Origin of the sequence: Caenispirillum bisanense (assembly GCF_039523075.1) — a bacterium.
Taxonomy (GTDB): domain Bacteria; phylum Pseudomonadota; class Alphaproteobacteria; order Rhodospirillales; family Rhodospirillaceae; genus Caenispirillum; species Caenispirillum bisanense.
The window spans coordinates 1-56,954 of the sequence record NZ_BAAAEP010000013.1; the positions used below are offsets into that span (position 1 = coordinate 1).

Consider the following 56,954-nt stretch of genomic DNA (forward strand, 5'->3'; position numbering starts at 1 on the left):
CAACGGCAACCGCCTGCCGGTGCGCACCGGCGAGCATCCCGGCTTCTTCCGCGTGGTGTTCGACTGGAACCGCCCCGTCGGCTACCGCGTGCTGAGCAACGGCGACAAGGCGGTGGTGGAATTCGACCGCGCCGCCACCATCGACCTGCCGGCCTTCCGCGCCGCCATGCCGCAGGCCCTGCGCGACGTCGGCACCGAAACGCGCAAGAAGGGCATGGCGGTGTCCGTGCCGGTGCCGCCGGGCGGCCGCGTCCGCCATTTCACCAGCGGCTCCAAGGTGGTGCTCGACCTGCTGCCGGCCGCCGGCCAGCAGCCGCCGGCCCGCACGCCGGAAGAGCAGCAGCAGGCGCCCGCCGATGCCGTGGCCGCCGCCGGCGTGCCGACGCCGCCCCCGACCAAGCCCGACCAGGGCGCGCCGGCGGTGACGCCGCCGGTCGCCGGCACCTCGCCCGGCACCTCGCTGGCGCAGGCGTTGCAGCAGGCCCAGGGCGCTGCCGACCAGAAGGCGGCGGAGGCGGCCGATCTCGCCCCCGCCGCCGCCGAACTGCGCGATCCCGCCGACGGCGAGGCGGTGGAGCCGCTGCCGCCGGGCCAGAAGGCGCGCGTCGCCAGCCTCAGCTTCTCGTGGAACGAGCCGACGGCGGCGGCGGTGTTCCGTCGCGGCGGCTATCTGTGGGTGGTGTTCGACCGCCACCAGCAGGTGGACATCAACCTGCTGCGCCGCCTGGGCGCCGGCATCGTCAGCCACATCGACCAGCTGCCCAGCCGCGCCTCCACCATCGTCCGCATGGTGGTGGAGCCGGGGTATAACCCGAGCGTCCGCCGCGAGGGCCTGCTGTGGATCGTCGACCTGATGCGCCAGCCGCTGAAGCCGGCGACCGCCATCGAGGTCCAGCCGCAGCTGCAGAGCCCGGTCGGACCGCGCCTCTATCTGCCGGTGACCGAAGGCGGCCGCAGCATCACCGTGCTCGACCCCGAAATCGGCGACCAGTTCTTCGTGGTGCCGGTGATCCCGCTCGGCCACGGCGTGTTCCCGTCGCGCAGCTATCCCGATGTCGAGCTGCCGGCCACCGCCCAGGGCGTGGTGGCGATACCGAAGACCGAGAAGGTGTCCGCCACCTCCACCCGCAACGGCGTCGACATCGTGGCGCTGGGCGGCGGCCTGCGCCTGTCGGGCGACACGGCGCGGCTGGAGGCGATGAACCGGGTAGGCGACGAATCGGTGCTCAGCCAGGTCTATGACATCCGCGGCTGGATGCGCGGCCCGCCCGAGGACTACATCAAGAACCGCCAGGACCTGCAACTGGCCGTCGCCGATTCCAACGGCGAGCGCAAGCAGCGCGCCCGGCTGGAACTGGCCCGCTTCTACTTTGCCCACGGGTTCGCGGCGGAAGCCATCGGCGTGCTGCGCACGCTGGAGGACGAGGCGCCGGAGATGGTCAACACCGCCCCCTTCCGCGCCCTGCGCGGCGGCGCCAACTACCTCATGGGCCGCTATGGCGAGGCGGTGGAAGACCTAAGCCACCCGAGCCTCGCCGGCGTCGACGAGGCCGACTTCTGGCGGGCCGCCTCGCAGGCGGCGCTGGGCGACCCGGCGCTGCAGTCGAGCACCCTGCGCCAGACCGGGCGCGTCATCGGCAGCTACCCCGACCGGGTGAAGATCCCGCTCGCCCTGCAGGCGGGCGAAGCGGCGGTGGATGCGGCCGACGACCTGGCCGCCCACAACTTCCTGGAAGCGGCCCGCAGCGACTACAACACGCCCGGCGAACAGGCCGCCATCCGCTACCTGGAAGGCCGCCTGGACGAAGCCACCGGCGCCTATGAAGCCGCCATCGAGAAGTGGGAAGAGGTGGAAGCCGGCCAGAGCCGCCTCTACCGCGCCAAGGCGGCCCGCGACCGCCTGGAACTGCTCGCCAAGATGGAGCGCCTGGAGCGGCCGGAACTCATCAAGGGCCTGGAAGACCTGCGCTTTGCCTGGCGCGGCGGCCCGTTCGAGTTCACCCTGCTGATGCGCCTCGGCGGTCTCTACGTCGAGGAACAGAAGTGGCCGGAGGCGCTGCGCACCTACAAGATCGCCGCCAGCTACTTCCCGCAGCTGCCGACGTCCGACCGGGCGGCGGAAGCCATGCGCAAGATCTTCGACCACCTCTACCTGGAGGGGGCGGCCGATACCATGTCGCCGATCACCGCCATCGCGCTGTTCGACGACTTCCGCGAACTGACCCCGACCGGCGCCAAGGGCGACGAGATGATCCGCCGGCTGGCCGACCGGCTGGTGAGCATGGACCTGCTCGACCAGGCGGCGCTGCTGCTCGACCGGCAGGTGAAGTTCCGCCTGCAGGGGGTGGAGCGGGCCCGCATCGGCGGCCGCCTCGGCCTCGTGCACCTGCTCAACCACGACCCGGAATCGGCCCTGAAGGCGCTGCTGATGACCCGCGCGCCCGACATGCCGGAAGCCCTCGACCGCCAGCGCAACCAGCTGATGGCCCGCGCCCTGGCGGAACTGGACCGCACCGACGAAGCCATCGAACTGCTCACCGGCGACGAGAGCGAGAACGCCAAGCTGCTGCGGGCGGAAATCTACTGGCGCAAGCAGGACTGGAAGGGGGCCGCCAAGGCCCTGTCGGAACTGGTGCCGGCGCCGGCCCGCAACGCCAGCCTCGACACCACCCAGGCCCGCCGCGTGCTTGACTGGGCGACGGCGCTGACCCTGGCCAATGACGATGCGGCGGTGGCCACCCTGCGGTCGCGCTATCTCGGCGCCATGCAGAACACCACCTATCGCGATGCCTTCGACCTCATCACCGCCTCGCCGGCGGAAGGGGTGATCGACTATCGCACCGTGTCGGACCGCATCAAGCAGGCGGAGAACTTCCAGAGCTTCCTGTCGGCCTATCGCGACCGTCTGCGCCAGGGCGGCGCCCTGTCGGCCATCAACTGAAGCCGGGCGGCGGCCGGGGGCGACAGGCTCGCCGGCCGCCGGCGGCGGCGGAGGAGGAAAACAGCGGCGGGCGGGAAAAAGCCGGGCGATCGGCGGCCGCCTCCGCTATGATCCGCCGCAGGTGCGGACGCACCGGCATCGCCATCACCGCCACAGAGCCATGACCGCCTCAACGCCGCTACGCCTCCTCGTCCTCGACGTGGACGGCACCCTTGTCGACAGCATCCACAACATCGTCGCCGCCATGGAAATGGCCGCCGGCGCCCACGGCATCCCCTGTCCGCCGCCGGCCCGCTGCCGCCGGGTGGTGGGGCTGGAACTGGTGGAGGCCGTCGCCACCCTGTTCCCGGAGCACGAGCCGGACCTGCACCGGGCGGTGGCGGAAAGCTACAAGCGCGCCTTCCAGGCGCTGCGGGCGGCGCCCGACCATGTGGAGAACCTTTATCCCGGCGCCCTGGAGGCGCTGCGGGCCTTCGACGAGGCCGGCGTCCTCCTCGGCATCGCCACCGGCAAGAGCCGCCGCGGCGTCGCCAGCATGCTCGCCCGCCACGGGCTGGAGGGGCGGTTCCTGACCATCCAGACGGCCGACGACAACCCCGGCAAGCCGCACCCCGGCATGCTGCTGCGGGCCATGGCCGAGGTGGGCGCGGCGCCGTCCGATACGGTGATGGTCGGCGACACCAGCTACGACATGGCCATGGCGCGCGCCGCCGGCTGCCACGCGGTGGGCGTCAGCTGGGGCTATCACCCGGTGGCGGAGCTGCACCAGGCCGGCGCTCACACGGTCATCGACGGCTACGACCTGCTGCTGCAGGCGGCCCATGGGCTGTGGCAGCCGACGGCGGAGTGACGGTCATGCGGGTGCGGAGCATCCTCAAGGGGCTGATGGTGACCACGGTGGCGCTGGGCGTCGCCGCCGTCGCCATGGTGATGACGGTGGACGTGGCGCAGTACCGCGGCCTTATCGCCGATCAGGTCAAGGCCGCCACCGGGCGCGAGCTGCGCATCGCCGGCACCGTCGACCTCAGCCTGTCGATGACGCCGGCGGTGGTGCTGGAGGACATCAGCCTCGCCAATGCCGACTGGGGCACCCGGCCGGAGATGCTCACCGCCCGCCGGCTGGAGGCGCAGGTGGACCTGCTGCCGCTGCTGCGGGGCGAGATCCGGGTGCAGCGGCTGGTCATCGTCGGCGCCGACCTGCTGCTGGAGCGCGACGACGCGCACGGCGGCAACTGGCGCCTGCAGCCGCCCGCCGCCGAGGGGCCGGCCCTGGCGGGGGCGGAGCAGGCGGCGCAGCACGGCCGCAGCGCCCTGCCGGACCTGCGGCAGGTGCGGCTGGAAGACGCCCGCATCGTGCTCGCCGACCACGCCACCAGCCGCGGCCACGAGGTGACGGTGGCCGCCCTGGAAGCCACGGCGGCGGGCTGGGGGGCGCCGCTGGCGGTGGCCGGCTCCGGCACCCTGGACAAGGCCGCCTTCCGCGTCGAGGGGACGGTGGGGCCGCTGGCGGCGCTGCTCAATCCCGGCGGCGCGCCCTACGCCATTGATCTGTCGGCAGTGGTGGCGGAGGCGTCGCTGGCGGTCAGCGGCAGCATCGCGCGGCCACTGGAGGCGGAAGGCTTTGATCTGGCGGTGCGCCTCAACGCCCGCGACCCCGAGAAACTGGCCGCCCTGGTGCTGCCGCTGCCGCCCGACGATCTGCCGCCGCTGCGCTTCGACGGGCAGGTGAGCGAACTGCCCGGCGGCTGGCGGGTGGACAACCTGGCCGCCAGCATCGGCGACACCGCCGTCGCCGGCTCGCTGACCGTGCTGCTGGACCGGCCGCAGCCGGCCGTCACCGGCCGCCTGTCGTCGCCGCGCCTGGACCTGGCGGCGCTGCTGCCGAAGCCGCCGCAGCCGACGCCCTCGGCCGCCGTGCGCGGCCGCCGTCTGGTCTCCGACGCGCCGCTGCCGCTGCTGCTGCTGGGCCTTGCCGATGCCGACCTGGAACTGGCGGTGCAGGCGCTGCGCCTGCCCGAGGGGCCGGAACTGACCGGCGTCACCGCCGCCGTGACCCTGGCCGGCGGCCGCCTGAGCCTCAAGCCGCTCACCGTCGGCATCGGCCGCGGCACCCTGACCGTCACCGCCACCGTCGATGCCGCCCGCGGCGACGCGGCGGTGGTGGAGGTGGAGGCGGAGGCGCGCGCCATGCAGCTCGGCCGCCTGCTGGCGCAGCTGGGGCATCCCGGCGTGGTCGAGGACGGGCCGCTGGAGGGCTCGCTGCGCATCGCCGGTGGCGGCGGCAGCCTGCGCAGCATCCTGGCCGGCGCCGACGGCCGCCTGCAACTGCGCATCGGCGGCGGCCGCATCGACAATCAGGCCCTGCGCAGCGGATCGCGCGACGTGGTGCTGCGGCTGGGGGACGGCCTCAACCCGCTGGCGGCGCGGGAGCCGCTGACGACGCTTCACTGCGGCGTCGTCGCCGTCACCATCCGCGACGGCATCGCCGCCGCCGACCATGGGCTGGCGCTGGAAACGGCGCAGATGCTGGTCAGCGGCTCCGGCACCCTGGACCTGGGGGCGGAGGTGGTGGACGTCGGCTTCCGCACCACCGTGCGCGACGGCCTCGGCCTCGCTCCCGCCAGCCTGTCGAACCTGCTGCGGCTGCGCGGGCCGCTGCTCGACCCGGCGCTGGCGGTCGATCCGGCCGGGGCGGCGCGCACCGCCGCTTCGGTGGGCGGCGCCGTCGCCACCGGCGGCCTGTCGCTGATGGCGGAGCGGCTGCTCGATCAGGCGGCGGGGGCGGAGGCTCGCCCCTGCGCCCGCGCCCTGGCGCCGCCGGCCGCCGCCGCGCCGCTCTCCGCCGGTCCCACCGGCAACCCGGTTGAAGACCTGGGCAGCGCCCTGCGCGGCCTGTTCGGCCAGTAGCGGCACGCCGCCCGCCCGTTGTTGTTGTCATTGTTGGTGCCGTGGCCGCCCCGCCTGAGCGGCGGCCCTGCCTGAGGCGAAGGAACCCGAGTCGATGAGTTCGTTCGAAACCCGTCCCATGAAGCGCTTCTACAAGACCGCGACGGTGGCGCCCGCCGCCGCCGGCCCCGGCGCCGGCCATGCCGTGCGGCTGGACGGCCGGCCGGTGCGCACGCCGTCCAAGGCCGAGCTGGCGGTGCCGACCGAGGCCCTGGCCGCCGCCATCGCCGCCGAGTGGAACAGCCAGGGCGAGACCCTGCGGCTGGCCGACATGCCGCTCACCCAGCTGGCCAATACCGCCATCGACCGCGTCGGCGCCCTGCGGCCGCAGATGATCGACGAGCTGCTGCGCTTCGCCGAGACGGAACTGCTGTGCTACCGCGCCGGCGACGACCAGCCGGCCCTGCGCGACCGCCAGCTGTCCGCCTGGCAGCCGCTGCTGGACTGGGCCCGCACCCGCTACGACGCCGACCTGTGCATCACCGCCGGCCTGATGCCGGTGACGCAGTCGGCGGCGGCGCTGAAGGCCCTGCGGCTGGCGGTGGAGCAGCTGGACGACTGGCGCCTGACCGCCCTGCAGGCGGCGGCGGCGGCGCTCGGCTCGCTGGTGCTGGCGCTGGCGCTGCTGGAGGGGCGGCTGGATGCCGAGGGTGCCTTCGCCGCCGCCTATCTGGACGAAGCGTTCCAGATCGAACAGTGGGGCGAGGATGCCGAGGCGGCGGCCCGTCTGGCCCGCCTGCGAAAGGATGTTGCCGATGCCGCCGAGTTTCTGTCTCTGGTCGGTTCGTAAGTCCGACAAACGAGCAAACATCTTGCGAAAATCGTAGGCAAACTGCGGCTTTGAGGCGCCTTTTCTATGGCGCGGAACGCATGAAGGTGCTATCCCGTTTTCCCGCCAAATCGGGTGGGACCTCCGCCAAGTTGAGGGAGCCAATGCAAGAGATCATTCGTCTGCTCGAGGAAAAACGCGCGCAGGCCCGCCTGGGAGGCGGCCAGAAGCGCATTGACGCCCAGCACGGGAAGGGCAAGCTGACCGCGCGCGAACGTCTCGAGCTGCTGCTCGACGAGGGGTCCTTCGAAGAGTGGGACATGTTCGTCGAACACCGCTGCGCCGACTTCGGCATGCAGGACAACAAGACCCCCGGCGACGGCGTGGTGACCGGCTACGGCACCATCAACGGCCGGCTGGTGTTCGTGTTCAGCCAGGACTTCACGGTGTTCGGCGGCTCGCTGTCGGAAGCCCACGCCGAGAAGATCTGCAAGATCATGGACCAGGCCATGAAGGTCGGGGCGCCGGTGATCGGCCTGAACGATTCGGGCGGCGCCCGCATCCAGGAAGGCGTCGCCTCCCTCGGCGGCTATGCCGAGGTGTTCCAGCGCAACGTCATGGCCTCGGGCGTGGTGCCGCAGATCTCCATGATCATGGGCCCCTGCGCCGGCGGCGCCGTGTACTCCCCGGCGATGACGGACTTCATCTTCATGGTGAAGGACAGCTCCTACATGTTCGTCACCGGCCCCGACGTGGTGAAGACGGTGACCCACGAAGTGGTGACCGCCGAGGAACTGGGCGGTGCCGTCACCCACACCAGCAAGTCCGGCGTCGCCGACCTGGCGTTCGAGGATGACGTGCAGGCGCTGCTGCAGCTGCGCCGGTTCATGGACTTCGTGCCGTCGTCCAACCGCGAAGACCCGCCGGTCCGCCCGACCAGCGACCCGTCGGACCGCCCGGACTATTCGCTCGACACGCTGATCCCGGACAACCCGAACAAGCCCTACGACATGAAGGAGCTGATCACGAAGGTCGTCGACGAAGGCGACTTCTTCGAGATCCAGCCCGACTTCGCCAAGAACATCCTCACCGGCTTCGGCCGCTTCGAAGGCCGCACGGTCGGCATCGTGGCGAACCAGCCGATGGTGCTGGCCGGCTGCCTGGACATCGACAGCTCGCGCAAGGCGGCCCGTTTCGTGCGCTTCTGCGATGCCTTCAACATCCCGCTGGTGACCTTCGTCGACGTGCCGGGCTTCATGCCGGGCACCATCCAGGAATACGGCGGCATCATCAAGCACGGCGCCAAGCTGCTCTATGCCTATGCCGAGGCGACCGTGCCGAAGGTGACCGTCATCACCCGCAAGGCCTATGGCGGCGCCTATGACGTCATGAGCTCCAAGCACCTGCGCGGCGACGTGAACTATGCCTGGCCGACGGCGGAAATCGCCGTCATGGGTCCGAAGGGCGCGGTGGAGATCATCTTCCGCGGCGACATCGGCGACGAGAAGAAGATCGCCGAGCGGACGGAAGAATACCGCCAGAAGTTCGCCAACCCGTTCGTCGCGGGCTCGCGCGGCTACATCGACGACGTCATCATGCCGCACAACACCCGCAAGCGCATCTGCCGCTCGCTCGCCATGCTGCGCGACAAGCAGCTGGAAAACCCGTGGCGCAAGCACGGCAACATTCCGCTGTAATCGCGAGCGTCTGACGGACTGGCGGGTGGGTGAGAACCACCAAGACACCAAGACACCAAGAGGGCGTCGCCTGGCGCTCCTAGAGAACCAGGCGACGGATGCCTTGCTTGATTTGAGGCACGTTGAAGTTGATCAGGAGGCCGAGGCGGCAGCCGGTCAGCTTGAGGTAGGTGAGAAGTTGGGCATCGAAAACTGGATTGTGCCGCTCCGCGGTCTTCAGTTCGACGATGAGACGGTCATCGACCAGCAGGTCGAGCCGCATCCCGCCTTCGATCCTGATGCCGTCGTAGAGCACCGGGTAGGCCACCTGCCGCGCAAACGGGATGCGGCGTTTGGTCAACTCGTGGCACAGGCAGGCTTCGTAGACCGATTCGAGAAGCCCGGGACCAAGCGTGGAATGCACCCGATAGGCCGCATCCACCACCGCCCGGGCAAGGCGATCCAGGTCGGGATGCAACGGGTTCCTTGGTGTCTTGGTGTCTTGGTGGTTCAAAACAGCACGACCTCCCGCCGCGAGCTGATGAGGGGATAGGCATTATCATGTTCAAGAAGATCCTGATCGCCAACCGCGGCGAGATCGCCTGCCGCGTCATGAAGACGGCCCGCAAGATGGGCATCAAGACGGTCGCCGTGTACTCCGATGCCGACCGTGACGCCCTGCATGTGCAGATGGCCGACGAGGCCGTTCACATCGGGCCGCCGCCGTCCGCCCAGTCGTACCTGCTGATCGACAAGATCGTGCAGGCCTGCGTCGATACCGGCGCCGAGGCGGTCCATCCGGGCTACGGCTTCCTGTCGGAGAACCAGGCCTTCCAGAAGGCGCTGGCGGAGAAGGGCATCACCTTCATCGGCCCCGACGCCCACGCCATCTACGCCATGGGCGACAAGATCGAGTCCAAGAAGCTCGCCAAGGAAGCCGGTGTGTCCACCGTTCCCGGCTACATGGGCGTCATCAAGGACTCGGCGGAAGCCGTGAAGATCGCCGAGGAAATCGGCTTCCCGGTCATGATCAAGGCGTCGGCCGGCGGCGGCGGCAAGGGCATGCGCCTTGCCCGCAACTCCGCCGAGGCCAAGGAAGGCTTCGAGTCCGCCACCAACGAGGCGCGCTCCTCCTTCGGTGACGACCGCGTCTTCATCGAGAAGTTCATCGAACAGCCGCGCCATATCGAGATCCAGGTGCTGTCCGACGGCGAGAACTGCCTCTATGTCGGCGAGCGCGAGTGCTCCATCCAGCGCCGCCACCAGAAGGTGATCGAAGAGGCGCCGTCGCCCTTCCTCGACGAAGCCACCCGCAAGGCCATGGGCGAGCAGGCGGTGGCGCTGTCCAAGGCGGTGAACTACCGCTCCGCCGGCACCGTCGAGTTCATCGTCGACGCCAACCGCAACTTCTACTTCCTTGAGATGAACACCCGCCTGCAGGTGGAGCATCCGGTGACCGAACTGGTGACCGGCCTCGACCTGGTGGAATGGATGATCCGCATCGCCTATGGCGAGAAGCTGACCGTCCAGCAGTCGGACATCAAGCTCACCGGCTGGGCGCTGGAAAGCCGCATCTACGCCGAAGACCCGTACCGCAACTTCCTGCCGTCGACCGGTCGCCTCGTGCGCTACCTGCCGCCGGCCGAGAGCGATACCGTGCGCGTCGACACCGGCGTCTATGACGGCGGCGAGATCAGCATGTTCTACGACCCGATGATCGCCAAGCTGTGCACCTATGGTGCCACGCGCGACGAAGCCATCGGCCACATGCGCCGGGCGCTGGACGAGTTCTACATCCGCGGCGTCAGCCACAACATTCCCTTCCTCGCCTCGCTGATGAGCAAGCAGCGCTTCGTGGACGGGCGGCTGACCACCAACTTCATCGCCGAGGAATACCCGAACGGCTTCTCCGCCGCCGACCTGCCGGCCGACGATCCCACCGTGCTGGTGGCGGTGGCGGCGGTCATCAACCGTCTGCAGGCGGACCGGTCCGCCATGGTCACCGGCCAGCTGCCGGGCCATGAAATGCAGATCCGCGCCGACTGGGTGGTGCGCCTGAACGACGACTTCCACCCGGTGCAGGTGAAGCCGGCCGCCGACGGCGAACATTACGACGTCCACATCGACGGCGCCGCCTGCCCGGTGGTCACCACCTGGACCTTCGGCGACCCGCTGTTCCAGGGCACCGTCAAGGGCCGCGCCGTGACCGTGCAGGTGGACGCGCTCGGCACCGGTCTGCGCCTGTTCCACAACGGCGCCCAGGCCATCGCCGTGGTCTACACGCCGAAGGGCGCCGAGCTGGCCAAGCTGATGCCGAAGAAGGAGCCGCCGGACCTGTCGCGCTTCCTGCTGTCGCCGATGCCGGGCCTGCTGGTCTCGGTGGCGGTGTCCGAGGGCCAGGAAGTGAAGTCGGGCGAGACCCTGGCGGTGGTCGAAGCCATGAAGATGGAAAACGTGCTGAAGGCCGAACAGGACGGCACGGTCAAGAAGATCCACGCCCAGCCGGGCGCCTCGCTGGCGGTCGACCAGATCATCATCGAGTTCGAGTAAGACCGGCCCGCGGCGGCTTGACCTTTTCGCCCCGTCGCCGTAAGGGAAGGTTCAGCAGTTGCGAGAAAGCCCTGTCGGGGGTGCCTGACAGGGCTTTCCACTTTATATGACGGCCTGCACACCGACATGACAGGCCGACCGTGGAGGAGGCACCGATGACCAAGACCGAAATCGCCCGCGTGCAGGAATATCTGCGCCGCACCTTCGGCAACACCGCCATCACCGTCGCCGCGCCGAAGAAGGCCGGCCAGCCGGTGGAAGTGTTCTGCGGCGAGGAGTTCATCGGCGTGCTGCACCGCGACGAGGAAGACGGCGAGGTCTCCTTCGACCTGCACATGACCATCCTCGACATGGACCTGCCGCCGGCCCCGCGCGGCTGACGGCGGCGGAGCACCGGCCATGGCGTCGGGCTACGAGTTCTATATCCGCCACCTCCGCTTCATGGCCCGCACCACCGCCCACGGCGATCCGGCCGTGGCGGTGATGATGGACCAGCTGCGGCTGGCGGCGGACGGGCTGGCGGTGAACGGCGACCGCTATGTGGTGGAGGCCTCGCGCCTGCGCCTTGCCGCCCGCGCCCTGGCGGGCCTCGCCGGCTTCCTGCAGCAGCAGATCCTGCCCGAGGTGGTGTCCGCCGGCAACGCGGTGGGCGAACGGCAGGTGCGCTGGGTGATCGACACCTCCATGGAAACCATGGCGGCGCTGATGATCCACGCCGAAACCACCGCCGACCGCGAGGACTATACCGTGGTGCTGCCGCCGCCGCCGGCCTGAGGCTCGCGGCCGGACGGCTCCAGGCGCTCGAACAGGTGCTGGTAGCGGACCACCAGGCCGCGGTCGTCCACCTCCAGCTCCGCCTCGAACCCGGCCGACAGCCCCAGATCGACATAGCGCACCCGGCCGCCGGCGAGGCGGATGTAGCGCTGGCGTGACCGCGCCACCGTCATGGTCGCCGCATCCACATAACAGGTATCGAGCGTCAGGTCGGCGCCGGGGTCGACCGGCAGGCGGCGGATCGGCAGGGTGTTGCAGAAGGGCGTGACCGACAGGTCGGGCTCGTCGCAGCCGTCGAGGTCGGGACGACGCACGCCGTCGACGCTCCAGCCCTCCGGGCCCCGGTGCAGGGAAAGGCGGCAGGTGCCCGACGGTCCGTGCCGCTCCACCTCCAGGGCGGTCGCCCGCCAGTCCGGCGTCAGCCGCCAGCGGTGGGTGAGGCGAAAGCCGCCGTCGTCAAGCCCGATGACCGTCCCCGCCGCCGTCACGCCGTCGTCGCCCACCGAGAGGGCGAGGCGCTCCAGGCCGGGGCAGTCGGTGCGGCGCCAGAACAGGATGCTGTCGCCCACCGCTGCCTCGCCGGGTGTCAGGCGCCCGCCGCCAGGGCGGGGTCGCGCAGGGGCTTGGGGGCGCTGGTGCGCAGCAGGCCGACGATGCCATCCACCGCATCGGCGACCGAGGCGGCGGCGGTGCCGTCGTCGGCTTCGGCGGCGCGGTCGGCCAGCGGCACCAGACCGTTGGACCCCACCCGCATCACCACCGGCCAGACCTTGCCGTCGCCGGTGAAGAATTCGATCTGACCGTCCTCGCGGTCGGGGCCGATGACGAACACGGGCTTGGCATCAATTCCCTGTTCGCTGAAGCGCAGGCGCAGATGGGCGATGATCTCCTGCGGAACGACGTGCTGGCTGGTCATCGTGCATCTCCTGAGATGTTTGCTTGCGGCAGTCTCTCCACTTACGCCGTCAGAGGAAAGCGAAGGTTTTCCTACTCTCCTTCAGCTCGGCGCCTGCACCCAAAGTTCAACCATCCCGATCAGCCGCCGCCCAGCCGCTGCCGCACCCGCGCCACCAGCCCCTGGGCATCCACCGGCGCCCGCACCTTGCGGTCGTTGTCGAAGAACACGAAGACGTCGCGGCGGGCGGCCTTGGGCGGCGGCCGGTCGCTCGCCCGCACCGCGTCGGCCGGCTCGCCGCCGCCGGCCCAGGCCACCACCCGGTCGGCCCAGCGGTCCAGGGCGTCGTCGTCGTAACCGCTGGCATAGAGTTCCTCCGACCCGTGCAGGCGCAGGTAGACCACGTCGGCGGTGACGTCCATCATGCATGGCCAGTCCACCGAATCCGACACCACCACGCCGACGCCGTGGCGGCGCAGCTGGTCGATGAAGCCGGGGTCGCGGAAGCTGTCGTGCCGCACTTCCATCACGTGATGCAGCGGCCGGCGGGTGTCGGTGGTGGTCCAGGCGCGGCCGTCCAGGCGGTGGTCGTGGCGGGCGGCGAGGGCGGCGGCCTCTTCGGTGTCGCGCGGCAGGCTGGCGAGGAAGGGCTCCAGGCGCTCCGGCCGCCAGGGGAAGCTGGGCGGGAACTGCCACAGCACCGGCCCCAGCTTGGGCCCGAGGCGCAGCACGCCCTGGGCCCAGAAGTTGGCGGCGGCGTCCTCCACCCCCTTCAGGCGCAGCATGTGGGTGAGGTAGCGCGAGGCCTTGACGGTGAAGACGAAGTCATCGGGCACCGTTTCCGCCCAGGCGGCGAAATACTCCGGCCGCTGCAGGCTGTAGTGGGTGCCGTTGATCTCCAGGGTGCGGAAGGCGCGCGAGGCGAATTCCAGCTCCTGCCGCTGGGGCAGGCCCTTGGGGTAGAACACGCCGCGCCAACCGGCATAGCGCCAGCCGGACACGCCGATGCGGATGTCGCCGACGCCGTGCTTCATGCAGCGTCAATGCGGCAGCCGCCGCCGGTGTTCCGCCGTCGCGGTCAGAAACAGCCGAGGCCGCCGCCGTTGAGGAACACCAGCAGGCCCCAGTCGCTCCACAGGGCGAGGCCGCCGGCCAGCGCCACCGCCAGTACGGCGGCGCCGATCCAGGGCGCAGCGCGGGAGGAGAGGGAGGCGGTCATGGCGCCGCCGTCTCCGCCCGGTCGAGGGTCTCAACCGCCCGCACCGCCGCTTCGTGCAGGTCGTGCTGGCCGGCGCGGCGGAACAGTTCAGCCGCGTGCTGGAACGACTTGCGGGCGTGCTTCGGGTTGCGGCCGGCTTCGATCTCGCCCACCTCCATCAGCATCTCCGCCTCGCCCTCCAGGTGGCCGGCGCCGGCGTAGAGCTTGCAGGCGCGGCGGAAGGCATCGTAGGCGGCATCCTCGTCGCCCAGCGACCGCAGCAGCAGGCCGAGGCCGCCGGTGGCTTCCGCCTCGTCCAGCGGGTCGCCGTTCTCGGCGAAGCGTTCGATGGCGCCGTCGAGCATCTCATGCGCCCGGTCGGGCTTGCCGAGCAGCTGGTAGAGGTTGCCCAGCGCCTTCATGGCATGGGCCTCGCCCAGGGTGTCGCCGGCCTGGCCGTAGAGGGCGCGGGCGTGGGTGTAGTGCATGACGGCATCGTCGTCGCGCTTTTCCAGGCCGCGGGCGACGTGGCCGATCTGCATGTTGGCGAGGGCCTGCCCCGACAGGTCGCCGGCGGCGCTGTACAGCTCGATGGCGGCCTGGAAGCATTCCACCGCCTCGCGCGGGGTTTCCTCCATGCGGTAGAGCAGGCCGAGGCGCATGAGCACCGCCGCCTGATGGCCCTGTTCGCCCGATGGCGCCAGCAACTTGCGGGCCTCCACATAGGCGTCGCGGGCGGCGGCCATGTGGTCGGCGTCCAGTTCCATGTCGCCGAGCAGGATCAGCGCCGAGGCCTCGCCGTCGGCATCGCCGGCGTCGTGGTAGTGCAGGCGGGCCCGGCGGGCGGCTTCGGCGGCGCGCTGGCGGTCGCCATCAACCCAGTGCCGCTCGGCCTCTTCCAGGGCGAGATCGCCTTTGTCCTGGGGCATGACATCCTCCCGCGCGGTGGCGCCGTTTTCGTGTACCGTCAGGACAGTATAACCGATGCGGCGGCTTTCCGCTGCCCTTGGCCGCACAAAATGACAGCGAGGTGACGCCCATGCCCCCCGTGCCGCCCCATCACGAGACCGTGCCCGCCGCCTGGACCGACTACAACGGCCACATGAACGTCGCCTACTACGTGCTGGCCTTCGACCACGCCACCGATGCCTTCCTGGATGCCGCCGGGCTGGATGCGGCGTGGCGGGCGCGGGAAGGGCGCAGCGTGTTCGTGGTGGAGGCCCACGTCACCTATGACCAGGAGGTGCTGGAAGGGGCGCCGCTGCGCATCCAGCCGCGGGCGCTGGCGGTGGGCAACAAGTCGCTGCGGCTGTTCCACACCATGCACCACGCCGGCGAAGGTTACCTGGCCGCCACCAACGAGGTGATGCTGCTGCAGGTGGACATGGCCAGCCGCCGCACCATCCCGTGGGATGAGGCCACCCGCGCCCGCCTGCAGGCGCTGGTGGAGGCCGACGGCAGCCCATGGCCGGAGCAGGTCGGGCGGGCCATCGGGCGGCGCTAGGGTTTTCCGGCGGCGGCGAAAATTCCCTGCGTGACGCCGACCGAAAAGGGCGTAATACTTCCGCCATAGCAATTGCGGGACGTGGGGTTCATGCAGTTCGCACATTCCAAGGAGCGGGCCGCCGACGTGGCCGCCGCCGCGCTGTCGCGCATGGCGGCGCTGGGCGTGGCGCCGACGCCCAACAACTACCTGCTGTGGTACGCCTACGAGGCGGACGGCCTGCCCGACCTGCGGCGCGAGGTCGACCGCCTGCTGGTGGACCACACGGTGTTTTCCGCCGACATCTGCGAATCGCTCTACCAGCGCCACTTCACCGCCGCCGGCCGCCGCGACGGCCTGGACGATGCCTCCCGCCGGCTGGAGGAAACCATCGCCAGCGTGTCCTATGCCGTCGGCACTGCCGAGCAGGGCGCCGCCGACTACGGCCGCACCCTGGCCGGCTTCGCGGAAGAGGTGCGCAGCCCGGAACGGGTGGGCCACGCGCTTGCCTCGGTGCTGGCCGAAACCCGCCGCATGGCGGAGCTGAATCGCGCCCTGGAACAGCAGCTGAGCGAAAGCCGCAACGAGGTGTCGGAACTCCGCCGCACCATGACGGCGCTGGAGGAAGAAGCCAGCGTCGACGGCCTGACCGGCATCGCCAACCGCCGGGTGTTCGAGCGCATCCTGACCGAATCGGCCGCCAAGGCGCAGGGCGGCGGCGGCTTCCTCAGCCTGATGATGGTGGACATCGACCACTTCAAGGCCTTCAACGACACCCATGGCCACCTGCTGGGCGACCAGGTGCTGAAGCTGGTTGCGCGGTCGCTGGTGGACACGGCGGGCAAGGACGACACCGCCGCCCGCTACGGCGGCGAGGAATTCGCCGTCATCCTGCCCGGCTCGTCGCTGGCCGCCGCCAAGGTGGTGGCCGAGCGCATCCGCGAGACGGTGGCCGCCCGCCGCATCGTCAACCGGCGCACCAACCAGGATCTCGGCCGCGTCACCCTGTCGGTCGGGGTGGCGGAACTGTCCCTGGGCGAACCGCTGACCGCCTTCGTCCAGCGCGCCGACGAGGCGCTTTACGCCGCCAAGCACGCCGGCCGCAACCGCGTCGTCACCCAGACCGAACTGGAACGCCAGGGCGCCTGACGGCGCCGCGGCTACACCCCCGTCGCCGCCAGCTGGGCCAGGATGGCGGCGATCCAGGCGTCCTTGCCGGCCTGCATCATGGGGCTCGGGTGGGCGTAGGCGAGCGGCCCTTCCGGCGCCTGCACCCCGACCAGCGGCCGCCCTGCCAGCGCCGCCCGGCAATGCTCCGCCAGCGGGAACAGCGCCTTGTGCCGCCCCCAGCCGAGGATCACCGGCGGCGACCCGGCCGCCGGGCCGATGTGGCGCAGCAGTTCGTCGCGGCGGGCGGGGCTCCACAGGGAATGGCCGTCGCCACCGGGCAGCCCGGTCAGCGCCTGGACGTGGCGGAACAGCGCCGGGCTCTTGGTTTCCCGCAGGTCGGACAGGTTGAGCACGCGGGCATGGCGCCAGCCGCGCGCCGCCATCACCTTCATGATCTGGTACTGGGTGGTGTCGGGGATGGTCGGCACCAGCCGCCGCACGCCGGCGATGGCCGCCACGTCGGCCACCTGCGGCGGCACGAAGCCACCGTCGATGCTGCGCGACGAGCCGGGGTTCATCATCACCACCAGCAGATCGGGGCGGCGGTCGAGCACCGGCGACGGATCGCCGGCCGGCACCAGCTCGTGGGCGATCAGCTCCAGTACCGAGCGGCAGGACCACACCGCGCCGCCCAGCGGCAGGTCGTAGAACAGCCCGTGGACGGCGAAGCGGGCCTTGCAGTCGGCGGCCCGCAGGGCCTGGGTGGCGGCAACGTCGAGCATGGCGGCAGCGGCCTCGCCTCAGCCCATCAGCGCCAGCGGCCGGCAGGCTTCCGCCAGCCAGTGCAGGGTATCGGGCTCGCCGGCCAACAGCGGCGCCAGGGTGTGGTGGACGCGGCGGTGATAGGCGTCGATCCAGGCCACCTCTTCCGACGTCAGCAGCGCCGGCTCGATCAGCAGGCGGTCGATGGGCACCAGGGTCAGGGTCTCGAAGCCGAGCATGGGCCGTTCCGCCCCCTCGATCTCGCGCCGCTCCACCGCCACCAGGGCCTCGATGCGGATGCCGTAGGCGCCGGTCTTGTAGTAGCCCGGTTCGTTGGAGAGGATCATGCCCGGCTTCAGGGCGATGGTGTTGGGCAGCTTGCTGATGCGCTGCGGCCCTTCGTGGACCGACAGATAGCTGCCGACGCCGTGGCCGGTGCCGTGGTCGTAGTCGAGCCCGTCCTGCCACAGCGGCAGGCGGGCCAGGGCGTCCAGCTGGCTGCCGGTGGTGCCCTCGGGGAAGACGGCGGTGGCGAGGGCGATGTGGCCCTTCAGCACCAGGGTGAAGCGGCGGCGTTCCTCCGGCGCGGCGGCACCGACGGAGAGGGTGCGGGTGACGTCGGTGGTGCCGTCCAGGTACTGCGCCCCGGAATCGAGCAGGAACAGCTGCCCCGGCTCCACCCGCCGGCTGGTGGCGGGGGAGACGCGGTAGTGGACGATGGCGCCGTTGGGGCCGGCCCCGGCGATGGTCGGGAAGCTGAGGCCGCGGTAGAGGTCGCCGGTGGCGCGATAGGTCTCCAGGGTGTCGGAGACGGCGAGTTCGTCCAGATGCCCCTTCGGCGCCTCCTGCGCGAACCACGCCAGGAAGCGGACCATGGCGGCGCCGTCGCGGCGATGGGCGGCGCGGGTGCCGTCCAGTTCCACCGCGTTCTTGCACGCCTTGGGCAGGGCGCAGGGGTCGACGGCGCGTTGCAGGCCGGCGCCGGCCGCCTCCAGCCGCGCCCGCACCGCATCGGGGGCGACGCCGGCATCCAGCCGCACGGTGGCTCCGGCGGCGCCCAGGCGGTCGAGGGCGGCGGGCAGGTCGGCGGGCTCGCGCAAAGTGACGGCGGCACCCAGGTGGGCGCGGGTTTCGGCCGCCACCTTGCGCCCGTCCATGAACAGCTCCACCCGCGGCGGCTCGCCGCAGTGGACGATGGCATAGCCGAGCGGGAAGGGGGCGCAGGGCACGTCGCCGCCGCGGATGTTGAGCAGCCAGGCGAGGCTGTCCGGCGTCGTCAGCACCACCGCGTCGGCCTTGTCGCGGCGCACGGCGGCGGCGATTTCGGCCAGCTTGTCGGCGGCGTCGCGGCCCGCGAACTCGGCCGGGTGGGGCACCACCGGCGCCAGCGGCGGCTCCGGCCGGTCGGTCCAGGCGGCGTCGAGCGGGTTGTCGGCCAGCGCCACCACTTCCGCCCCCGCCTTCTCCGCCGCCCGGCGCAGGCGGGCGACGCCGTCCGGGGTGTGCAGCCACGGATCGTAGCCGAGCCGCGTGCCCGCCGGCAGGCTGCCGGCCAGCCACTGCTCCACCGACGTCTCGGTGGTGTGGACGATGGTGTAGAGGGTGGTGTCCACCTCCGCCGCCGCCTGCAGGGTGTAGCGGCCGTCGACGAACACCGCTGCCCCCTGCGGCAGCACCACCGCCGCCCCGGCGCTGCCGGTGAAGCCGGTGAGCCAGGCCAGCCGCTCCGCGTTGGGGGGCACGTATTCGCCCTGGTGCTCGTCGGCGCGCGGCACCACGAAGCCATCCACCCCGCGCGCGGCAAGGGCATCGCGCAGGGCGCGCAGGCGGGCGGCGGGGGCAGGGGCGGCAGCGGCGGCGGACGCGGCGGTCATGCGGGCTCCTTCAGCGGACGGCAGGGGCGGGAGGGGAATACCTGAGTGGCAGGCTAAGGGCCGGCGGGCGCGGCGGCAAGGGCCAGTCTGAGGCCCGCGTCATCGACGCCTTGCAGGAAGATGCCATCGACGTTTTGCATCAGGATGATGATCCATGCGCGGCCGGCAATGCTGCGATGCAACAGATACGCTGGTGCGCCGGCAGGCCATCACCCACATTGCCGCCACCACGCCGTCGACCAAGTCCGGCGCTGGCAAATCAACTGTAAAACGAGATAGTCCCATGTGGCCCTATGACGACAGCGAAGCCGACTGGCTGGGCGCGACTGCCCCCGCCGTGAAGGCCCCGGCTGCCGCGACGGTTGTTTCCCTCCAGTCCGCCCGCAGCGAGGCCGGCCGCAGTGCCGTTGCCGCCGCCGGGCCGGTGACCGGGGGCTCGGAAGACGAAGGCGGCCTGGTCGGCCGCATCATCGGCCGGATCCGTTCCTGGCGCGAACGCCAGGATGCGCGCTCCCGCCTCTATGCCATGAGCGAGCGTGAACTGGCCGACATCGGCCTCACCCGCGATGCCATCGACATGGCCGTCGGCAGCGCCGACAGCCTGCAGAAGCCGACCTTCGACGGCGTGCTGGGCGGGGCCGTTCACGGCCTGACCCGCGGCGCCACCACTTGGTGGAAGGCGGCGTAACCTGCGCTGCAGGTTCGTGCACAAGGCGCACTTCCCCTCTCTCGCGCCTTGAAAGGCCCGTCCGGCGAGCCCAGCCGGACGGGCCTTTCCGCATCCAGCGACCGGCATCTCCGGCGGTCCGGCGGGGCCTGGGCAGGGCGGCGACATGACGATCGTCACGGCGACCAATGCAGCGCCCGCAGACCTGACCGGCGGTTGAGCGGGGTGGTCGAAAACTGCCGCAAGCGTATCTTTCCCTACGAATGATGCGGCCATGCAAAACGCCGCACGCCCCGTTCAGGAAAGCCTAGGAGAGTCCCCATGAAACCGCTGCATCTGCTCGACCGTCTTGCCGACAGTCTGCATGCCTGGCACGAGCGTCATCTGGTGCGCGACTCGCTGGCCGGCATGAGCGACCGCGAGCTGGCCGACATCGGCCTCACCCGCGACGACATCGACGCCGTCGCCACCGGCACCTTCGAGAAGGACAGCGAGCGCCTGCACTGAGGCGCCCGTCCGCTCCCGCTTCCCGTTTCCCGCACCCCGTTTCCCGGCCGCAGCCGCACGCCCTCAGCCGCGCGACAGCACCAGCGTCGCCCACGGGTCGAGGGCGTAGCGCCGTTCCAGCACCAGCCCCTGCAGGCGGTAGGCGTTGAGCACCATCGGTTCCTGCCGGCGCAGCAGGCCGGCCAGGATCACCTTGCCGCCGCGGTCCAGGGTCGCGGCCACGTCCTTGGCCATGCGCACCAGCGGGCGGGCGAGGATGTTGGCGAAGATCAGGTCATAGGGGCCGCGCCGCGGCACCTCCGCCAGGGCGAAGCCGTTGCCGGCGAAGGCGGTCAGCTGCTGGTCCACGCGGTTGCGGCGGGCGTTGAGGTCGGTCACCCGCACCGCCTCGGCGTCGATGTCCACTGCCGTCACCGGGCAGGCGAAGGCGCGCGCCGCGGCGATGCCGAGGATGCCGGTGCCGCAGCCCATGTCCAGCACGTTGCGGAAGCGGCGGCGCTTGCCCAGGTCGTGCAGCGCCATCAGGCAGCCGTAGGTGCTCTGGTGTTCGCCCGATCCGAAGGCGGTGGCGGCGTCCACCAGCAGCGGCACGCTGCCCGGCGGCAGGGCCTCGTCATAGTGACTGCCGTGGATGAAGAAGCGGCCGGCGCGGATGGGCGGGAAGGCCTGCAGGTTCTCCTGCAGCCAGTTGCGCTGTTCCTCGCGCTCGATCAGTACCTCGGGCTCCGGCACCCCGGCGACGGCGGCCGCCAGCGCGATGGAGGCGGCGACGGCGGCCCGGTCAGGCTCGCCCTCGCCATAGCCGTCCAGGCGCCACAGGGCGTCGTCGCGGTCGTCGTCCTCCACCTCGAACTCCAGCACCGCCGCCATGTGCTCCTGCAGCGCCGCCTCGAAGGCGGGGATGGCGAAGCGCGGGACGATGGTCTGGATGTGCCAGATGTCGGCGGAGTCCTTGCCGGTCATTGCGGGTCTTCCGGTGATCGTGGGGTTGCCGTCCGTCTAGCACAGCGAACGCCGGAAGTCATGCGAAGGGCGCATTGCTGCGGCGCAAAATAGGTCAGAACCGGATAACCGCATCCTGGCCTATGGTCGGTTCAGCACCCCTTGTCACACAGGCCTTCCCGGGGCCGAGAGAGAGCACCATGAGCCAGATGTCCCCCGACTTCCGCCTGCCGTCCTTCGAAGAGCGGCAGCGTCACCTGCAGCAGGCCCGCGCCCTGCGCTCCGCCGAGCTGTCGCGGCTGATGCGCGCCGCCTTCGCGTGGCTGCGCGCCGCCCTGCACCTCGGCCAGCACCACCACGGATCGCCGGTGGCGCGCTGACCGGACGGAGCGCGGCGGCGGCGGTACCTGCCGCCGCCGCCGCTACCGCGTCCCTTACTCCGCCGCGGCGGCCGGCAGCCGTTCCAGCTTGCGGTCGTCGATGGGCCAGTGCAGCAGCGCCGCGGTGATGCCGAGGGCGACGCCGGCCCACCACACGATGTCGTAGGAGCCGGTGCTGTCGTACAGCACGCCGCCCATCCACACCCCCATGAAGGCGCCGATCTGGTGCCCGAAGAAGACGATGCCGAACAGCGTCGCCATGTAGCGCGGGCCGAAGATCTGCGCCACCAGGCCGGAGGTCGGCGGCACCGTCGACAGCCACAGCAGGCCCATGGCGGCGGAGAACACCAGCACGCTGGCGGTGCTGACCGGCGTCAGGATGAACACCAGGATCACCACCGCCCGCAGGCCGTAGATGATCGACAGCAGGTACTTCTTGCTGTAACGCCCGGCGATGAGGCCGGCGGAATAGGCGCCGATCACGTTGAACAGCCCGACCAGCCCCAGCGCCCAGGCACCGAGCGCCGGGCTCAGCCCCTTGTCGACGATGTAGGCCGGAAGGTGGGTCTGGATGAAGGCGACGTGGAAGCCGCAGACGAAGAACCCCATGAACAGCAGCACATAGCCGCGGTGGCGGAAGGCCTCGCGCACCGCCTCGCCGATGCTCTGGTCGAAGCCGCCGGCGGCGGGCTTAGCCGGCTTGCCCTTCAGCAGCGGCGCCAGCAGGGCGATCAGCAGCGCCATGGAGCCCATCAGCACCAGCGCCGTCTGCCAGCCGTAGGCGGAGATGAAGCCCTGGCCCAGCGGCACCAGCAGGAACTGGCCGAGCGACCCGGCGGCGGTGCCGAGGCCGAGCGCCCACGACCGCTTTTCCTCCGGCACCACCCGCGCCATGGCCGCCAGGGCGATGGCGAAGGACGAGCCCGACAGGCCCATGCCGACGATCAGGCCGCCGCTCAGGGTGATGGCGGTGGGGGTGGTGGACACCGCCATCAGCATGGTGCCGATGGCGTAAAGGATGCCACCGCCCACCAGCACGCGGGCGGTGCCGTAACGGTCGGCGAGCGCCCCGGCGAAGGGCTGGCCGGCGCCCCACAGCAGGTTCTGCACGGCGATGGCGGTGGCGAAGACCTCGCGCCCCCAGCCGTTGGCGGCGCTCATGGGTTCCAGGAACAGGCCGAAGCCGGCGCGGACGCCGAAGTTCAGCAGCCCCACCAGACAGGCGGCGACGATCACCACCAGGACGACGCCGCGCAGGGCGCTGCGGTCAGGGGCGGGCGGAGAGGCGGTGGTCATGGGTCTGCATCCGTCTGAGGCTGCGGAAGGGGCGGCGCCGGAAGCCGGCACGCGCCTGAACGGTCGTTCATCAGAGTGTGGCGGAAACGCGCCCTGGCAGGAATGACAATGATCCCATGGAAACTGCCACGGCATCCTGCCACACTGCCGGGATCAGACGTCTCAGCCTCAGCCAGGACAGTGCGCCATGACTCCACCGCCGCCGGAAGCTCCGTTTACCGCCCCTGAGGCAGGGCCGCAGCCGGCCACCACCGTCGCCGGGCCGCGCCGGCGGGTGGCGGTGCTGGTGCCGCCGCGGTTCCAGAGCCTGGACCTGACCGGCCCGCTGGAGGTGTTCAACTATGCCTGCGCCCTGGCGCCCGGCGCCTACGACTGGCCGGTGCGGGTGCTGTCGGAGCGGGGCGGGGAGGTGACATCCTCCAGCGGCCTGCGCATCGCCACCGAGCCGCTGTCCGATGCGGCGGCGGAGGGCCTGGATACGCTGATGATCGCCGGCGGCCCCGGCGCGCATGATCCCGACCCGGCGGTCAATGCTGGCGCGGTGGCGTGGCTGGCGGCCCGGTCGCCGCACATCCGGCGGGTGGCCAGCACCTGCACCGGCGCCTTCCTGCTGGCCGCTGCCGGGCTGCTCGACGGCCGTCCCGCCACCACCCACTGGCTGTTCCGCGACAAGCTGCGCCGCCGCTTCCCGCGCCTGAAGGTGGAGGACGACGCCCTGTTCCTCGGCGACGGGCACATCTACACCGCCGCCGGCGTCACCGCCGGCATCGACCTCGCCCTGGCGCTGGTGGAGGAGGACGCCGGCAACGCCGTGGCGCTCGACATTGCCCGCCGGCTGGTGGTCTACCTGCGACGGCCGGGCAGCCAGGCCCAGTTCAGCGCCCCGCTGCGGGCCCAGACCCGCACCGCCTCCGACCGCCTGGATGCGGTCATCGCCTGGATCGCCGACAACCTGGACCGGCCGCTGACGGTGGAAGCGCTGGCCGAGCGCGCCGGCATGACGCCGCGCACCTTCGCCCGCCGCTTCACCGATGCCACCGGCGCCTCGCCGGGTCGCTTCGTCACCCAGTCGCGGGTGGACGAGGCCCGCCGCCTGCTGCTCGACGCCCCCGACCTGCCGTTGGCGGCGGTGGCGGCGCGGGTGGGGCTGGAGACGGCGGAAGGCCTGCGGCAGCTGTTCCAGCGGGCGCTCGGCATCGCGCCGGAGGCCTACCGGCGCCAATTCGGCGTGACGCGGGAGGGCCAATGCCCCATAGCGCGCCTGCGATAAACCCTCTTCCGGCTACTGATATACCTTTGAAGTAATTTTCTATACCTCGTTACGCCTCCTGGCCGGGGTGCTGCGATTACCATGCCGTGCATAGCAGCGGCCGCCGACCCCGGCGGTCCGTTCCCGGTGATCTGCAGGGGGTGACTGCCTTGAAACGTCCCGTCGTTGCCGTCTTCCGCGCCCTGGGCCGTGTCCGCGTGCTCGACCGCTTCCGGGTGTCGACCCGCATCATTGCCGGCTTCGCCTTCTGCCTGGCGGTCACCGCCGCCGTCGCCGGCGCCGGCTTCTACGGCTTCCAGAGCGCGTCGGAGGGGGTGGAAGACCTCGGCACCGGCATGACGCGGGCGCTCGCCGCCAGCGACATGGAGCGGGAGCTGACGGCCCTGCGCTTCTACGCCAACCGCACCCTGGTATCGGGCGATGCGCGTTCCCGCATGGGCTACGACGACACCCACGGCAGCCTGTCCGGGCAGCTGGCGCGGGCGGCGGCGACGGCGCCGCTGGACCAGCGCGAGCGCTTTGCCGAACTGGCACGGCTGGAAAACGACTACGACGCCGCCTTCCAGCGCGCCGACGCCCTGACCAAGGAGCGCGAGACGCTGGACCTGACGGTGATCACGCCGCTGGGCGCCGACATCCAGCAGAAGCTGTCCAAGCTCGCCTCCTTCGCCAGCGAGCGGGGCGATTACCGGCTGGCGGCGGTGTCCGGCAAGGCCATGGAAGCCTTCATGGACGGCCGCAACTACACCCGCGCCTTCATCGAGAACCCGTCGCCGGAACTGCTCGACCTCGCCAAGGCGTCGTTCCGCGAGTTCCATCGCCAGGCCGGGCTGATGGGCCGTTTCGGCCTGGATGCCGCCGAGCGCGAACTGCTGGACGGCGCCCGCTCCGGCCTGCGCGCCTATGCCGAGCGGCTGGACGAGGTCTATCGGGTGAGCGAGGAGCTGAACAAGGCCATCGAGACCGACATGCCTGCCATCGCCAGCCAGGCCAGCGCCGTCGCCGTCAGCATCAAGAATGCCGAGGTGCAGATCGCCGAAGACCTGCGCTATTCCCTCTCCGCCCTCATGCGCCAGCTGATGTCGCTGGTGCCGGCGGTGGCGGGCGGCGCCGTGGTGCTGGGGCTGGTGATGGCGGTGGTGACCGTGCGCGGGCTGGTCGGGCCGCTGAAGGCCATGACCCGCACCATGACCCGGCTGGCCGGCGGCGACCTGACCACCGACGTGCCGGCCCGCGACCGCCGCGACGAAATGGGCGAGATGGCCCGCGCCGTCCAGGTGTTCAAGGAGAACGCCCTGGAGGTGGAGCGCCTGAACGCCGCCGCCGAGGAACACCGCCGTGCCGCCGAGGCCGAGCGCAAGGCCATGCTGGCCGACATCGCCGAACGCCTGCACGAGACCGTCGGCACCATGGTCGGCCGCACCCGCGTGTCGGTGGAGGGCATGCAGGCGTCGTCGCTGACCATGGCCGAGACCGCCGAACGCACCAGCGCCCGCGCCACCGATATCGCCGCCGCCGCCGGTCAGGCCGCCAGCAACGTGCAGACGGTGGCCGCGGCGGCCGAGGAACTGGCCGCCTCCATCGACGAAATCTCGCGCCAGGTCGGCCTGTCGAGCGAGGCCGCCCGCGATGCCTCCGCCAGCGCCAGCGAAACCGCCGCCATCGTCCAGCGGCTGGCGACGGCGACGGCGGAAATCGGCGAGGTGGTGGCGCTCATCACCGACATCGCCGACCAGACCAACCTGCTGGCCCTCAATGCCACCATCGAGGCCGCCCGCGCCGGCGACGCCGGCAAGGGCTTCGCCGTGGTGGCGAGCGAGGTGAAGCAGCTGGCAGGGCAGGTGACCCGCGCCACCGACCAGATCGCCGGCCGCATCGGCAACGTGCAGGCGGAAACCGACAAGGCGGTCAACGCCATCGCCGACATCGGCCACCGCATCGGCCACATGGACGAGATCGCCGCCGCCATCGCCGCCGCCATGGAGGAACAGGCCGCCGCCACCCGCGAGATCGTGCGCAACGTGCAGCAGGCCGCCGACGGCACCGAGGGCGTCACCCGCTCCATCGACGATGTCGCCCGCGACAGCAGCGAAACCCACGATCTGGCCGGCACCCTGCGCACCACCGCCGCCGAACTGGCCGACCAGGGCGAAACCCTCGGCCGCGAGGTGGAAGCCTTCGTGGAGCGGCTGCGCACCGCCTGAGGAGACCCCATCCGCCGTCGCCGCTGCGGCCCTTGACGTCCCCGCCCGCGGCGGCCGAGCATGACGCTCCTCCGCCCGCGGGCGGGGCAACCGGCACACAGGGAAAGGGCTCAGCATGAAGCACCAGGGGACCACGGCGGCGCCGGCCGATGCGGCGGAACGTCGCGCGGCGCGGCCCGTCGTCTGCTATACCGTCGACCGCCTGCCGCCCGTCGACACCGCCTTCTACGCCGCCGTGCGCGAGGGTACGACGGTGGTGGACGAGGTGATCGTGCCGCCGCGCGACGCCCGCCCGTTCCGGGTGCCGGCCGGCCACCTGTTCCGCATTGTCAGCGTCGACGGGCCGCAGGTCGGCGACCTCAACCTGTGGAACGCCGACGACCCGACGGAACGCTTCTTCAGCGGCAAGACCCGCCAGCTGCACGCCACCCACGTGTCCACCGGCGACCGGCTGTGGAGCACCATGCCGTTCCTGCGCCCCATGGCGACCATCACCCACGACACCCTGGACTGGTACGGCTGGGACGAGGACGGCGGCGGCGTCCACGACGTCATCGGCACCCGCTGCGACCCTTACACCAACCGCCTGCTGAGCGGCGACGACTACCACCACTGCTGCCACTCCAACCTCACCCGCGCCTTCGCCGCCGCCAGCGGCCTGCCGGTGGGGCAGGCGGAGATGCATGTGCACGACGTGCTGAACGTGTTCATGTGCACCGGCTTCACCCGCGACACCCACCAGTACTTCATGAAGGCGAGCCCGGTGCGGCCCGGCGACTTCATCGAGTTCTTCGCCGAGATCGACCTGCTCGGCGCCCTGTCCACCTGTCCGGGCGGCGACTGCAGCGCCAGCCATTCCAGCGATGACGCCGCCTGCTACCCGCTGAAGGTGGAAATCCACCGCCCGCGGGCCGAGGCCCTGGCCGGCTGGCAGCCCATGGCGGCCAGCGCCTATCCGCGCACCCACGGCACCTGACCCGCCCCGCGCCCCCGCCGGCCTCCTCCCCTGATCGGGGGATACCGGCGGGGGGACCGACTCGGTAGCCTGCCGCCTCCTGTTCAAGCGAGGGGGTTTCCATGACTACCTTTCCGGTCGATCTCAGTTCCTATGGCGTCAACCTGTCCGGCGGCGGCGTCATCCAGGGGGAGCGCGTGCTGGTCGGCACCGCCGGGCCCGACACCCTACGCGCCACCAGCGATGCCGGCTGGCTGCTCAACGGCCTGCAGGGCAATGACCTGATCGTCGGCGGCGGCGGGTCCGACACCCTGATGGGCAGCGCCGGCGACGACACCCTGGACGGCGGCGCCGGCGACGATTACGCCGCCTTCGCCTTCCTGCCGGAGCAGTACACCTTCACCCAGCGGCCCGACGGCATCCTGGTGACCGCCAAGGCGCCGCTCGACCTGCTGGACGGCTCCGCCCTGCTGACCAACATCGAGTTCGCCCTGTTCGGCGGCCAGGCCTACCGCCTGGCCGACGTGCTGGCCGGCAACTTCACGCCGGTGCTCGGCGGCAGCCCGACCCCGACGGCGCCGACGCCCACCGGCTCCACCGGCACGGCGGCGGCCGACGTGCTGGCCGGCGGCGATGCCGCCGACGTCATCAGCGGCGGCGCCGGCAACGACACCATCAGCGGCGGCGGCGGCAACGACATCCTCTACGGCAACGCCGACAACGACGTGCTCTACGGCAACCTGGGCGACGACACGCTCTATGGCGGCCAGGGCGACGACAGCCTGTTCGGCGGCCAGGGGGCGGACGTGCTCTACGGCAACCTGGGCGCCGACGTGCTCTACGGCAACCTCGGCAACGACACCCTCTACGGCGGTCAGGATAACGACACGCTCTACGGCGGCCAGGGCAACGACGTGCTGCACGGCAACGCCGGCAACGACGTGCTGTTCGGCAATGCCGGCGACGACACCCTGGTCGGCGGCGGCGGGGCCGACGTGTTCATGGCCGCCGGCGGCGGCAACGACACGGTGCTCGACTTCAGCGCCGCCGAAGGCGACCGCCTGAGCTTCGCCGGCCTGTCCGGGGTCAGCTACAGCGTCGCCGCCGGCAGCGCCGCCGCCACCACCGTCGTCACCTGGCAGGCGGCCGGCGGCGCCGGCGGCACGGTGACGCTGCAGGGCGTGGCCGCCGGCAGCTTCTCTGACGCTCTGGTGGTGTTCTGAGGCGGCCGCATCGGCGCTGACCGCAGCCTCTGCAAGACAAAACGCCCGGCGGTTTCCCGCCGGGCGTTCTGCTTACTGCGACCACACAGGTCGATGCACGCCGTGCCTTAGCACGAGTAGTACATCTTGTATTCGACCGGGTGCGGGGTGTGTTCGTAGTTGTAGACTTCTTCCCACTTCAGGGCGATGTAGCCGTCGATCATGTCCTGGGTGAACACGTCGCCCTTCTTCAGGAAGTCGTTGTCGGCGGCCAGCGCCTGCAGGGCTTCGCGCAGCGAGCCGCAGACGGTCGGGACGCCGGCCAGCTCTTCCGGCGGCAGGTCGTAGAGGTTCTTGTCCATCGGGTCGCCCGGATGGATCTTGTTCTCGATGCCGTCGAGGCCGGCCATCATCATGGCGGCGAAGGCCAGGTACGGGTTGCCAGTCGGGTCCGGGAAGCGCACCTCGACGCGCTTGCCCTTCGGGCTGGCGACGTAGGGGATGCGGCAGGAGGCCGAACGGTTACGCGCCGAGTAGGCCAGCAGCACCGGAGCCTCGAAGCCCGGGATCAGGCGCTTGTAGCTGTTGGTCGACGGGTTGGTGAAGGCGTTCAGCGCCTTGGCGTGCTTGATGATGCCGCCGATGTAGTACAGGCAGGTCTCCGACAGGTCGGCGTAGCCCGAACCGGCGAACAGCGGCTTGCCTTCCTTGAAGATCGACTGGTGGACGTGCATGCCCGAGCCGTTGTCGCCCTGGATCGGCTTCGGCATGAAGGTCGCGGTCTTGCCGTAGGCATGGGCGACCATGTGGACCACGTACTTGTAGATCTGCATGTGGTCGGCAGCGGTGATCAGGTCCTGGAACCGGGTGCCCAGTTCGTGCTGCGAGGGCGCCACTTCGTGGTGGTGCTTCTCGATGGCGAGGCCCATCTCACCCATGACGGTCAGCATCTCGGCGCGCAGGTCGTTGCCCGAGTCCACCGGCGGAACCGGGAAGTAGCCGCCCTTCACCGACGGACGGTGGGCCCAGTTGCCTTCCTCGAACAGCTTGCCCGAGACGTAGGGGCCTTCGTCGCTGTCGATTTCATAGAAGCAGCGGTTCATGGAGACGTCGAAGCGGACGTCGTCGAACACGAAGAACTCGGCTTCCGGGCCGAAGTAGGCCATGTCGCCGATGCCGGTCGAGTTCAGGTAGGCCATCGCCTTCTTGGCGATGCCGCGCGGGTCGCGCTCGTACAGCTGGCCGGTGGCCGGGTCGATGACGTCGCAGAAGATGATCAGGTGCGGCTGGGCGGCGAACGGATCCATCACGGCCGTCGACAGGTCCGGCTTCAGGATCATGTCGGACTCGTTGATCTCCTTCCAGCCGGCGATGGAGGAGCCGTCGAACATGATGCCTTCGGTCAGCAGGTCTTCGTCGACCGTGCAGACGTGCTGCGCGGTGTGCTGCCACTTGCCCTTGAAGTCGGTAAAGCGGAAATCGACGTACTTGACGTCGTGTTCCTTGATCAGCTCCATAACCTTGTTGACGTCGGACATGATCCTATTCCCATAAGTGTGGCCGGTTGAAACTTGTCCCCCAGGGCCGCCAACCGTCAGCCCTGGTCCGGAGCGGGTGCGCGGCGTGCTCGCGTGTCCCGGCCCGGCCCCGTGTCCGCGGCGCGCCTCAGATGGCGTCGCTGCCGCGTTCGCCGGTGCGGATGCGGATGGCCTCCTCCACGGAGGAGACGAAAATCTTGCCGTCGCCGATGCGGCCGGTGTGGGCCGCCTGCTGGATGGCCTCGATGGCGCGTTCGGCGAGCGCGTCGTCCACCACCAGCTCGATCTTCACCTTCGGCAGGAAGTCGACGACGTATTCGGCGCCGCGATAAAGTTCCGTATGACCCTTCTGGCGGCCGAAGCCCTTGGCCTCGGTCACGGTGATGCCCTGCAAGCCGATTTCGTGAAGGGCTTCCTTCACTTCGTCCAGCTTGAACGGCTTGATGATCGCCTCGATCTTCTTCATGGAACCCCGTCGCTCTCGCTCGCTCGATCCTGGTGCGTCGCCCGTGCCCCGGCGGCCGGCCCCTTGCGACCGACCCCCGTACCACCCTGCGCGGTGCGAGTGTGGCCGGTTGAGCCGACCTTCCGCAACACCCTTTATCATGCCGCGTGCCAACCGGAGAAAATGGCGGAAAGCCGCGCCCCTCTTCGCCATTAGTAGCAGACGGCACGGCATCCGGTCACGGACTGGTGCCCATGCTTTGGGCAGGTTGACCGTCTTTCGGGCAGGGTTTTGCCCCGCCCGTTGGTGCAGGGCCGCCACGGCGCCCCGGCGGCCCGCGAGTCGGCCGGTGCGGCGGCAGCGGCGGGCGTGCTATAACGCCGCGCCCACCCCCTGACCGCAGCATCGAGAGGCCGCCCGTGAAGCCCGCCAATTCGCTGTTCTCCGCCCTCGGCACCACCATCTTCGAGACCATGTCGCGGCTGGCCCAGCAGCACGGCGCCATCAACCTGGGCCAGGGCTTCCCGGAAGACCTGGAGCCGCCGGCGGTGATCGCGGCGGCGGCGCGGGCGGTGCAGGCGGGGCCGCACCAGTACCCCAGCATGATGGGCACGCCGGCCCTGCGGCAGGCGGTGGCGGCGGCCAATGCCCGCTTCTACGGCCTCGACGTCGACTGGCAGACCGAGGTCATGGTCACCTCCGGCGCCACCGAGGCGCTGGCCGACTGCCTGTTCGGCCTGATCGAGCCGGGCGACGAGGTGGTGCTGATCGAACCGCTCTATGACAGCTACCTGCCCATCGTGAAGCGAGCCGGCGGCATCCCGAAGCTGGTGCGCCTCACCCCGCCGCATTGGGATCTGCCGCGCGAGGCGCTGGCCGCCGCCTTCTCCGACCGCACCAAGCTGATCCTGCTCAACAGCCCCATGAACCCCTGCGCCAAGGTGTTCGACGAGGACGAGCTGGCCTTCATCGCCGGCCTGCTGGAGCGGCACGATGCCTACGCCGTGTGCGACGAGGTCTATGAGCACCTGACCTTCGACGGCCGCCGCCACATCCCGTTGATGACCCTGCCGGGCATGCGGCGGCGCTGCGTGCGCATCGGCTCGGCCGGCAAGACCTTCTCGGTCACCAGCTGGAAGGTGGGCTACATCACCGCCCCGCCGCATCTGATGCAGGCCATCGCCAAGACCCACCAGTTCATCACCTTCACCACCCCGACCGCCCTGCAGACGGCGGTGGCGGAGGGGCTGGGGTTCGGCGACGACTATTTCACCGGCCTCGCCGCCGACATGCAGGGCCGCCGCGACCGCCTGGCCGCCGGCTTGCGCGACATCGGCTTCGAGGTGCTGGCGGCGCCCGGCACCTACTTCATCACCACCGACGTCCGCCCGCTCGGCTGGACCGGCAGCGACGCCGACTTCTGCCTGCGCCTGACCGCCGAGGCCGGGGTGGCGGCGGTGCCCGTCTCCGCCTTCTACGCCGGCGATGCGCCCGGCCATTACGTCCGCTTCTGCTTCGCCAAGAACGACACTGCCCTCGACGAGGCCATCACCCGCATGCGCCGGTTCTTCAGGGGGTGACGGGGCGGCGGCGGCACGCCATATTCACCCTCTGGCTGGAGGAGAAGGTCATGGCCGAACACGCTCTGATCGTTCACGCCGAATGGGACGAGGAGGCGCGGGTCTGGGTCGCCAGCAGCGACGACGTTCCCGGCCTCATCACCGAGGCCGAAACGGTGGAGGCGCTGGAGACCAAGCTGCGGGTGATGATCCCCGAACTGCTGGACCTCAACGCCCATGAATTGCTGGACCGGACCGACGTGCCGGTGAACCTGATCGCCCGCAAGCGCGGCCGGCTGGCGCTGCACGCCTGATGGGGGACTTCGCGCCGGAGGTCAAGGAGATCCTCGCCCGCCACGGTTGCGCGTTCGTCCGGCACGGCAAGGGGGACCACGACATCTGGCGCAGCCCGATCACCGGCCGCACCTTTCCCGTCGATGCCTGCATCAAGTCCCGTCACACCGCCAATGGCATCCTGAAGCAGGCTGGGATCCCGAAGCAGTTCTGATCGGCCCCCACCCGCTGCAAATCCGCTTGACGTGCCGGTGCGGATGGCCTACAAAGCGGCCCTCCCGCGATGGCGGCTATAGCTCAGTTGGTTAGAGCGCCTGGTTGTGGTCCAGGAGGCCGTGGGTTCGAATCCCACTAGTCGCCCCAGATTGAAAAGCCCCGCACGCCCCACGGCTGCGGGGCTTTTTGCTGCCTGCCGCCTGGGCATGGAAAAGCCCGGCGACAAGGCTGCCGCCGGGCTTTTCTGCACGCCGTCCTGAGACGAACCGGGTGCGCCTCAGGCGGCGCGGCCGGCCTTCAGGGCATAGGTCTTCTCGCCGAGCTGGGCCAGGATGGTTTCCAGGCTGTCGGTCAGCGCCTGGCGGCGTTCGGCCGGCAGGTCGGCGATGGCCTGTTCCAGGGCGTGGATGGGGTCGCGGGCGATGAGGGTGCGGCCCGAATCCGTCAGGTCGATGCGGCGGCTGCGGCGGTCGCGCGGGTCCACCACCGCTTCCAGGAAGCCCTTCTTCACCAGCGCGGCGACGGTGCGCGACGCCGGCGGCAGGGTGGTGCCCTGGTAGTTGGCGAGGCCGCTAACGGTGCGCGCATTGGCGCCGGCCTTGCTGAAGTAACGCAGGGCCGACCACTGAACCGGATGCATGCCGTCGGCAAAGCACATGGCCTGGACGATGCGGCTCACCTGTTCAAGCAGGGCGGCGATGCCTGCGGTTTCGGTGGGGCGGATCTGGTCCTCGGTATTCGGCATAGAACTCTCTCTCCATTCCGGCCGCCGGCGCGGCCTTTTCGCATGTCCCAGGGTCACGCGCGGGGTCCGGCTGTCTCGATTGCGCCTGCACGTGATTGCCAACCCTACCTTAGCCAGTTTCCTGCGCCCGGTACATAGAAAACTTCCGCCCCCGCCTCGCTTTCGGCACCGGAATACCGCCGCGGTACCGGAATATGAACTAAACCCGGAAGGCTGCCGCCCCTCACCGTTTCGTCAAAGCCAAAACAGTGCGGTCAGGCGTTATAGTTGACGTGCTGCCGGCCTGTGCGCCGCCGTCGGCACCAGCAAAAAACGCAAGGCGGGGAGGGGCATGAGGGACCACACGGGCAGGGGAGCACGGCCGCGGCGGCTGACCGCCGTGGCGCTGGTGGTGGTGGCGGTGTTCGGGCTGACCGGCTGCGGCTCGCTTGCCTTTTGGGACAGTCCGCCGCCGCCGGGCGAAGGGTTCGAGCAGGCCGACGGCGGCCTTCCCGGCCCCGACAGCACCCGGCCGATGATCCCCTACGAGGTCGACCTGCGCGGTGTCGCCGACATCGACGAGGTGGAGGACCGCATGCTGGAGAACGGCCGCCTGTTCCGCCTGCAGGAAGACCCGCCGGCCTCCATCCTGGCCCTGCAGCGGCGCATCGACGCCGACCTGGAGAACTTCGACGACATCCTGCGCTCGCGCGGCTACTACGCCGCCACCATGGACGCCCGCATCGACCGCGAGGCGACGCCGGTGCGGGTGGTGATCGACATCACGCCCGGCCCGCGCTACCGCGTCGGCAGCTTCGACATCACCTATGCCGGCGGCTTCATCCCGCCCGGAGCACCGGTGTCCATCGCCGACCTGGAGCTGGAGGAAGGCACCCCCGCCATCGCCGACGACGTGCTCGATCAGGTGGCGGCGCTGCCGGGGGAGCTGCAGCGGCGCGGCTTCCCCTTCGCCCGCGTCGCCGACAGCCGCCACGTGGTCAACCACGACGACCGCCAGCTGCGCACCGAGGTCACCCTGGACACCGGCCCGCTCGCCAGCTTCGGCCCGCTGTCGGTCAGCGGCCTGACGCGGGTGGAGGAGGAATACCTCCACCGCCTGGCGCCGTGGGTGGAGGGCGAGCAGTGGGACGAGGAGAAGGTGGAGGCCTACCGCACCGCCTTGCTCGGCACCGGGCTGTTCCGCTCCCTGCAGGTGGGGCACCCGGACGACCTCGGTCCCGACGGCCGCCTGCCGGTGGAGGTGGAGGCGCTGGAAGCCCGCCATCGCACCGTCGGCGCCGGCGTGCGGTTCTCGTCGGACATCGGCTTCGGCGCCAAGGCGTACTGGGAACACCGCAACCTGTTCGGCCAGGACGAAGACCTGCGCCTGTCGCTCACCCTGTCGCAGCTGCAGCAGGAGGTGGCGGCCAACTTCCAGAAGCCGGCCTGGCTGCGCCCCGACCAGACCCTGGTCGCCTCGGTGATCGGCAACATCGAGGATACGGATGCCTATGAACGCACCGGCGCCACCGCCTCGGTCGGCATCCAGCGCCAGTTCAACGAGCTGTGGCGCGGCGGCGCGCGGGTGTCGCTCGAATTCGCCAAGCTGAAGGAGCGCGAGCAGGAGGAAACCACCGTCGGCCTGATCGGCTTCCCGGTCAACGTCATCCGCGACAGCACCGACGACCGCCTGAACCCGACCGAGGGGTCGGTGTTCGCCGCCACCCTCACGCCCTTCGCCGGCGCCAGTGACACCCAGGCGCTGCTGTTCGCCCGGGCGGAGGCGAGCGCCAGCGCCTATTGGGCGCCGTTCGACAGCGACCGGCTGGTGCTGGCCGCCCGCGGCGCCACCGGCACCATCGTCGGCGAAGACCTGTTCGACGTGCCGGCCGACAAGCGGTTCTATGCCGGCGGCGGCGGCTCGGTGCGCGGCTACCAGTACCAGCTGCTCGGCCCGCTCGACCGTTTCGGCGACCCGACCGGCGGCCTGTCGGTGATCGAGGCCAACTTCGAGGCGCGCATCAAGGTCACCGACAGCATCGGCATCGTCCCCTTCATCGACGGCGGCCAGGTGTTCGAGGCGCGCTATCCCGATTTCTCGGAGGACATCCTGTGGGCCGCCGGTCTCGGCTTCCGCTACTACACCGGCATCGGGCCGCTGCGACTGGATGTGGCGGTGCCGCTCAATGCCCGCGACGACGTGGACGACGCCTATCAGTTCTACCTCAGCATCGGGCAGGCGTTCTGATGGCGGCGGCGCGGCGATCCCTGGCGGCGGCGCTGCTCGGCGGTGCCCTGGCGGCGGCGACGGTTGCGGCGCCCGCCCCGGCGGCGGCCGGGCCGCTGGAGAACATGGTGCGCGGCCAGCTGGAGGGGCTTCTGTCCACCAACGGCATCGAGGCCCGCATCGGCAACCTCGACGGCCTGTTCGGCACCGTGGTGATCGAGGACGTGGTGCTGACCGACGAGCAGGGGGAGTTCCTGCGCATCCCCCGCGGCGTGCTCGACTGGCGCCCCGGCGCCCTGGTGCGTGGCCGCCTGCGGGTGGAGGGGCTGCGGCTGGAAAACCCCGAACTGCTGCGCCTGCCGATCACCCAGCCGACGCCGGAGGAGGACCCGCCGCAGGAGGGCGGCGGGCTCGACCTCGGCATGCTGTCGCGGCTGTCGGTCGAACAGATGACGGTGGAGAACCTGCAATTGGGCGAGGCGGTGCTGGGCGAGGCCATGCGCCTGACCCTCACCGGCCTGCTGCTGCCCACCGACGGCGGCGGCATCCGCACCGACCTGACCCTCGACCGCCTGGACGGCGCCGGCGGCAAGGCCCAGCTGGCCGCCGCCCTGTCGCCGGGGCAGGAGCTGGAACTTGACCTTCAGGCCGCCGAGCCGGCCGGCGGCATCCTCGCCCGGCTGCTCGACCTGCCGGGGCAGCCGCCGGTGCAGGTGGCGCTGGAAGGCGCCGGGCCGGCGTCGTCGTGGCAGGGCGAGCTGTCGGCGGTGGCCGAGGGGCTGGCGGAGGTGGCGGGCGACGTCACCCTGGCCTACCCGGAGGACGGCCGCTGGAGCGTCGCCACCGACCTGCTGGCCACCACCGGCGCGGCGGCGCCGGACACTTGGCGCGAACTCACCCGCGACGGCCTCACCCTGCAGGTGGCGGCGGCGTCCCGCGATGACGGCGTGGTGGTCGACAGCCTGACCGCCGCCACCGACGCCTATGTGGTCACCGCCAGCGGCCTCGCCATGGCGCCCGACGGGGCCCTGGCCGGCGAGGCGACCCTGCGCACCGACGACGCCCGCGCCCTGGATGCCCTGGTGGCGCTGCCCTTCGCCGCCGGTTCCGCCACCGTGCGGCTGGACGGCACCCTGTCGCAGCCGCAGGCGCTGGTGGAAGCGACGCTCACCGGGGTCGACACCGGCCAGGGCCTCGTTGACCGCCTGACCACGCGCCTCGATCTGGCGGCCGGCGGGCCGCTGACCGATCCGGCGTCGCCGCTGACGGCGCGCGGCGCCGCCACCCTGACCGGCCTGCCGGTGGTGGTGCCGGGCGACAGCGCCGAGGTGGCGCTGGACGCCACCCTGGTGCGCGAGACCGGCGCCCTCGACATCCGCCTGTTGCAGATCGAAACACCGCTGCTGACCGCCGAGGCGGAGCTGGCGGCCAACATCACCGACCTCACCGCCGCCGGCACCATCACCGCCCGCGCCGCCGAGGTGGCACCGCTGGCGGAACTGGCCGGTCTGCCCCTGGCGGCCGGCGAAGGGAGGCTCGACGTCCGCCTCGACAGTGCCGGCGCCGGCGGGGCGGTGGCCGGGCGGGTGGACCTGACGTTGACCGGCCTTGCCTGGACCGACCCGCTCTACGCCGAGGCCCTGGGCGAGCGGCTGGCCGTCGCCGCCGACCTCCGCCGTGACGACGCGGGCGCGATCCGCGTCAGCGATCTGTCGGTGCAGAGCGCCGGCGTCAGCGGTACCGGCGAGGCGGTGGTGGCGGCGGAGCTGGACCGGCTGACCGCCGACGTCACCCTCGACATCCCCGACCTTGCCATTGCCGCCCCGACGGTGCGCGGCCCGGCCCGGGTGCGGCTGCAGGCGGAGGGGGCACCGGCGGCGCCGGACCTGACCGTCACCGCCACCAGCCCGGCCCTGGATGCCGCCGGCACGCCCCTGCGCGACGTCCGCCTCGACCTCACCGCCCGCGGCCTGAGCGGCGACGGCACCGCCGGCACCGTCAGCTTCGCCGCCATCGGTCCCCGCGGCGCCCCGTTGCGGCTGCGCACCCCCTACGAGGCGCCGGGCTTCACCCGCCTGCGCCTGCCGCAGGTGGCGTTGCAGGCGGCGGGGCTCGACCTCGGCGGGGCGCTCGACATCGGCCTTGATCCGCTGGCGGTGGACGGGCGGCTGCGCGGCTCCGTCACCGACTGGGGTGCCCTGTCGGCCGTGGCCGGCACGGCGCTGGCGGGGGAGGGCGGTGCCGTCGACCTGCGGCTGACCCCGGCCGGCGGCGGCCAGCGCGCCGTTGCCGTCATCACCGCCGAGGCCCTGCGCCTGCCCGACAGCGGCGCCGCCGCCCAGGCGGTGCGGCTGGAGGCGACGCTCGGCGCGCTGTTCACCGCCCCCACCGTCACCGCCGCCCTGCGCACCGGCCCCGGCGAGGCCGGCGGCATGGCCTGGACCAGCGCCGCCGCCGACCTGTCCGGCACCGCCGAGCGCGGCGACGTCACCCTGGAGATGGCCGGCGCCACCGGCATGACCGCCGCCGCCCGCTACGACCTGCCGGCCCAGCGTCTGGTGCTGACCGACTTCGCCGCCGTCAACGAGGCGCAGGATCTCCGCCTCGATCTGGTGCAGCCGGCCACCCTGTCCTACGGCCGCGGCCTCGGCATCGCCGACCTGCGGCTGACGGTCAACCGCCAGGGCCGCATCGACCTGGATGCCGACCTCGGCCCGCAGCGGGTGGCGATCGAGCTGACGGTGGCCGACCTGCCGCTGCAACTGGCCCAGGACGTCACCGCCGGGCCGCCGGTCACCGGGCTGCTGGAGGCCCGCGTCAGCATCGCCGGGCCGCCGTCCAACCCGCGCGGTACCGTCTATGCCGCCGTGCCCGACCTCGACATCCCCGATGCCGCCGTCGACGATCTCGCCCTGCGGCTGACCGGCGACCTTGCCGGCGGCCGGCTGGAGATGCAGATGGGGTTGGAGGGCGTGCAGGCGGACGAGTTGACCGGCACCGCCTCCATCCCCGTCGCCTTCAGCGCCCAGGGCATCCCCTCCATCCCCGAGACGCAGCCGTTGCAGGCGCTGGTGCGCTGGCGCGGGCAGGTGGAAACCCTGTGGCAGCTGGTGCCGCTGGTCGGCCACCGGCTCTATGGCACCGGCGCCGGCGTGGTCGGCGTCGAGGGCACGCTGGCCGATCCGCAGCTGACCGCCGACGTGCGCATCTCCAACGGCCGGTACGAGAACCTGGAATACGGCACCGTCCTCACCGACCTGACGGTGGAGGCCAGCCGTCAGCCGGACGGCGCCGTCGGCGTCGTGCTCACCGCCCGCGACGGCGGCGACGGCACCCTGCGGCTGGACGCCCGCACCCGCCTGGACGAAGGCGGCACGCTGGTCATCGCCGCCAACGGCGACCTGCGCTCGGCGACGGTGGTGCGGCGCGATGATCTGGTGGTGGCGCTGTCGGGGCCGCTCGGCTTCGACGGGCCGCTGGACGGCGGCGGCCTGACCGCCGACCTGACGGTGGAATACGCCCTGCTGCGGCTGGTCAACTCCCTCGGCGGTGGCGTCCGCACCCTGCCGGTGGTGGAGGTGGGCGGCGACCCGGCGCTGCTCGCCCGGCGGCAGGCGGAGGAGGCGGCGCCGCCGGTGTTCAACGTCGGCCTCGACATCCGCGTCTCGGCGCCCAACCGCCTGTACGTGCGCGGCCGCGGCCTCGACTCGGAATGGGCCGGCACCGTGCGCGTCAGCGGCACCTCGCAGCGGCCCAACGTGGTCGGCCAGATCCAGGTGGTGCGGGGGCGCTTCGATCTGGTCGGCAATACCTTCGTGTTCACCGAAGGGCTGGTGGAACTGACCGGCGGCGGCGCCGTCGACCCGTCCTTCGACATCACCGCCGAGAACGAGACCCGCGACGGCATGACGGCGGTGATCCATGTGTCCGGCACCGCCTCCCGCCCCGAACTGGAGCTGACCAGCCGGCCGCCGCTGCCGGAGGACGAGGTGATGGCCCGCGTGCTGTTCGGCCGCTCGCTGTCCGACCTCGGCCCGGTGGAGGCGTTGCAGGCGGCCAACGCGGTGCGGGTGCTGACCGGCCTGGGCGGCGAAGGGCCGGGGATCATGGACGTCATGCGCGACACGCTGGGCGTCGATACCATCCGCCTCGGCGGCGGTGCCGACGGGCCGGCGGTGGAGATCGGCAAGTACATCACCGAAGACGTCTACGTCGGCGTCGAGCAGGGCGCCGGCATCGACAGCGGCGGCGTCAACGTGGAGGTCAAGCTCACCCCGTCGATCAAGCTGGAAGGCCGCACCACCGGCCGCGGCAGCGACGTCGGCGTGAACTGGGAGCGCGATTACTGACCGGCGGTTGCTGCCCGCTTGCGCTCCGTTCACATTTCCGCCGACCGGCCGCGAGCGAGGTTCCGGTTGTGGACGTTTCTCCCCTGCCTTACGGTGCGGCCGTGACCGCAGCAGAAGGGGGAAGACCGGTGAGCGAGACGTGGATGGACGAGCCCCTGCTCGACGCGACCTTCGAGGATGCCCTGATGCTGCTGGAGCGCGCCCGCGCCTACGTCGGCAGCGGCACGGCTGCCACCCTGCCGCCGGAGGCCCAGCCGCTGGACCGCATCCGCATGGCGCGGGACATGTCGCGGGTGACCAGCGCGCTCACCTGCTGCATGAGCCTGCTGCTGCTCTACCGCGCCGTCGGGGAGGGCCAGATGAACCGCGTCGAGATGCAGGTGGAAGGCCGCAACCTGTTCGCCGAGGTCAGCGCCCAGCTGCCCGACCCGGCCTCGGAGCATCCTTACGCGCCGGAACTGACCGCCATCATCGGCAGCGCCCACGACCTGTTCCACCGCGTCAGCCGCCTGCAGGCCATGTTCGACATGGGCGACGGCGGCGGCGGACGCTACGTATCGTGTTCCCGGCGCCGCCCCGCCGCCCGCCGCCCTGACCGGCGAACGGCGGCGGACGGCGGGCTCGCTCGCCCCGGCTACACCGCCCGCACCAGCGCGTGGCGCTTGCGACCGGCGGAGAGGCGGAGGGTGGTGGTGGTGCTGACAAGGGCCGCCGCATCCTCGGCCGCCGCGCCGTCGACGCGGGCGCCGCCGCCGCTCACCAGCCGCCGCGCCTCTCCCTTCGATGCCGCCAGACCGGCCAGCACCAGCAGGTCGGCCAGCGGCACCCCGGCCGCCAGGGTGGCCGCCGGCAGGTCGACGGTCGGCAGCCCCTCCGCCGCCAGGGCGCCGGCCTCGAAGGCCTGACGGGCGGTTTCCGCCGCTTCGGCGGCTGCGGCGGGGCCGTGGACCAGGGTGGTCACCGCCGTCGCCAGAGTCTTTTTCGCCTCGTTGATCTCCGCCCCCTCCAGGGCCTCCAGGCGGGTGATCTCGTCCAGCGGCAGTTCGGTGAACAGGCGCAGGAAGCGGCCGACGTCGGCGTCCTCGGTGTTGCGCCAGAACTGCCAGAACTCGTAGGGCGAACGGCGCTCGGCATTGAGCCACACGGCGCCGCCGGCGGTCTTGCCCATCTTGGTGCCCGAGGCGGTGGTGAGCAGCGGCGTGGTCAGGCCGAACAGGGCGGCATCGTCCACCCGCCGGCCCAGCTCCACCCCGTTGACGATGTTGCCCCACTGGTCTGAGCCGCCCATCTGCAGCCGGCAGCCGAAGCGGCGCGACAGTTCCACGAAGTCGAAGGCCTGCAGCAGCATGTAGTTGAACTCAAGGAAGGTCAGCGGCTGTTCGCGGTCCAGGCGCTGGCGCACGGAGTCGAAGGTCAGCATGCGGTTGACCGAGAAGTGGCGGCCGAAATCGCGCAGGAAGGCGATGTAGCCGAGCCCGTCCAGCCAGTCGGCATTGTTCACCATCACCGCGTCGCCGGGGCCGCTGCCGAAGGTCAGGAAGCGGTCGAACACCCGGCGGATGCCGGCGATGTTGGCGGCGATCTGCGCGTCATCCAGCAGCGGCCGGGTGGTGTCGCGGAAGCTGGGATCGCCGATGCGGGTGGTGCCGCCGCCCATGAGCACCAGCGGCCGGTGGCCGGTCTTCTGCAGCCAGCGCAGGGTCATGATCGACAGCAGGTGGCCGACGTGCAGGCTGTCGGCGGTGGCGTCGAAGCCGATGTAGGCAGTCACCGGGGCGCCGGCAGCAAAGGCATCGTCCAGCCCCTGCCAGTCGGTACACTGGTGCAGGAAGCCGCGCGCCGCCAGCACGCGCAGGGTCTCGGAACGGGGGCAAAAGCCGTCGGGGAAGGTCATCGCGGGGTCTCCGGGATAGGCCCGCAGGCCGGAGACCCGTCCTCATCCTGACACCGCCGCCGACCTGCGGCGGGGGGAAGGATCAGACAAGAACCATCGACGCCGCCGTTATGTGGGCAGCGGGTAATAGCTGTGCCGGGCGAGGATGCGCGTCGTGGTCATGGCGCGGACTATAGGCTGCGCCGGCGGCCGGGGCAAGCCCGGCCGCCCGGTGGTGGTGGCAGGGTCAGGCCTTGCCTTCGCCCAGCTTGCGCAGCAGGAAGTCGCGGAACACCGCCACGCGCTTGGAATGGCGCAGTTCTTCCGGGTAGACGAAGAAGCAGTCGAAGCCGGGGCCGCGCAGTTCCGGCAGCACCTGGACCAGGTTGGTCGCCTCGGTCGAGAAGTACTCCGGCAGGGCGGCGATGCCGAGCCCGGACTGCACGGCGCGGAAGATGCCGTAGATGTTGTTGACCCGCAGCACCGCCTGCCGCCGCTTCTTGGGCACGCCGCCGGCGGTCAGCAGCCAGTTCATGTTGTCCACCGGCGCCTTGGCGTCCTCGCCGTAGACGATGAGGCGGTGGTTGTCGAGGTCGTCCGGCGTCTTGGGGATGCCGAACTTCTTCAGGTACTCGGGCGAGGCATAGATCTTGTAGTGCAGGCCGAGCAGGTGGCGCTGCACCAGATCGGGCTGACGCGGCGGATGGAAGCGGATGGCGACATCGGCCTCGCGCATGGCCAGGTCCACCTCGCCGTCATCGAGCAGCAGGCTCATCTCGATGTGCGGGTAGGTGTCCATGAACTCCTTGATGCGCGGGGTCAGCCAGACCGAGCCGAAGGCGACCGTGGTGGTCACCTTCAGCGGGCCTTCCGGGCGCTCGCGGCTCTCGGTCAGGCGGGCTTCGGCCATGGACAGCTTGGCGAAGACCTCGTGTACCGTGTTGTAGAGCAGCTCGCCCTGCTCGGTGAGGATCAGGCCGCGGGCATGGCGGTGGAACAGCGAGACGTTGAGGCTTTCCTCCAGCGCCGAGATCTGCCGGCTGACGGCCGACTGGCTGAGGTTCAGCGACTCGCCGGCATGGGTGAACGACCCAGCCTCCGCCACCGCGTGGAAGATGCGCAGCTTGTCCCAATCCATCATCGAGTTCGTGCGGGCCGGCATGATCCCCCCAGCGTTAGGTTCCAGCCTTCTGTTCTAGCGGACGGCCGGGCGGATGTCAGCCATGCCGTGCCCGCATACCTGTGGCATCGGCGGGCGCGTCAGGCCTGACCGTTCAGGGCGAGGAAGCGGTCGGCCTCGATGGCGGCCATGCAGCCGGTGCCGGCCGCCGTCACCGCCTGGCGGTAGACGTGGTCCTGCACGTCGCCGGCGGCGAAGACGCCGGGGATGTTGGTGGCGGTCGAGTCCGGCGCGGTGATCAGGTACTTGTTCTCGTCCATGTCGAGCTGTCCCTCGAACAGCGCCGTGTTGGGCGAATGGCCGATGGCGACGAACACGCCGTCGAGCGGCAGCTCGCGCTTGTCGCCGGTCTTGACGTTCTCCAGGCACAGGCCGGTGACGCCCAGCGGCTCGCCGCCGCCCAGCACATCGGCCACCACCGTGTCCCACACCATTTCGACCTTCGGGTTGGCGAACAGGCGGTCCTGCATGATCTTTTCCGCCCGCAGCGAGTCGCGGCGGTGGATCAGGTAGACCTTGCTGGCGTGGTTGGTGAGGTAGATGGCTTCCTCCACCGCCGTGTTGCCGCCGCCGATGACGGCAACCACCTTGTTGCGGAAGAAGAACCCGTCGCAGGTGGCGCAGGCCGAGACGCCGAAGCCCTGGAAGCGGGCCTCGCTCTCAAGGCCGAGCCAGCGGGCCGAGGCGCCGGTCGAGATGATCAGCGTCTCCCCCAGGTAGACGTCGCCCGAATCGCCGACGGCGCGGAAGGGGCGTTGCGACAGGTCCACCGACACGATGGTGTCGTGCATCCAGCGGGTGCCGACGTTCTGCGCCTGGGCCTGCATCTGCTCCATCAGCCACGGCCCCTGGATGGGGTCGGCGAAGCCCGGATAGTTCTCCACGTCGGTGGTGATGGTCAGCTGGCCGCCGGGCTGGATGCCGGACACCAGAATCGGCGCCAGGTTGGAGCGGGCGGCGTAGATGGCGGCGGTGCAGCCGGCCGGGCCGGAGCCGAGGATGAGGACTTTGGTGTGATGCTCGACCATGACAGGAGGGCCTTTCCCATGCGGATGCGGACGCCTGCGACGGGTCCGGGTCATACGGTGGAGGGGAGGATAGTGAGGCCGTCCCGCCCGCGCAACAAATGGTCGCCGCCGCCCCAAAAGCGACAGGGCGCCCGCCGAAGCGGACGCCCTGCCAGCGGTCAGCGGCCGGATGGCGGAAGCCTTACAGCTCCTTGGCGCTTTCCTTCAGGAAGGCGGCGACGCCATCGGGGGTCGCTTTCATGCCCTTCTTGCCCTTGGTCCAGCCGGCGGGGCAGACCTCGCCGTGCTCTTCGTGGAACTGGAGGGCGTCCAGCAGGCGCAGGCCTTCATCGACGTTACGGCCGAGCGGCAGGTCGTTGATGGTGGCGTGGCGGACGTTGAAGTTCTTGTCGATCAGGAACGAGCCGCGCAGGGCGACGCCGGCCGGCAGCAGGACGCCGAAGTTGCGGGCGATGTCCTTGGTCACGTCGGCGACCATGGGGAACTGCACGTTGCCGAGGCCGCCTTCATCCTGCGGCGTCTTCTTCCAGGCCAGGTGGCTGAACTGGCTGTCGATGGACACCGACACGACCTTGCAGTTGCGCTCCTGGAACTGGGCCAGGCGGTGGTCGTGGGCGATGATCTCCGACGGGCAGACGAAGGTGAAGTCGAGCGGGTAGAAGAACACCCAGCCGTAGGAACCGGCGAGGTATTCCTTCAGGTTGAAGGCCGGGTTGATGCTGTTGTCGGGCATCACGGCCTGGGCGGTGAAATCCGGGGCCTGCTTGGCGACCAGAGAGGTAATGCTGACGGTCTCGGTCATATGCTCGCTCCCATGAAGAAAGAGTATTGGCCTGACGGCCAAACGCGGCCCTATCTAGCCGCCGCACCGGCCGGTTTGCAAGCCGGAATAATTAAAGGAATAAGGGGCCCCATGGCATCCGTTCAGACGGTGCAGCAACTGTTCCTTCGTTCCGCCGATGTCCACCCGTGGGGGCCGGTGCGGCCTTGACAGCCGGGTGACGGAGGTCTGCGTCGGATGCGCAGGAGCCATGCAGGGTTGTGCGTTGTCCGATGCCGACGATGCCACGACGTTACCGGACTTTCAGCGCGTGAGCCTAGTGAAATTGTTGTCTTTTTGCGGAAAGGCTTATTGTCATTACCGCCAAGCCCCATTACCTTGAAACATCATTGCGTCGGTGCGATACAAGATTCCGACGCCTTACCGGGAGGACGAACACCATATGCAGCGGGTGAAGCTTGATCGCATCGATCGGCGCATCCTGAGCGACCTGCAAGCAGACGGCCGGATGACCAACGTGGAACTGGCCCGCCGGGCCGGCATCTCGGCCCCGCCCTGCCTGCGGCGCGTGCGGGCACTGGAGGAGGCCGGTTACATCCGGGGCTACCACGCCGACATCGATCCCGCTGCGCTCGGGTATCATGTCACCGTGTTCGCCCATGTCGGCCTCAACAGTCAGGCGGAGGCCGACCTGCGCGCCTTTGAAGGCCTGGTCAATCAGTGGCCGGAGGTCCGTGAGTGCCATATGCTGGCCGGCGAGACCGACTTTCTGCTCAAGGTCGTGGCCCACGACTGGGATGACTACCAGCGGTTCCTGACCACCCGCCTGACGGCGGCGCCCAACGTGGCGCATGTCAAGTCGGCGCTGGCCATCCGCACCGGCAAACAGCAGCCGGGGGTGCCTATCGACGTGGACTCCGGTCCCGAGCCCGTACCGGAGCGGGAGCACGATGCGGAGGGAGAAAGGCGCTGAGCAATCGGCGCTTTTTCCTTTTTCGGCTCTTCTGTCTTCGGGAGTAGGGGGACGCTGCGGCGGGTGGCGTTTGCAGGGCGGGGGTGCTGCCCACCACCGCGCGATGCAAAACGCGACAGCGTGCGCTCGTGGCGGCTTCGGATGGCGGTTTCGCTGCATCTTCCGGTTGGCCCGCGGTTTGCTCCGCTGGACGCGCATCGGGAGAGAGCCAGGACATGAGCACCACCAATATCGAGCAGCAGATCGGCCATCTGGCCGCCGCCATCCTCGCCCTGTCGGCGGACATGCGGCAGGTGGTCGGCGAGGTGGTTCGGAGTGAACTGCGGACCATGGCGCGTGAAGGACTGTCGCTGCCGGCCGTCGCCATCGCGGCGCCGGCGCCCGACTCTGCCCCCGCCCCCGAACCCGCCCCATCCGTGCCGGCTGCCAAGGCGGTCGCGTCGCTGGAGGAACCGCCACACCATGCCGACAGCGGCAATTTCAGCCTCATCCGGCAAGGGTTGTCCGAACTGGTCGATCGCATCGACCTGACCCGCGACCATGTGGCGGCGCTGTCGCCGGCCAACGGGGAATCCGATCACATCGTCGCGGCGACCTCGGAACTGGGGTCGGTGGTGGAGGCGACGGAGCACGCCACCCAGCACATTCTGCAATCGGCCGAAACCATGCAGACCCTGCTCGACGGCCACATGGACCGCCTGGACGTCATGCTCTACCAGGAACTGAGCACCCAGGTGATCGAGATCATGACCGCGTGCAGCTTCCAGGATATCACCGGTCAGCGTATCTCGGCCGCCATCAACACGCTGCTGCATGTCGAGGCGGAACTGAAGCGTCTGGTGGAACTGTGGGAGATCGAGGAGGGCACCGCCCGCACCGAGATCATCCGCAACCGCCCCGATGACACCCGCGAGGACAAGCACCTGCTGCACGGCCCGCAGGCCGAGGGCATGGGCATGTCGCAGGACGACATCGACGCCATGATGTTCGGCTGACAGCATCCCGGCGCAAAACGAAACCGCCGCGCTCCCGGAAGGGGCGCGGCGGTTGCGCAGACTCGGGCGGATGCCGCCAGAGTCAGGAGTCGATGAACTTCACCGAGATGATCTCGTAGGAGCGCGAGCCGCCGGGGGCGTTCACCTCCACCACGTCGCCTTCGCTCTTGCCGATCAGGGCGCGGGCGATGGGCGACTGGATGCTGATCCGGCCCTGCTTCAGATCGGCCTCGTGCGGGCCGACGATCTGGTAGCTCACTTCCTCGTCGGTATCCTCGTCGGCCACCACCACGGTGGCGCCGAAGCGCACCTTGTCGCCCGACATCTTGGCGATGTCGATGACGTCGGCGCGGCCGATGATGTCTTCCAGCTCGGAAATGCGGCCTTCGATGAAGCTCTGCCGCTCGCGGGCGGCATGGTACTCGGCGTTCTCGGACAGGTCGCCGTGTTCACGGGCCTCGGCGATCGCCTTGATGACGTTCGGGCGTTCGACCGAGCGCAAGTGCTTCAGCTCCTGCTCCAGAAGGGCCAAGCCCTTCGGAGTCATGGGAATCTTCTCCATTCGAGAACCCCTGATGAACCACGTAGACAAAAGCCGACGGGGCGCGTCGGGCGCGCCCCGTCACGATGGCTAACCAAAATAGGACTGAAGCGGCGCCACATCAAGCTCGCCGCGCTTCAGGGCCGCAATGGCGTCCACCGCCGCCAGGGCACCGGGCAGGGTGGTGTAGTGGGCGATGTTGCGCGTCAGCGCGGTGTTGCGGATGTCGAAGCTGTCCTTCAGCGCCTGGCTGCCCTCGGTGGTGTTGATCACCATGTCGACCTCGCCCGACAGCATGCGGTCGACGCAGTGCGGGCGGCCTTCCAGCACCTTGTTCACCGTTTCCACCGTGACGCCGTGCTGGCCGAGGAAGGCGGCGGTGCCGCGGGTGGCGAGCACCACGAAGCCCAGTTCCGTCAGCTTGCGGGCAACACCGAGGGCGGCGATCTTGTCGCCGTCGCGCACCGACAGGAACACCCGTCCGGCCATGGGCAGGCGGGCGCCGGCGCCGATCTGCGACTTGGCGAAGGCGCGGTGGAAGTCGCTGTCGATGCCCATGACCTCGCCGGTCGACTTCATCTCGGGGCCGAGCACGATGTCGACGCCGGGGAAGCGGGCGAAGGGGAACACCGCCTCCTTCACCGCCACGTGGTCCGGCCGGGCGATGGCGGGCAGGGCGAAGTCGGCCAGGGTTTCGCCGGCCATGACGCGGGCGGCGATCTTGGCCACCGGCACGCCGGTCGCCTTGGCCACGAAGGGCACGGTGCGGCTGGCGCGCGGGTTGACTTCCAGGATGTAGACGGTGCCATTCTGCACCGCGAACTGCACGTTCATCAGGCCGACCACGTTCAGGCCCTTGGCGAGCGCCTGGGTCTGGACCTTCAGTTCGTCGATCTTGTCGTCCGACAGCGAGTAGGGCGGCAGCGAGCAGGCGGAGTCGCCCGAGTGCACGCCGGCTTCCTCGATGTGCTGCATGACGCCGGCGACGTAGACCTGCCCGCCGGCATCGCAGATGGCATCGACGTCCACCTCGATGGCGCCGGCCAGATAGTGGTCGAGCAGCACCGGGTCGTCGCCCGACACCACCACCGCCTCGTGCATGTAGCGGTCCAGCTCCGCCTCGTCATGGACGATGCGCATGGCGCGGCCGCCGAGCACGAAGGACGGCCGCACCACCACCGGGTAGCCGACATCCGCCGCCACCTTGCGCGCCTCGTCCAGGGAGCGGGCGAGGCCGTTGGGCGGCTGCTTGAGGCCAAGGCGGTGCAGCAGCTGCTGGAACCGCTCGCGGTCCTCGGCCAGGTCGATGGCGTCGGGCGTGGTGCCGAGGATGGGGATGCGCGCCCTCTCCAGCGCGTCGGCCAGCTTCAGCGGCGTCTGGCCGCCGAACTGGACGATGACGCCGTGCACCATGCCGTTGGTCTGTTCCTTGCGGATCAGCTCGATCACGTCCTCGGCGGTCAGCGGCTCGAAGTACAGGCGGTCGGAGGTGTCGTAGTCGGTGGAGACGGTTTCCGGGTTGCAGTTGACCATGATGGTCTCATAGCCGGCCTCCTTGAGGGCGTAGGCGGCATGGACGCAGCAATAGTCGAACTCGATGCCCTGGCCGATGCGGTTGGGGCCGCCGCCGAGGATGATCACCTTCTTGGCGTCGGTCGGCTGGCTTTCGCACTCGCCGGGGGAGACGCCGTCGCCCTCGTAGCAGGAGTACATGTAGGGCGTGTCGGACGGGAACTCGCCGGCGCAGGTGTCGATGCGCTTGTAGACCGGCAGCACCTTCAGGTGATGGCGCAGGGCCGCCACCTCGGCGGCGCTGCGGCCGGTCAGCTGGGCCAGGCGCTGGTCGGAGAAGCCCATCTTCTTGAGCGCCAGCAGGCCGGCGGTGTCGTTGGGCAGGCCCTCGGCCCGCACCCGCGCCTCGGCGTCGATTATCGCCTTGATCTGCTCCAGGAACCACGGGTCGTAGTGGGTGACCTGCGCCACCTCCGGCACCGTGAAGCCGAAGCGGAAGGCCTGGGCGATGGTCAGCAGGCGGTCGGGCCGCGGCTGCGCCAGGGCGGCGCGGATGGCATCGCGGTTGGCGCCGCCGTTGGCGTCGGCAATCTCCACCTCGTTGAGGCCGGTCAGGCCGGTTTCCAGCGACCGCAGGCCCTTCTGCAGGCTTTCGGCGAAGGTGCGGCCGACCGCCATGGCCTCGCCCACCGACTTCATGGAGGTGGTGAGCAGCGCCTCGGCATCCGGGAACTTCTCGAAGGTGAAGCGCGGAATCTTGGTGACCACGTAGTCGATGGTCGGCTCGAAGCTGGCCGGGGTGCAGCCGGTGATGTCGTTGGTCAGCTCATCCAGCGTGTAGCCGACCGCCAGCTTGGCCGCCACCTTGGCGATGGGGAAGCCCGTCGCCTTGGACGCCAGCGCCGAGGAGCGGCTGACGCGCGGGTTCATCTCGATCACCACCAGGCGGCCGTCGGCCGGGTTGACCGCGAACTGCACGTTGGAGCCGCCGGTATCGACGCCGATCTCGCGCAGCACAGCGATGCTGGCGTCACGCATGATCTGGTATTCCTTGTCGGTCAGCGTCAGCGCCGGCGCGACGGTGATGGAGTCGCCGGTGTGGACGCCCATCGGGTCGATGTTTTCGATGGAGCAGATGATGATGCAGTTGTCCGCCTTGTCGCGGACCACTTCCATCTCGTACTCCTTCCAGCCGAGCACGCTTTCCTCGACCAGCACTTCATGCACCGGCGAGGCCGCCAGGCCGCCGGAGACGATGCGCTCGAACTCGGTCTTGTTGTAAGCAATGCCGCCGCCGAGGCCGCCGAGGGTGAAGGACGGGCGGATGATCGCCGGCAGGCCGACGAACTCCAGCGCGTCCGACGCTTCCTGCATGTTGGTGACGACGCGCGAGCGCGGGCTTTCCAGGCCGATCTTGTCCATCGCCTCGCGGAACAGCTGGCGGTCCTCGGCCTTCTCGATGACGTCCTTCTTCGCCGCGATCATCTCGACGCCGAACCTGGCCAGCACGCCCATCTCATCCAGCTTGAGCGCGGTGTTCAGCGCCGTCTGGCCGCCCATGGTGGGCAGCAGGGCGTCGGGCCGCTCCTTCTCGATGATCTTCGCCACCATCTCGGGCGTGATCGGCTCGATGTAGGTGGCGTCCGCCATGTTGGGGTCGGTCATGATGGTGGCGGGGTTGGAGTTCACCAGGATGACCCGGTAGCCCTCCTCGCGCAGCGCCTTGCAGGCCTGGGCGCCCGAGTAGTCGAACTCGCAGGCCTGGCCGATGACGATCGGGCCGGCGCCGATGATGAGGATGGACTTGATGTCGGTGCGTTTGGGCATGGCGGCCTGGTCTCTTCTCTCATGGCGGCGCCGCGCGTGCGGCCGGCGGCGCTCTTTTATGTTCTAGTCGCTCATGACGCGGGGCGGAACGTTGTTGGCGCCCCGCCCCGCGTCTTTTCTCGCAGATGTCGCGGTCAGCCCTTGGCCTGAGCCATCAGGTCGACGAAGCGGCCGAACAGGTAGTGGCTGTCCTGCGGGCCGGGGCTGGCTTCCGGGTGGTACTGCACGGAGAACACTGGCTTGCCCTCGACGCGGATGCCTTCGACCGAGTTGTCGAACAGCGACACGTGGGTTTCCTTCACGCCGGCCGGCAGGGTGGTGCGGTCGACGCCGAAGCCGTGGTTCTGGCTGGTGATTTCCACCTTGCCGGTCTCCAGGTCCTTCACCGGCTGGTTGGCGCCGCGGTGACCCTTCTCCATCTTGTAGGTCTTGGCGCCCAGCGACAGGGCCAGCAGCTGGTGGCCGAGGCAGATGCCGAACAGCGGCTTGCCGGTCTTCAGCACTTCCTGGATCACCGGCACGGCATAGGTGCCGGTGGCGGCCGGGTCGCCGGGGCCGTTGGAGAGGAACACGCCGTCCGGCTCGTGCCGCAGGATGTCCTCGGCAGTCGCCGTCGCCGGCACCACCGTCACCTGGCAGCCCATGTCGGCCAGCGAGCGCAGGATGTTGCGCTTGGCGCCGTAGTCGACGGCCACCACCTTGTACTTCGGCGCGTGCAGGGTGCCGTAGCCGCCCTTCAGCGCCCAGCGGGTCTGGCGCCAGTCGTAGGTCTGGGCGCAGGTGACTTCCTTGGCGAGGTCCATGCCTTCCAGGCCCGGCCACTTGCGGGCCATCTCCACCAGCGCCGGAATGTCGAACACGCCGTCGGGGTGGTGGGCGATGACGCCATTGGGGGCGCCGTGGTCGCGGATGCGGCGGGTCAGCGCGCGGGTGTCGATGCCGGTGACGCCGATCAGCCCCATGGCGCGCAGCCACGAATCAAGGTGCTGGGCGGAGCGCCAGTTGCTCGGGTCGGTGATGTCGGCGCGCAGGATGCAGCCGCGGGTGGCCGGCGTCTGCGCCTCCAGGTCTTCCGGGTTGGCGCCGACGTTGCCGACGTGGGGGAAGGTGAAGGTGATGATCTGGCCCGCGTAGGACGGGTCCGTCATCGTTTCCTGGTATCCGGTAAGGCCGGTGTTGAACACCACCTCGCCCACCTTCTCGCCGGTGGCGCCGACGCCGCGCCCCCAAAATACGGTGCCGTCGGCAAGAACCACCGCCGCCGTCGTGCCGGAAGGCTGCGGGGCGGAGGCAAAGGTCGTGTCAGCCATGGATGCAAATCCCAACTCTGGTCACTGTCGTCCGGGCATGCGCGATCCCGCCCTGGATGCAGAGGGCGCTGGCGAGTGTGCCGGCGCGGGCAGGTGGGAACGGCTCGCCTGGGGGCGGCGGGCAAATTGCCGGTCTTCTAAGGAATCGCGGGCGCCCTGTCAAGGAATGCTTTATCTTTGAAAATCAAAGACTTAGCTAAACTTGCCGGGATGCCCGTCCTGGTGTAATGTCGGTCACTTCCGACAAAGCTGCAAGAGGCCCCCAAGCCAATGATGCGCACCCGCCTGCAGGAAGCGTTGAAGGAAGCCATGCGCTCGAAGGAGGCGCGCGCGGTCGCCACCGTGCGCCTGATCCTGGCGGCGCTCAAGGACCGTGACATCGCCGCCCGATCCAAGGGCCAGATGGACGGCATTTCCGACGACGAGATCCTGTCGATGCTGCAGTCCATGATCAAGCAGCGCCGCGAGAGCATCCAGCTCTACGAACAGGGCGGCCGCCTGGAACTGGCCGAGCAGGAGAGCGAGGAAATCGCCGTCATCGAGCGGTTCCTGCCGCGCCAGATGGACGATGCCGAGGTCGCCGCCGCCATCGACGCCACCCTGTCCGGTCTCGGCGCCGCCGGCCTCAAGGACATGGGCCGGGTGATGGCCGAACTGCGCGAGCGCTACGCCGGCCAGATGGATTTCGCCAAGGCTTCCGGCCTCGTGAAGCAGAAGCTGCAGGGCTGACCGCCGCGCCCCTGCGCAGTCCTGCTGTTCCCTGACGTGACGCTGCGGCCTCCTCCCTTCGCCGGTGGAGGCCGCCCTTCGTTGGACCGCCCCGCACCGCCATGGCCCTGCCGCCCCGCTTTCTTGACGAGTTGCGCAGCCGCACCTCCATTGCCGCCGTCATCGGCCGCAAGGTGAAGCTGATCAGCGCCGGCAAGGGGGAATACAAGGGCCTGTGCCCGTTCCACAACGAGCGCACGCCGTCGTTCACGGTCAGCGAGGACAAGGGCTTCTACCACTGCTTCGGCTGCGGCGAGAACGGCGACGCCATCACCTTCGAGATGAAGACGCGCGGCCTGTCGTTCGTCGAGGCGGTGGAACTGCTCGCCGCCGACGCCGGCATGGAAGTGCCGAAACAGACCCCGCAGCAGGTCGAGCAGGCGAAGAAGCAGGCCGGCCTGCAGGACGTGGTGGAGGCCGCCTGCGCCTTCTTCCAGGCCGAACTGCGCAAGCCGGCGGGGGCGGAGGCGCTGGCCTACCTGCGGCGGCGCGGCCTCGACGACGCCACCATCGCCCGCTTCCGGCTCGGCTACGCGCCGCACTCCGGTCCCTTGCGCGAGGCGCTGGTGAAGCAGGGCATCACCGAACGCCAGATGGTGGAGGCGGGCCTGCTGAAAGCGCGCGACGACGGCAAGGTGGTGGATTATTTCCGCGACCGCGTGCTGTTCCCCATCACCGACCGGCGCGGCAAGGTGATCGCCTTCGGCGGCCGCGTCATGGGCGACGGCCAGCCCAAGTACCTGAACAGCCCGGACAACCCGCTCTTCCACAAGGGCAGCGTGCTCTACAACCTCGCCCTGGCGCGGGAGGCGGCGCGGGCGGCCGGGCGGGTGATCGTCGCCGAGGGGTACATGGACGTCATCGCCATGGCCCGCTTCGGCATCGGCGAGGCGGTGGCGCCGCTCGGCACCGCCATGACCGAGGCGCAGATCCAGGAGCTGTGGAAGCTGTCGCCGGAGCCGATTCTGTGCCTGGACGGCGACGCCGCCGGCATTCGCGCCGCCAACAAGGCCGCCCAGCGCGCCCTGCCGCTGCTGAAGCCGGGCCTGTCGCTGCGATTCGCCCTGGTGGTGGGCGGCAAGGACCCGGACGAGCTGCTGTCGACCGCCGGCCGCGACGCCTTCGAGTCGGTGCTCGCCAAGGCCCAGCCGCTGGCCGACATCCTGTGGCGTAATGCGCTGGAGGGCCGGCCCCTCGACACCCCGGAACGACGGGCGGCGCTGGAGCACGACCTGGAGCAGCTGACCCAGACCATCCAGGACGCCACGGTGCAGAACGCCTACCGCCGGGAGTTCCGCGACCGCCTGTATCAGCTGTCCCGCAGCCAGCGCCGGCCCCCCGCGGGGCGCCCGCGCCGCGACGGCAAACCGTGGCGCGGCAAGGACTTGGATGTTCCGCCGCCGCCGCCGGCACCGCTCGTCCCGCCACCCTCGGCGGCGGTCCAGCGCCAGCGCATCCTGGTCGCCGCCGTGGTCACCCACCCCGAGCTGTTCGACCACGTGGGGGAGCGCCTTGGCTCCATCGCCTGCAGCGAGCCGCCGGTGGATCGGGTGCGGCAGGCCCTGCTGCTGCTGCTCGCCACCGAGTCGGGTCTTGACTTCGAAGGCGTGTCGAGCCACTTACGAACGCGTGGACTGGAGAATGACCTGAAGTTCCTCCTGAGTCCGAATGTGTTCGCCCACGCTTCGTTCGCACGACCCGACGCGCCAACCGACAGGGCCAAGAGTGGATGGGATCACACGTTCGACCTCGGCTTGCAGCAGGATTTCAGGGCCGACGTGGTACGCGCCGGTGCGCAATTCGCCCGGCAGACCGCCGATGCGGATCTGTCGGAGCAGGCGCTTCAGCGCCTCAAGGCGCTCTTCTTTCAGGACATGCGGCGGATGAACGATGATTCGCTGGATGATTGAGGGCGGCTGCCGCCGCCCTTCCCATGGCGCGTGGGTCGGCCTGACCTGACATAACGCCGGTGCCCTGCGGGGCTTTGAGTTGCGCGGACCGACGTCGAGCGGGGCCGGTTCGCGTTTCGGTTCGTTAAGGAGCGGATAAGAATGGCGACGAAGACGGCGAACGCAGCGGAAACCACCGAGACCCCAGAAGAAAACACCGACGGCCCGCTGCTGGACACGATCAACGCCGCTGTCAAGAAGCTGATGGCCAAGGGCAAGGAACGCGGCTACGTCACCTATGACGAGCTGAACAACGCCCTGCCGCCCGACGACGTGTCCTCCGAGCAGATCGAGGACACCATGTCCACTCTGTCCGAGATGGGCATCAACATCATCGAGGGCGAGGAAGACGCCGAGGCCGAGGACACCGCCGCCGCCAGCGACGATGACGACGACGGCCGGTCCGGCAACGTCAGCGAGGAAGACATCGGCCGCACCGATGATCCGGTGCGTATGTACCTGCGCGAGATGGGGTCGGTGGAGCTGCTGTCGCGCGAGGGCGAAATCGCCATCGCCAAGCGCATCGAAGCCGGCCGCGAGATGATGATCGGCGGCATCTGCGAAAGCCCGCTGACCATCAAGGCGCTGCTGTCGTGGCACGATGCGCTGCTGGACGGCCGCATGCCGCTGCGCGACATCATCGACCTGGAAACCACCTACGGCAACGAGCCGGGCGGCGACGAGCTGGCCGAGGAAGAGGCCGCCGAGGCCGCCGACGACGAGGCGCCCGCCGACGACGTGACCGGCCGCGCCAACGGCGCCAAGGTGATCGCCCACCCGGCCAAGAAGGACGCCGCCGCCGCGCCGGCCCGCAAGGCCGACGCCGAAGGCGAGGACGAGGACGAGGACGGCGAAGCCGCCCCGGCGCCCGCCGGCGAGGACGAGGAAGAGGAAGGCGACGTCGAGAACAACGTCTCCCTCGCCGCCATGGAGGCGCAGCTGATGCCGAAGGTCGTCGAGACCTTCGAGCAGATCGCCAAGACCTACGACAAGATGAAGAAGGTGGCGGACCAGCGCCTGACCGCCTTCGGCAAGGGCGAGTCGGTCTCCTCCGCCCAGGAAAAGAAGTACGAGAAGGCGCGCGCCGAGCTGATCGGCCTGATGGAAGGCGTGCACCTCAACTCCGCCCGCATCGAGCAGCTGGTGGAGCACCTGAACGACATCAACCGTCGCGTCATGGGCCTGGAAGGCAAGCTGCTGCGCCTGGCCACCGGCTGCAAGATCAAGCGCGAGGACTTCCTGTCGGCCTACTTCGGCTCGGAACTCGACCCCAACTGGCTGGAGCAGGTGAGCGCCCGCCCCGGCAAGGGCTGGAAGGACTTCGGCGCCCGCCACCAGCGCGAGGTGGAAGTCATCCGCGAGCAGCTGGCCCATCTGGCCGAGGAAGCCGGCCAGCCGCTGGGCGAGTTCCGCCGCATCGTCCAGACCGTGCAGAAGGGCGAGCGCGAGGCCAGCAAGGCCAAGAAGGAGATGATCGAGGCCAACCTGCGCCTCGTCATCTCCATCGCCAAGAAGTACACCAACCGCGGCCTGCAGTTCCTCGATCTCATCCAGGAAGGCAACATCGGCCTGATGAAGGCGGTGGACAAGTTCGAGTACCGCCGCGGCTACAAGTTCTCGACCTACGCGACGTGGTGGATCCGTCAGGCCATCACCCGCTCCATCGCCGACCAGGCGCGGACCATCCGCATCCCGGTCCACATGATCGAGACCATCAACAAGCTGGTCCGCACCAGCCGCCAGATGCTGCACGAGATCGGCCGCGAGCCGACCCCGGAGGAACTGGCCGAAAAGCTCCAGATGCCGCTGGAGAAGGTGCGCAAGGTGCTGAAGATCGCCAAGGAGCCGATCTCCCTCGAAACGCCCATCGGCGACGAGGAAGACAGCCACCTCGGCGACTTCATCGAGGACAAGAACGCCGTGCAGCCGCTGGATGCCGCCATTCAGGGCAACCTGCGCGAAACCTGCACCCGCATCCTCGCCACCCTGACCCCGCGCGAGGAGCGTGTGCTGCGCATGCGCTTCGGCATCGGCATGAACACCGACCACACCCTGGAAGAGGTCGGCCAGCAGTTCAACGTGACGCGCGAGCGCATCCGTCAGATCGAGGCCAAGGCGCTGCGCAAGCTGAAGCACCCCAGCCGGTCGCGCAAGCTGCGCTCGTTCCTCGACAACTGAGGCACGGCCGATCCGTTTGACGAAAAACGCCCGGGCTCCGCGCCCGGGCGTTTTTCTTTGCGGCGCGCTCACCACCGCCCGGTTGCAGGGCCGGGGAAGATGCCATAACTCATTGACCACGCCGCCGTTTGCGCTAAGGTGCGGTCCTTCCCGCCGCTGGGGGCCTGTAGCTCAATGGTTAGAGCTGACCGCTCATAACGGTCTGGTTGGGGGTTCGAGTCCCTCCAGGCCCACCACGCCGCGCGGTGCATTCCTGATCTCGCCCGCATGAAGAACGGGGGCTCCG

Annotated in this window: 47 protein-coding genes, 2 tRNA genes and 1 pseudogene; 30 read left to right on the forward strand and 20 right to left on the reverse strand. The window is 70.1% G+C overall.

Annotated features, from left to right (window positions below):
• From ABD056_RS07865 to ABD056_RS07885, 5 genes are all read left to right on the forward strand, one after another.
• Positions 1-2,941 (forward strand): tetratricopeptide repeat protein (locus ABD056_RS07865; protein ID WP_343866003.1); only part of this gene is annotated, 2,941 nt, incomplete at its 5' end.
• Positions 2,942-3,101: 160 nt separating this feature from the next.
• On the forward strand, positions 3,102-3,791 hold the full coding sequence (locus ABD056_RS07870) for an HAD-IIIA family hydrolase (protein ID WP_343866004.1): 690 nt from the start codon (positions 3,102-3,104) through the stop codon (positions 3,789-3,791).
• A 5-nt stretch (positions 3,792-3,796) separates the two neighbouring features.
• Positions 3,797-5,848, forward strand: coding sequence for an AsmA family protein (locus ABD056_RS07875; protein ID WP_343866005.1), 2,052 nt, complete (start codon positions 3,797-3,799; stop codon positions 5,846-5,848).
• Between the two features lie 94 nt (positions 5,849-5,942).
• A complete protein-coding gene (locus tag ABD056_RS07880; protein ID WP_343866006.1) occupies positions 5,943-6,677 on the forward strand; it encodes an ATP12 family protein in 735 nt (244 codons plus the stop codon).
• A 143-nt stretch (positions 6,678-6,820) separates the two neighbouring features.
• Positions 6,821-8,353, forward strand: a complete 1,533-nt coding sequence (locus ABD056_RS07885) for an acyl-CoA carboxylase subunit beta (protein WP_343866007.1) — start codon at positions 6,821-6,823, stop codon at positions 8,351-8,353.
• Positions 8,354-8,432: 79 nt separating this feature from the next.
• Here the strand turns inward: ABD056_RS07885 and ABD056_RS07890 are convergent, their stop codons facing one another.
• Positions 8,433-8,810, reverse strand: a complete 378-nt coding sequence (locus ABD056_RS07890) for a GxxExxY protein (protein ID WP_343866008.1) — start codon at positions 8,808-8,810, stop codon at positions 8,433-8,435.
• Positions 8,811-8,893: 83 nt separating this feature from the next.
• Between ABD056_RS07890 and ABD056_RS07895 the strand changes: the two genes are divergently transcribed.
• From ABD056_RS07895 to ABD056_RS07905, 3 genes are all read left to right on the forward strand, one after another.
• Positions 8,894-10,882 carry an acetyl-CoA carboxylase biotin carboxylase subunit gene (locus tag ABD056_RS07895; RefSeq protein ID WP_343866009.1) on the forward strand — a complete coding sequence of 663 codons (1,989 nt, stop codon included), beginning with the start codon at positions 8,894-8,896 and terminating at the stop codon, positions 10,880-10,882.
• A gap of 155 nt (positions 10,883-11,037) precedes the next feature.
• Positions 11,038-11,262 (forward strand): DUF3126 family protein, encoded by a 225-nt coding sequence (locus ABD056_RS07900; RefSeq protein WP_343866010.1) that lies wholly within the window; start codon positions 11,038-11,040, stop codon positions 11,260-11,262.
• A 19-nt stretch (positions 11,263-11,281) separates the two neighbouring features.
• Positions 11,282-11,656 carry a hypothetical protein gene (locus tag ABD056_RS07905; protein WP_343866011.1) on the forward strand — a complete coding sequence of 125 codons (375 nt, stop codon included), beginning with the start codon at positions 11,282-11,284 and terminating at the stop codon, positions 11,654-11,656.
• Here ABD056_RS07905 and ABD056_RS07910 read toward each other — a convergent pair.
• The 5 genes from ABD056_RS07910 to ABD056_RS07930 all read right to left on the reverse strand — a co-directional run bounded on the left by ABD056_RS07910 (position 11,623) and on the right by ABD056_RS07930 (position 14,678).
• Entirely contained in the window at positions 11,623-12,225 is a 603-nt protein-coding gene (locus tag ABD056_RS07910) for a putative glycolipid-binding domain-containing protein (protein ID WP_343866012.1), read from the reverse strand. The two genes, ABD056_RS07905 and ABD056_RS07910, sit on opposite strands and share 34 nt — an antisense overlap.
• Before the next feature lie 17 nt (positions 12,226-12,242).
• Positions 12,243-12,572, reverse strand: coding sequence for a hypothetical protein (locus ABD056_RS07915; RefSeq protein WP_343866013.1), 330 nt, complete (start codon positions 12,570-12,572; stop codon positions 12,243-12,245).
• A gap of 119 nt (positions 12,573-12,691) precedes the next feature.
• Complete coding sequence (locus tag ABD056_RS07920; protein WP_343866014.1) at positions 12,692-13,585, reverse strand: DUF72 domain-containing protein; 894 nt, start codon at positions 13,583-13,585, stop codon at positions 12,692-12,694.
• A 44-nt stretch (positions 13,586-13,629) separates the two neighbouring features.
• The gene (locus ABD056_RS07925; protein ID WP_343866015.1) at positions 13,630-13,770 is read right to left on the reverse strand and encodes a hypothetical protein; all 141 of its coding nucleotides are present in this window, start codon (positions 13,768-13,770) and stop codon (positions 13,630-13,632) included.
• Positions 13,767-14,678 (reverse strand): tetratricopeptide repeat protein, encoded by a 912-nt coding sequence (locus ABD056_RS07930; protein ID WP_343866016.1) that lies wholly within the window; start codon positions 14,676-14,678, stop codon positions 13,767-13,769. Before ABD056_RS07930 ends, ABD056_RS07925 begins: the two co-directional genes overlap by 4 nt.
• A 110-nt stretch (positions 14,679-14,788) precedes the next feature.
• Between ABD056_RS07930 and ABD056_RS07935 the strand changes: the two genes are divergently transcribed.
• Together ABD056_RS07935 and ABD056_RS07940 are read left to right on the forward strand one after the other, a co-directional pair.
• Positions 14,789-15,253 carry a thioesterase family protein gene (locus ABD056_RS07935; protein WP_343866017.1) on the forward strand — a complete coding sequence of 155 codons (465 nt, stop codon included), beginning with the start codon at positions 14,789-14,791 and terminating at the stop codon, positions 15,251-15,253.
• 90 nt (positions 15,254-15,343) lie between these two features.
• Entirely contained in the window at positions 15,344-16,381 is a 1,038-nt protein-coding gene (locus tag ABD056_RS07940) for a GGDEF domain-containing protein (protein WP_343866018.1), read from the forward strand.
• Positions 16,382-16,392: 11 nt separating this feature from the next.
• On the opposite strand, the gene ABD056_RS07945 is transcribed toward ABD056_RS07940, so the two are convergent.
• Complete coding sequence (locus tag ABD056_RS07945; RefSeq protein WP_343866019.1) at positions 16,393-17,124, reverse strand: hypothetical protein; 732 nt, start codon at positions 17,122-17,124, stop codon at positions 16,393-16,395.
• An 18-nt stretch (positions 17,125-17,142) separates the two neighbouring features.
• A complete protein-coding gene (locus ABD056_RS07950; RefSeq protein WP_343866020.1) occupies positions 17,143-18,978 on the reverse strand; it encodes an aminopeptidase P family protein in 1,836 nt (611 codons plus the stop codon).
• A 193-nt stretch (positions 18,979-19,171) separates the two neighbouring features.
• Between ABD056_RS07950 and ABD056_RS07955 the strand changes: the two genes are divergently transcribed.
• Together ABD056_RS07955 and ABD056_RS07960 are read left to right on the forward strand one after the other, a co-directional pair.
• Positions 19,172-19,666, forward strand: coding sequence for a DUF1127 domain-containing protein (locus ABD056_RS07955; protein WP_343866022.1), 495 nt, complete (start codon positions 19,172-19,174; stop codon positions 19,664-19,666).
• Positions 19,667-19,966: 300 nt separating this feature from the next.
• On the forward strand, positions 19,967-20,152 hold the full coding sequence (locus ABD056_RS07960) for a DUF1127 domain-containing protein (protein WP_343866023.1): 186 nt from the start codon (positions 19,967-19,969) through the stop codon (positions 20,150-20,152).
• Between the two features lie 63 nt (positions 20,153-20,215).
• Here the strand turns inward: ABD056_RS07960 and ABD056_RS07965 are convergent, their stop codons facing one another.
• Complete coding sequence (locus ABD056_RS07965; protein ID WP_343866024.1) at positions 20,216-21,115, reverse strand: 50S ribosomal protein L11 methyltransferase; 900 nt, start codon at positions 21,113-21,115, stop codon at positions 20,216-20,218.
• 179 nt (positions 21,116-21,294) lie between these two features.
• Here ABD056_RS07965 and ABD056_RS07970 point away from each other — a divergent pair, with 179 nt between their 5' ends.
• A complete protein-coding gene (locus tag ABD056_RS07970) occupies positions 21,295-21,474 on the forward strand; it encodes an RSP_7527 family protein (RefSeq protein ID WP_343866025.1) in 180 nt (59 codons plus the stop codon).
• A gap of 54 nt (positions 21,475-21,528) precedes the next feature.
• Here the strand turns inward: ABD056_RS07970 and ABD056_RS07975 are convergent, their stop codons facing one another.
• Positions 21,529-22,770 (reverse strand): MFS transporter, encoded by a 1,242-nt coding sequence (locus tag ABD056_RS07975; protein ID WP_343866026.1) that lies wholly within the window; start codon positions 22,768-22,770, stop codon positions 21,529-21,531.
• Between the two features lie 187 nt (positions 22,771-22,957).
• Between ABD056_RS07975 and ABD056_RS07980 the strand changes: the two genes are divergently transcribed.
• The 4 genes from ABD056_RS07980 to ABD056_RS07995 all read left to right on the forward strand — a co-directional run bounded on the left by ABD056_RS07980 (position 22,958) and on the right by ABD056_RS07995 (position 28,422).
• Entirely contained in the window at positions 22,958-24,040 is a 1,083-nt protein-coding gene (locus ABD056_RS07980) for a GlxA family transcriptional regulator (protein WP_343866027.1), read from the forward strand.
• 149 nt (positions 24,041-24,189) lie between these two features.
• Complete coding sequence (locus tag ABD056_RS07985; protein WP_343866028.1) at positions 24,190-26,244, forward strand: methyl-accepting chemotaxis protein; 2,055 nt, start codon at positions 24,190-24,192, stop codon at positions 26,242-26,244.
• 115 nt (positions 26,245-26,359) lie between these two features.
• Complete coding sequence (locus ABD056_RS07990) at positions 26,360-27,220, forward strand: urea carboxylase-associated family protein (protein ID WP_343866029.1); 861 nt, start codon at positions 26,360-26,362, stop codon at positions 27,218-27,220.
• Positions 27,221-27,321: 101 nt separating this feature from the next.
• Entirely contained in the window at positions 27,322-28,422 is a 1,101-nt protein-coding gene (locus tag ABD056_RS07995) for a calcium-binding protein (RefSeq protein WP_343866030.1), read from the forward strand.
• A 107-nt stretch (positions 28,423-28,529) separates the two neighbouring features.
• Here the strand turns inward: ABD056_RS07995 and glnA are convergent, their stop codons facing one another.
• On the reverse strand, positions 28,530-29,939 hold the full coding sequence (gene glnA, locus ABD056_RS08000; RefSeq protein ID WP_343866031.1) for a type I glutamate--ammonia ligase: 1,410 nt from the start codon (positions 29,937-29,939) through the stop codon (positions 28,530-28,532).
• Positions 29,940-30,066: 127 nt separating this feature from the next.
• Entirely contained in the window at positions 30,067-30,405 is a 339-nt protein-coding gene (locus ABD056_RS08005) for a P-II family nitrogen regulator (RefSeq protein ID WP_097276985.1), read from the reverse strand.
• Between the two features lie 398 nt (positions 30,406-30,803).
• Here ABD056_RS08005 and ABD056_RS08010 point away from each other — a divergent pair, with 398 nt between their 5' ends.
• The 4 genes from ABD056_RS08010 (at position 30,804) to ABD056_RS08025 (ending at position 32,600) form a co-directional block, all read left to right on the forward strand.
• On the forward strand, positions 30,804-31,964 hold the full coding sequence (locus tag ABD056_RS08010; protein ID WP_343866032.1) for an aminotransferase: 1,161 nt from the start codon (positions 30,804-30,806) through the stop codon (positions 31,962-31,964).
• A 50-nt stretch (positions 31,965-32,014) separates the two neighbouring features.
• On the forward strand, positions 32,015-32,257 hold the full coding sequence (locus ABD056_RS08015) for a DUF1902 domain-containing protein (RefSeq protein WP_343866033.1): 243 nt from the start codon (positions 32,015-32,017) through the stop codon (positions 32,255-32,257).
• Positions 32,257-32,451 (forward strand): type II toxin-antitoxin system HicA family toxin, encoded by a 195-nt coding sequence (locus ABD056_RS08020; protein WP_343866034.1) that lies wholly within the window; start codon positions 32,257-32,259, stop codon positions 32,449-32,451. The genes ABD056_RS08015 and ABD056_RS08020 overlap by 1 nt, the downstream gene beginning before the upstream one ends.
• Positions 32,452-32,523: 72 nt before the next feature.
• A tRNA-His gene (locus tag ABD056_RS08025) sits at positions 32,524-32,600 on the forward strand.
• Between the two features lie 130 nt (positions 32,601-32,730).
• Here the strand turns inward: ABD056_RS08025 and ABD056_RS08030 are convergent.
• Positions 32,731-33,198, reverse strand: a complete 468-nt coding sequence (locus ABD056_RS08030) for a MarR family winged helix-turn-helix transcriptional regulator (protein WP_343866035.1) — start codon at positions 33,196-33,198, stop codon at positions 32,731-32,733.
• 331 nt (positions 33,199-33,529) lie between these two features.
• Here ABD056_RS08030 and ABD056_RS08035 point away from each other — a divergent pair, with 331 nt between their 5' ends.
• The 3 genes and pseudogenes from ABD056_RS08035 to ABD056_RS08045 all read left to right on the forward strand — a co-directional run.
• The gene (locus ABD056_RS08035) at positions 33,530-35,425 is read left to right on the forward strand and encodes an autotransporter assembly complex protein TamA (protein WP_343866036.1); all 1,896 of its coding nucleotides are present in this window, start codon (positions 33,530-33,532) and stop codon (positions 35,423-35,425) included.
• A complete protein-coding gene (locus tag ABD056_RS08040) occupies positions 35,425-39,753 on the forward strand; it encodes a translocation/assembly module TamB domain-containing protein (protein ID WP_343866037.1) in 4,329 nt (1,442 codons plus the stop codon). Before ABD056_RS08035 ends, ABD056_RS08040 begins: the two co-directional genes overlap by 1 nt.
• 143 nt (positions 39,754-39,896) lie before the next feature.
• Positions 39,897-40,265, forward strand: a pseudogene (locus ABD056_RS08045) (DUF1465 family protein); the annotation flags it as partial.
• A 122-nt stretch (positions 40,266-40,387) separates the two neighbouring features.
• Here ABD056_RS08045 and tyrS read toward each other — a convergent pair.
• From tyrS to ABD056_RS08065, 4 genes are all read right to left on the reverse strand, one after another.
• Entirely contained in the window at positions 40,388-41,647 is a 1,260-nt protein-coding gene (tyrS, locus tag ABD056_RS08050) for a tyrosine--tRNA ligase (RefSeq protein WP_343866038.1), read from the reverse strand.
• A 226-nt stretch (positions 41,648-41,873) separates the two neighbouring features.
• Positions 41,874-42,788: a LysR family transcriptional regulator gene (locus ABD056_RS08055; protein ID WP_343866039.1), complete on the reverse strand. Its 915-nt coding sequence runs from the start codon at positions 42,786-42,788 to the stop codon at positions 41,874-41,876.
• A gap of 98 nt (positions 42,789-42,886) precedes the next feature.
• Complete coding sequence (gene trxB, locus ABD056_RS08060) at positions 42,887-43,834, reverse strand: thioredoxin-disulfide reductase (protein ID WP_343866040.1); 948 nt, start codon at positions 43,832-43,834, stop codon at positions 42,887-42,889.
• Positions 43,835-44,015: 181 nt separating this feature from the next.
• On the reverse strand, positions 44,016-44,636 hold the full coding sequence (locus ABD056_RS08065) for a peroxiredoxin (RefSeq protein ID WP_425545023.1): 621 nt from the start codon (positions 44,634-44,636) through the stop codon (positions 44,016-44,018).
• Between the two features lie 421 nt (positions 44,637-45,057).
• Here ABD056_RS08065 and ABD056_RS08070 point away from each other — a divergent pair, with 421 nt between their 5' ends.
• The gene (locus ABD056_RS08070; RefSeq protein ID WP_343866041.1) at positions 45,058-45,588 is read left to right on the forward strand and encodes an Lrp/AsnC family transcriptional regulator; all 531 of its coding nucleotides are present in this window, start codon (positions 45,058-45,060) and stop codon (positions 45,586-45,588) included.
• 215 nt (positions 45,589-45,803) lie between these two features.
• Entirely contained in the window at positions 45,804-46,583 is a 780-nt protein-coding gene (locus ABD056_RS08075) for a protein phosphatase CheZ (RefSeq protein ID WP_343866042.1), read from the forward strand.
• A gap of 82 nt (positions 46,584-46,665) precedes the next feature.
• Here ABD056_RS08075 and greA read toward each other — a convergent pair whose 3' ends face one another.
• The 3 genes from greA to carA all read right to left on the reverse strand — a co-directional run bounded on the left by greA (position 46,666) and on the right by carA (position 51,773).
• Positions 46,666-47,145, reverse strand: a complete 480-nt coding sequence (gene greA, locus ABD056_RS08080; protein ID WP_343866043.1) for a transcription elongation factor GreA — start codon at positions 47,143-47,145, stop codon at positions 46,666-46,668.
• 69 nt (positions 47,146-47,214) lie between these two features.
• On the reverse strand, positions 47,215-50,463 hold the full coding sequence (gene carB, locus ABD056_RS08085; protein ID WP_343866044.1) for a carbamoyl-phosphate synthase large subunit: 3,249 nt from the start codon (positions 50,461-50,463) through the stop codon (positions 47,215-47,217).
• A gap of 134 nt (positions 50,464-50,597) precedes the next feature.
• On the reverse strand, positions 50,598-51,773 hold the full coding sequence (gene carA, locus ABD056_RS08090; RefSeq protein ID WP_343866045.1) for a glutamine-hydrolyzing carbamoyl-phosphate synthase small subunit: 1,176 nt from the start codon (positions 51,771-51,773) through the stop codon (positions 50,598-50,600).
• Positions 51,774-52,043: 270 nt separating this feature from the next.
• On the opposite strand from carA, the gene ABD056_RS08095 reads away from it, so the two are divergent.
• The 4 genes from ABD056_RS08095 (at position 52,044) to ABD056_RS08110 (ending at position 56,904) form a co-directional block, all read left to right on the forward strand.
• Complete coding sequence (locus tag ABD056_RS08095; protein WP_343866046.1) at positions 52,044-52,502, forward strand: GatB/YqeY domain-containing protein; 459 nt, start codon at positions 52,044-52,046, stop codon at positions 52,500-52,502.
• Positions 52,503-52,603: 101 nt separating this feature from the next.
• A complete protein-coding gene (dnaG, locus tag ABD056_RS08100) occupies positions 52,604-54,451 on the forward strand; it encodes a DNA primase (protein WP_343866047.1) in 1,848 nt (615 codons plus the stop codon).
• Between the two features lie 141 nt (positions 54,452-54,592).
• The gene (gene rpoD / locus ABD056_RS08105) at positions 54,593-56,668 is read left to right on the forward strand and encodes an RNA polymerase sigma factor RpoD (protein ID WP_343866048.1); all 2,076 of its coding nucleotides are present in this window, start codon (positions 54,593-54,595) and stop codon (positions 56,666-56,668) included.
• Between the two features lie 160 nt (positions 56,669-56,828).
• Positions 56,829-56,904 (forward strand) — tRNA-Ile (locus ABD056_RS08110).
• Positions 56,905-56,954: the final 50 nt, after the last annotated feature.

Bases quoted from the DNA above. Each gene is read 5' to 3' on its own strand.
- ABD056_RS08005 (WP_097276985.1), bottom strand. From the start codon at position 30,405: ATGAAGAAGATCGAGGCGATCATCAAGCCGTTCAAGCTGGACGAAGTG.
- ABD056_RS07885 (WP_343866007.1), top strand. From the start codon at position 6,821: ATGCAAGAGATCATTCGTCTGCTCGAGGAAAAACGCGCGCAGGCCCGC.
- ABD056_RS08095 (WP_343866046.1), top strand. From the start codon at position 52,044: ATGATGCGCACCCGCCTGCAGGAAGCGTTGAAGGAAGCCATGCGCTCG.
- ABD056_RS08030 (WP_343866035.1), bottom strand. From the start codon at position 33,198: ATGCCGAATACCGAGGACCAGATCCGCCCCACCGAAACCGCAGGCATC.
- ABD056_RS07950 (WP_343866020.1), bottom strand. From the start codon at position 18,978: ATGACCGCCGCGTCCGCCGCCGCTGCCGCCCCTGCCCCCGCCGCCCGC.
- ABD056_RS07875 (WP_343866005.1), top strand. From the start codon at position 3,797: ATGCGGGTGCGGAGCATCCTCAAGGGGCTGATGGTGACCACGGTGGCG.
- ABD056_RS07880 (WP_343866006.1), top strand. From the start codon at position 5,943: ATGAGTTCGTTCGAAACCCGTCCCATGAAGCGCTTCTACAAGACCGCG.
- tyrS (WP_343866038.1), bottom strand. From the start codon at position 41,647: ATGACCTTCCCCGACGGCTTTTGCCCCCGTTCCGAGACCCTGCGCGTG.
- ABD056_RS07920 (WP_343866014.1), bottom strand. From the start codon at position 13,585: ATGAAGCACGGCGTCGGCGACATCCGCATCGGCGTGTCCGGCTGGCGC.
- ABD056_RS07870 (WP_343866004.1), top strand. From the start codon at position 3,102: ATGACCGCCTCAACGCCGCTACGCCTCCTCGTCCTCGACGTGGACGGC.
- ABD056_RS08020 (WP_343866034.1), top strand. From the start codon at position 32,257: ATGGGGGACTTCGCGCCGGAGGTCAAGGAGATCCTCGCCCGCCACGGT.
- carA (WP_343866045.1), bottom strand. From the start codon at position 51,773: ATGGCTGACACGACCTTTGCCTCCGCCCCGCAGCCTTCCGGCACGACG.
- ABD056_RS07975 (WP_343866026.1), bottom strand. From the start codon at position 22,770: ATGACCACCGCCTCTCCGCCCGCCCCTGACCGCAGCGCCCTGCGCGGC.
- trxB (WP_343866040.1), bottom strand. From the start codon at position 43,834: ATGGTCGAGCATCACACCAAAGTCCTCATCCTCGGCTCCGGCCCGGCC.
- ABD056_RS07960 (WP_343866023.1), top strand. From the start codon at position 19,967: ATGAAACCGCTGCATCTGCTCGACCGTCTTGCCGACAGTCTGCATGCC.
- greA (WP_343866043.1), bottom strand. From the start codon at position 47,145: ATGGAGAAGATTCCCATGACTCCGAAGGGCTTGGCCCTTCTGGAGCAG.
- rpoD (WP_343866048.1), top strand. From the start codon at position 54,593: ATGGCGACGAAGACGGCGAACGCAGCGGAAACCACCGAGACCCCAGAA.
- ABD056_RS08035 (WP_343866036.1), top strand. From the start codon at position 33,530: ATGAGGGACCACACGGGCAGGGGAGCACGGCCGCGGCGGCTGACCGCC.
- ABD056_RS07995 (WP_343866030.1), top strand. From the start codon at position 27,322: ATGACTACCTTTCCGGTCGATCTCAGTTCCTATGGCGTCAACCTGTCC.
- ABD056_RS08075 (WP_343866042.1), top strand. From the start codon at position 45,804: ATGAGCACCACCAATATCGAGCAGCAGATCGGCCATCTGGCCGCCGCC.
- ABD056_RS07945 (WP_343866019.1), bottom strand. From the start codon at position 17,124: ATGCTCGACGTTGCCGCCACCCAGGCCCTGCGGGCCGCCGACTGCAAG.
- ABD056_RS08015 (WP_343866033.1), top strand. From the start codon at position 32,015: ATGGCCGAACACGCTCTGATCGTTCACGCCGAATGGGACGAGGAGGCG.
- ABD056_RS07990 (WP_343866029.1), top strand. From the start codon at position 26,360: ATGAAGCACCAGGGGACCACGGCGGCGCCGGCCGATGCGGCGGAACGT.
- ABD056_RS08070 (WP_343866041.1), top strand. From the start codon at position 45,058: ATGCAGCGGGTGAAGCTTGATCGCATCGATCGGCGCATCCTGAGCGAC.
- ABD056_RS07905 (WP_343866011.1), top strand. From the start codon at position 11,282: ATGGCGTCGGGCTACGAGTTCTATATCCGCCACCTCCGCTTCATGGCC.
- ABD056_RS07980 (WP_343866027.1), top strand. From the start codon at position 22,958: ATGACTCCACCGCCGCCGGAAGCTCCGTTTACCGCCCCTGAGGCAGGG.
- ABD056_RS07965 (WP_343866024.1), bottom strand. From the start codon at position 21,115: ATGACCGGCAAGGACTCCGCCGACATCTGGCACATCCAGACCATCGTC.
- ABD056_RS08055 (WP_343866039.1), bottom strand. From the start codon at position 42,788: ATGCCGGCCCGCACGAACTCGATGATGGATTGGGACAAGCTGCGCATC.
- ABD056_RS08040 (WP_343866037.1), top strand. From the start codon at position 35,425: ATGGCGGCGGCGCGGCGATCCCTGGCGGCGGCGCTGCTCGGCGGTGCC.
- ABD056_RS07935 (WP_343866017.1), top strand. From the start codon at position 14,789: ATGCCCCCCGTGCCGCCCCATCACGAGACCGTGCCCGCCGCCTGGACC.
- ABD056_RS07970 (WP_343866025.1), top strand. From the start codon at position 21,295: ATGAGCCAGATGTCCCCCGACTTCCGCCTGCCGTCCTTCGAAGAGCGG.
- glnA (WP_343866031.1), bottom strand. From the start codon at position 29,939: ATGTCCGACGTCAACAAGGTTATGGAGCTGATCAAGGAACACGACGTC.
- dnaG (WP_343866047.1), top strand. From the start codon at position 52,604: ATGGCCCTGCCGCCCCGCTTTCTTGACGAGTTGCGCAGCCGCACCTCC.
- ABD056_RS08065 (WP_425545023.1), bottom strand. From the start codon at position 44,636: ATGACCGAGACCGTCAGCATTACCTCTCTGGTCGCCAAGCAGGCCCCG.
- ABD056_RS07915 (WP_343866013.1), bottom strand. From the start codon at position 12,572: ATGACCAGCCAGCACGTCGTTCCGCAGGAGATCATCGCCCATCTGCGC.
- ABD056_RS07925 (WP_343866015.1), bottom strand. From the start codon at position 13,770: ATGACCGCCTCCCTCTCCTCCCGCGCTGCGCCCTGGATCGGCGCCGCC.
- ABD056_RS07900 (WP_343866010.1), top strand. From the start codon at position 11,038: ATGACCAAGACCGAAATCGCCCGCGTGCAGGAATATCTGCGCCGCACC.
- carB (WP_343866044.1), bottom strand. From the start codon at position 50,463: ATGCCCAAACGCACCGACATCAAGTCCATCCTCATCATCGGCGCCGGC.
- ABD056_RS07895 (WP_343866009.1), top strand. From the start codon at position 8,894: ATGTTCAAGAAGATCCTGATCGCCAACCGCGGCGAGATCGCCTGCCGC.
- ABD056_RS07940 (WP_343866018.1), top strand. From the start codon at position 15,344: ATGCAGTTCGCACATTCCAAGGAGCGGGCCGCCGACGTGGCCGCCGCC.
- ABD056_RS07930 (WP_343866016.1), bottom strand. From the start codon at position 14,678: ATGCCCCAGGACAAAGGCGATCTCGCCCTGGAAGAGGCCGAGCGGCAC.